At 41.3% G+C, this 57,671-nt stretch carries 39 protein-coding genes, 5 tRNA genes and 1 pseudogene (1 of these 45 running past the window's edge); 31 read left to right on the top strand and 14 right to left on the bottom strand.

Going from position 1 to position 57,671, the window contains the following annotated elements:
• Positions 1 to 332: 332 nt before the first annotated feature.
• The 4 genes from OCI93_RS11580 to OCI93_RS11595 all read right to left on the bottom strand — a co-directional run bounded on the left by OCI93_RS11580 (position 333) and on the right by OCI93_RS11595 (position 4,497).
• On the bottom strand, positions 333 to 1,355 hold the full coding sequence (locus OCI93_RS11580; RefSeq protein WP_261626466.1) for a Fic family protein: 1,023 nt from the start codon (positions 1,353 to 1,355) through the stop codon (positions 333 to 335).
• Between the two features lie 35 nt (positions 1,356 to 1,390).
• Positions 1,391 to 1,936, bottom strand: coding sequence for a type I restriction enzyme endonuclease domain-containing protein (locus tag OCI93_RS11585; protein WP_315942817.1), 546 nt, complete (start codon positions 1,934 to 1,936; stop codon positions 1,391 to 1,393).
• Entirely contained in the window at positions 1,903 to 2,289 is a 387-nt protein-coding gene (locus OCI93_RS11590) for a winged helix-turn-helix domain-containing protein (RefSeq protein ID WP_261626467.1), read from the bottom strand. The genes OCI93_RS11585 and OCI93_RS11590 overlap by 34 nt, the downstream gene beginning before the upstream one ends.
• Before the next feature lie 102 nt (positions 2,290 to 2,391).
• Positions 2,392 to 4,497 carry a winged helix-turn-helix domain-containing protein gene (locus OCI93_RS11595; protein WP_261626468.1) on the bottom strand — a complete coding sequence of 702 codons (2,106 nt, stop codon included), beginning with the start codon at positions 4,495 to 4,497 and terminating at the stop codon, positions 2,392 to 2,394.
• A gap of 228 nt (positions 4,498 to 4,725) precedes the next feature.
• Between OCI93_RS11595 and OCI93_RS11600 the strand changes: the two genes are divergently transcribed.
• From OCI93_RS11600 to OCI93_RS11610, 3 genes and pseudogenes are all read left to right on the top strand, one after another.
• Positions 4,726 to 6,261 carry an MBL fold metallo-hydrolase gene (locus OCI93_RS11600; RefSeq protein WP_261626469.1) on the top strand — a complete coding sequence of 512 codons (1,536 nt, stop codon included), beginning with the start codon at positions 4,726 to 4,728 and terminating at the stop codon, positions 6,259 to 6,261.
• A 508-nt stretch (positions 6,262 to 6,769) separates the two neighbouring features.
• Positions 6,770 to 6,954 (top strand): annotated as a pseudogene (locus OCI93_RS11605) (transposase); the annotation flags it as partial.
• A 253-nt stretch (positions 6,955 to 7,207) separates the two neighbouring features.
• Positions 7,208 to 8,350: an exo-beta-N-acetylmuramidase NamZ family protein gene (locus tag OCI93_RS11610; protein WP_261626470.1), complete on the top strand. Its 1,143-nt coding sequence runs from the start codon at positions 7,208 to 7,210 to the stop codon at positions 8,348 to 8,350.
• Here OCI93_RS11610 and OCI93_RS11615 read toward each other — a convergent pair.
• Positions 8,347 to 9,195 (bottom strand): MurR/RpiR family transcriptional regulator, encoded by an 849-nt coding sequence (locus OCI93_RS11615; protein WP_261592138.1) that lies wholly within the window; start codon positions 9,193 to 9,195, stop codon positions 8,347 to 8,349. The genes OCI93_RS11610 and OCI93_RS11615 overlap by 4 nt on opposite strands.
• 226 nt (positions 9,196 to 9,421) lie before the next feature.
• Between OCI93_RS11615 and OCI93_RS11620 the strand changes: the two genes are divergently transcribed.
• A complete protein-coding gene (locus tag OCI93_RS11620; protein WP_261592139.1) occupies positions 9,422 to 10,798 on the top strand; it encodes a Na+/H+ antiporter NhaC family protein in 1,377 nt (458 codons plus the stop codon).
• On the opposite strand, the gene OCI93_RS11625 is transcribed toward OCI93_RS11620, so the two are convergent.
• Genes OCI93_RS11625 through OCI93_RS11635 form a run of 3 tightly spaced genes read right to left on the bottom strand, consistent with a single transcriptional unit; the run spans position 10,795 to position 12,590 of the window.
• A complete protein-coding gene (locus OCI93_RS11625; protein WP_261592140.1) occupies positions 10,795 to 11,385 on the bottom strand; it encodes a hypothetical protein in 591 nt (196 codons plus the stop codon). The genes OCI93_RS11620 and OCI93_RS11625 overlap by 4 nt on opposite strands.
• Entirely contained in the window at positions 11,375 to 11,920 is a 546-nt protein-coding gene (locus OCI93_RS11630) for an RNA polymerase sigma factor (protein ID WP_261592141.1), read from the bottom strand. Before OCI93_RS11630 ends, OCI93_RS11625 begins: the two co-directional genes overlap by 11 nt.
• Positions 11,921 to 11,957: 37 nt before the next feature.
• On the bottom strand, positions 11,958 to 12,590 hold the full coding sequence (locus OCI93_RS11635; RefSeq protein ID WP_261626471.1) for an energy transducer TonB: 633 nt from the start codon (positions 12,588 to 12,590) through the stop codon (positions 11,958 to 11,960).
• Positions 12,591 to 12,716: 126 nt separating this feature from the next.
• Here OCI93_RS11635 and OCI93_RS11640 point away from each other — a divergent pair, with 126 nt between their 5' ends.
• The 7 genes from OCI93_RS11640 to csrA all read left to right on the top strand — a co-directional run bounded on the left by OCI93_RS11640 (position 12,717) and on the right by csrA (position 19,435).
• Complete coding sequence (locus OCI93_RS11640; RefSeq protein ID WP_261626472.1) at positions 12,717 to 13,223, top strand: DUF3087 domain-containing protein; 507 nt, start codon at positions 12,717 to 12,719, stop codon at positions 13,221 to 13,223.
• Between the two features lie 121 nt (positions 13,224 to 13,344).
• Positions 13,345 to 13,971 (top strand): GTP cyclohydrolase II, encoded by a 627-nt coding sequence (locus tag OCI93_RS11645; RefSeq protein ID WP_261592144.1) that lies wholly within the window; start codon positions 13,345 to 13,347, stop codon positions 13,969 to 13,971.
• 95 nt (positions 13,972 to 14,066) lie between these two features.
• Positions 14,067 to 14,864, top strand: a complete 798-nt coding sequence (locus tag OCI93_RS11650) for a hypothetical protein (protein ID WP_261592145.1) — start codon at positions 14,067 to 14,069, stop codon at positions 14,862 to 14,864.
• A complete protein-coding gene (locus OCI93_RS11655; protein WP_261592146.1) occupies positions 14,864 to 15,328 on the top strand; it encodes a regulatory protein RecX in 465 nt (154 codons plus the stop codon). The genes OCI93_RS11650 and OCI93_RS11655 overlap by 1 nt, the downstream gene beginning before the upstream one ends.
• A gap of 4 nt (positions 15,329 to 15,332) precedes the next feature.
• The gene (gene alaS, locus OCI93_RS11660) at positions 15,333 to 17,936 is read left to right on the top strand and encodes an alanine--tRNA ligase (RefSeq protein ID WP_261626473.1); all 2,604 of its coding nucleotides are present in this window, start codon (positions 15,333 to 15,335) and stop codon (positions 17,934 to 17,936) included.
• Positions 17,937 to 17,939: 3 nt separating this feature from the next.
• The gene (locus OCI93_RS11665; RefSeq protein ID WP_261626474.1) at positions 17,940 to 19,142 is read left to right on the top strand and encodes an aspartate kinase; all 1,203 of its coding nucleotides are present in this window, start codon (positions 17,940 to 17,942) and stop codon (positions 19,140 to 19,142) included.
• Between the two features lie 101 nt (positions 19,143 to 19,243).
• Positions 19,244 to 19,435: a carbon storage regulator CsrA gene (csrA, locus tag OCI93_RS11670; protein WP_063359311.1), complete on the top strand. Its 192-nt coding sequence runs from the start codon at positions 19,244 to 19,246 to the stop codon at positions 19,433 to 19,435.
• A 38-nt stretch (positions 19,436 to 19,473) separates the two neighbouring features.
• Here csrA and OCI93_RS11675 read toward each other — a convergent pair whose 3' ends face one another.
• Positions 19,474 to 19,938, bottom strand: coding sequence for a YcxB family protein (locus OCI93_RS11675; RefSeq protein ID WP_261626475.1), 465 nt, complete (start codon positions 19,936 to 19,938; stop codon positions 19,474 to 19,476).
• A 406-nt stretch (positions 19,939 to 20,344) separates the two neighbouring features.
• Here OCI93_RS11675 and OCI93_RS11680 point away from each other — a divergent pair, with 406 nt between their 5' ends.
• From OCI93_RS11680 to OCI93_RS11695, 4 genes are all read left to right on the top strand, one after another.
• Entirely contained in the window at positions 20,345 to 20,581 is a 237-nt protein-coding gene (locus OCI93_RS11680; RefSeq protein ID WP_261592150.1) for an OadG family protein, read from the top strand.
• A gap of 12 nt (positions 20,582 to 20,593) precedes the next feature.
• A complete protein-coding gene (gene oadA / locus OCI93_RS11685) occupies positions 20,594 to 22,381 on the top strand; it encodes a sodium-extruding oxaloacetate decarboxylase subunit alpha (RefSeq protein WP_261626476.1) in 1,788 nt (595 codons plus the stop codon).
• An 8-nt stretch (positions 22,382 to 22,389) separates the two neighbouring features.
• The gene (locus OCI93_RS11690) at positions 22,390 to 23,520 is read left to right on the top strand and encodes a sodium ion-translocating decarboxylase subunit beta (protein ID WP_261592152.1); all 1,131 of its coding nucleotides are present in this window, start codon (positions 22,390 to 22,392) and stop codon (positions 23,518 to 23,520) included.
• 130 nt (positions 23,521 to 23,650) lie between these two features.
• Positions 23,651 to 23,833, top strand: coding sequence for a hypothetical protein (locus tag OCI93_RS11695; RefSeq protein ID WP_261592153.1), 183 nt, complete (start codon positions 23,651 to 23,653; stop codon positions 23,831 to 23,833).
• Between the two features lie 88 nt (positions 23,834 to 23,921).
• Here OCI93_RS11695 and OCI93_RS11700 read toward each other — a convergent pair whose 3' ends face one another.
• Positions 23,922 to 26,711 (bottom strand): ATP-binding protein, encoded by a 2,790-nt coding sequence (locus OCI93_RS11700; RefSeq protein ID WP_261626477.1) that lies wholly within the window; start codon positions 26,709 to 26,711, stop codon positions 23,922 to 23,924.
• Between the two features lie 275 nt (positions 26,712 to 26,986).
• Between OCI93_RS11700 and OCI93_RS11705 the strand changes: the two genes are divergently transcribed.
• The 12 genes from OCI93_RS11705 to OCI93_RS11760 all read left to right on the top strand — a co-directional run bounded on the left by OCI93_RS11705 (position 26,987) and on the right by OCI93_RS11760 (position 45,896).
• Positions 26,987 to 27,062: transfer RNA gene (locus OCI93_RS11705), tRNA-Phe, on the top strand.
• 11 nt (positions 27,063 to 27,073) lie between these two features.
• A tRNA-Thr gene (locus tag OCI93_RS11710) sits at positions 27,074 to 27,149 on the top strand.
• A 164-nt stretch (positions 27,150 to 27,313) separates the two neighbouring features.
• A tRNA-Phe gene (locus OCI93_RS11715) sits at positions 27,314 to 27,389 on the top strand.
• An 11-nt stretch (positions 27,390 to 27,400) separates the two neighbouring features.
• A tRNA-Thr gene (locus OCI93_RS11720) sits at positions 27,401 to 27,476 on the top strand.
• 185 nt (positions 27,477 to 27,661) lie between these two features.
• A tRNA-Phe gene (locus OCI93_RS11725) sits at positions 27,662 to 27,737 on the top strand.
• A gap of 248 nt (positions 27,738 to 27,985) precedes the next feature.
• Positions 27,986 to 28,342: a ribosome hibernation-promoting factor, HPF/YfiA family gene (gene hpf, locus OCI93_RS11730; protein WP_261595237.1), complete on the top strand. Its 357-nt coding sequence runs from the start codon at positions 27,986 to 27,988 to the stop codon at positions 28,340 to 28,342.
• Between the two features lie 97 nt (positions 28,343 to 28,439).
• Positions 28,440 to 29,357 carry a glutaminase B gene (glsB, locus tag OCI93_RS11735; RefSeq protein WP_261626478.1) on the top strand — a complete coding sequence of 306 codons (918 nt, stop codon included), beginning with the start codon at positions 28,440 to 28,442 and terminating at the stop codon, positions 29,355 to 29,357.
• 584 nt (positions 29,358 to 29,941) lie between these two features.
• Positions 29,942 to 31,180, top strand: a complete 1,239-nt coding sequence (locus OCI93_RS11740; protein WP_261626479.1) for an SAM-dependent methyltransferase — start codon at positions 29,942 to 29,944, stop codon at positions 31,178 to 31,180.
• Between the two features lie 10 nt (positions 31,181 to 31,190).
• Positions 31,191 to 32,138 carry a formyltransferase family protein gene (locus OCI93_RS11745; RefSeq protein ID WP_261626480.1) on the top strand — a complete coding sequence of 316 codons (948 nt, stop codon included), beginning with the start codon at positions 31,191 to 31,193 and terminating at the stop codon, positions 32,136 to 32,138.
• A 159-nt stretch (positions 32,139 to 32,297) separates the two neighbouring features.
• Positions 32,298 to 32,774 carry a hypothetical protein gene (locus OCI93_RS11750; protein WP_054456094.1) on the top strand — a complete coding sequence of 159 codons (477 nt, stop codon included), beginning with the start codon at positions 32,298 to 32,300 and terminating at the stop codon, positions 32,772 to 32,774.
• Between the two features lie 147 nt (positions 32,775 to 32,921).
• Positions 32,922 to 33,536 (top strand): phage tail protein, encoded by a 615-nt coding sequence (locus OCI93_RS11755; protein WP_261626481.1) that lies wholly within the window; start codon positions 32,922 to 32,924, stop codon positions 33,534 to 33,536.
• Between the two features lie 159 nt (positions 33,537 to 33,695).
• Positions 33,696 to 45,896, top strand: coding sequence for a tandem-95 repeat protein (locus OCI93_RS11760; RefSeq protein WP_261626482.1), 12,201 nt, complete (start codon positions 33,696 to 33,698; stop codon positions 45,894 to 45,896).
• Between the two features lie 238 nt (positions 45,897 to 46,134).
• Here OCI93_RS11760 and OCI93_RS11765 read toward each other — a convergent pair whose 3' ends face one another.
• Entirely contained in the window at positions 46,135 to 47,439 is a 1,305-nt protein-coding gene (locus OCI93_RS11765) for an inosine/guanosine kinase (RefSeq protein WP_261595230.1), read from the bottom strand.
• A gap of 274 nt (positions 47,440 to 47,713) precedes the next feature.
• On the opposite strand from OCI93_RS11765, the gene tadA reads away from it, so the two are divergent.
• On the top strand, positions 47,714 to 48,217 hold the full coding sequence (gene tadA, locus OCI93_RS11770; protein WP_261595242.1) for a tRNA adenosine(34) deaminase TadA: 504 nt from the start codon (positions 47,714 to 47,716) through the stop codon (positions 48,215 to 48,217).
• Here the strand turns inward: tadA and OCI93_RS11775 are convergent.
• Together OCI93_RS11775 and mltF are read right to left on the bottom strand one after the other, a co-directional pair.
• Complete coding sequence (locus OCI93_RS11775; RefSeq protein ID WP_261595229.1) at positions 48,208 to 48,366, bottom strand: hypothetical protein; 159 nt, start codon at positions 48,364 to 48,366, stop codon at positions 48,208 to 48,210. The genes tadA and OCI93_RS11775 overlap by 10 nt on opposite strands.
• Before the next feature lie 92 nt (positions 48,367 to 48,458).
• Positions 48,459 to 49,826, bottom strand: coding sequence for a membrane-bound lytic murein transglycosylase MltF (mltF, locus tag OCI93_RS11780; RefSeq protein WP_261595228.1), 1,368 nt, complete (start codon positions 49,824 to 49,826; stop codon positions 48,459 to 48,461).
• Positions 49,827 to 50,054: 228 nt separating this feature from the next.
• Here mltF and purL point away from each other — a divergent pair, with 228 nt between their 5' ends.
• The gene (gene purL, locus OCI93_RS11785) at positions 50,055 to 53,939 is read left to right on the top strand and encodes a phosphoribosylformylglycinamidine synthase (RefSeq protein WP_261595227.1); all 3,885 of its coding nucleotides are present in this window, start codon (positions 50,055 to 50,057) and stop codon (positions 53,937 to 53,939) included.
• 124 nt (positions 53,940 to 54,063) lie between these two features.
• On the opposite strand, the gene OCI93_RS11790 is transcribed toward purL, so the two are convergent.
• Positions 54,064 to 54,735, bottom strand: coding sequence for a hypothetical protein (locus tag OCI93_RS11790; protein WP_261595226.1), 672 nt, complete (start codon positions 54,733 to 54,735; stop codon positions 54,064 to 54,066).
• Between the two features lie 226 nt (positions 54,736 to 54,961).
• On the opposite strand from OCI93_RS11790, the gene OCI93_RS11795 reads away from it, so the two are divergent.
• Both OCI93_RS11795 and OCI93_RS11800 read left to right on the top strand, forming a co-directional pair.
• On the top strand, positions 54,962 to 57,502 hold the full coding sequence (locus OCI93_RS11795) for an intermembrane phospholipid transport YdbH family protein (RefSeq protein ID WP_261595225.1): 2,541 nt from the start codon (positions 54,962 to 54,964) through the stop codon (positions 57,500 to 57,502).
• Positions 57,499 to 57,671, top strand: partial view of a YnbE family lipoprotein gene (locus OCI93_RS11800; protein WP_261595224.1) — the 5' portion only. Its footprint extends 7 nt past the window's final position; only the first 173 of its 180 coding nucleotides appear in the window; its start codon is at positions 57,499 to 57,501; the stop codon falls past the right edge of the window. Before OCI93_RS11795 ends, OCI93_RS11800 begins: the two co-directional genes overlap by 4 nt.

Consider the following 57,671-nt stretch of genomic DNA (forward strand, 5'->3'; position numbering starts at 1 on the left):
TAGTATGTAGCATGAGAGTTACCTCTTATATGTTTTGATTTAAAGATTCGACACCTTTTATCAAAACGGGTAACTCTCACTTTTTCAAGTTGATGTGTCAGATCTTGTCTGAACTAATACACCTAAGAAAGCTGGTTGTTTCCAATAAAGTTTACATTGCTATTAAGTGCCTAAAATTAATAATGTCAGCCTTACGGGCAAACTTTATTGTCAACAATAACTATTATGGGCGAACTTTAATGTCATTGCACAAGTGTTGAAAGTTGCAATTCGCGGATAAGATCCTGACCTTAGTCAGGATGACAGTTAGGTTGACAACTTAATGTCGAAAGCTAGAGCCTGTTCGCTAACTCTTTGCCCGCTTCACTCAAAATATATCGCTGCAAACTGCTGGTTGGTTTATCTGGTAACGTCATTGCTATCAGCCCTAGTTCAAGTGCGGGTTTGATATAACGCCCTTGAAACGACTTTCTATCTTTTAACTTAAGTGCCTGTTGTAAAGAGATTCTGTCAACAGGTGCAGATTGCCTATCCAATACGAGCAATAGCTTTTCGACTTGGGGGGTGACTTGGGGGGGAGCTTGGGGGGTGTTCCGGCCCCCATGATCTTGCAAGGTCTCTAAAATTACCTGCATCATAAACTCAATAAATGGCGCTGAGTCGGTGACAAGGTTGCTTGCGTTAATTACTTGATAATATTCGTCTTGGTGATTATTAATAATACTTTCAACAGGCAATTGGCCCAAAATCGGTTGCCATTGGTTTAAAATCAATGTTTGCCAAAGCCTACCCATACGGCCATTACCGTCACTAAATGGGTGTATAAATTCAAACTCATAGTGAAATACACAGCTCTTAATTAAAGGGTGCTGATCTGTAGTTTTAAGCCAATCAAGTAGCTGTAACATGAGCGCGGGAACGCGCTCGGCTTGGGGAGCCATATGCACAACTTGTGAACCTTTCATCACCCCAACATTGCCGCTGCGGTAATTACCCGCATCATCAATGAGCCCTTGCATTAAAATTTGATGCGCGTTAAGCAAGTGCTTTGTATTGCTAGGCTGCCAATTTGCAAAGCACTCGTAGGCAGCGATGGCATTTTTGGCTTCTAAGATATCTTTGGGTGGGGCAATAACGGGTTTGCCTGCTAAAATAGCGGTGATCTGCTCTTCGCTCAGCGTATTCCCTTCAATGGCAAGTGAGCCTTGAATGGTTTTAATTTGGTTGATACGCCTAAGCTTAAGCGCTGTTTTTTCCTCAAAGGCACTCAAACGGCCCACTTGCTCGCTGATCAAAGCCAGTAAGTTGATGATTTTAGGTGTTAACGTAAAGGGTGGGGTGTAGGGTTTAGCCACTAATTCGCACTCTCTTTTTACCCAGCGATTGAAAATTAGAATGAGCCATAAGTACTATTTCCTGCCCCTTGATAGTTTGCATAAACATGTTGATAAACCAGTAAACTCATGTTGGACAATTCGTCATTGATGTACGCATTGGTTGGCAACCAATATAAGCTATTTTTGATCATGACCTTTACTTGCGACTTAAGCTGGGTACTTTCTTGCCAGCGCTCTATTTTGAGTTTTTCTTCTTTAAGTCTAGCCAAGGTTTCTATTGCCACCTTTTTAACTTCTTTTTCTTCTTCGGCACTGAGCGATGGTTTTTTTAGTATGTCATAAATAGCCAGTGTTTCTTCATCTAGCCCTTCACGCAAAGATCGCTCCTGTTCGGGAGTCAAATCATCTTCCATTAAATCACACAAATCATCAAATGCTTTTTGCACTGCCTGAATATCTTTGCCTGCGTTATATTCAGCAATGATTGTTTTATATTTTTCGTAAAACTCTAAGCGTATTGGATTTTGTTTTACCATTTGCGCTAATTTTTGTTCAATGGCTTCTTTTAAATCAAAAACGATGGCATTTTTTGTTTTGATTTGGCAAACGCGCGTCTTAACTTATCAAAATCTAAGCTTCCAAGGTCAACATAATCATCTTCAGTGACAGTGTTTGCTTTAAGTGCGTTTATTCCACGGGGCGTAATTACAACATGTGCTCTGCGAGTGGTTTCTAATAACCCTGCTTTTTTAAGATAAGTACTTGCCCAGCCCACTCGGTTATCAAATATACTCTGTCTGCCATTGGGCAATGTTTCAGTGCGCTCTTCATTCGTTAGATTAAATTGCTCAGCAAGTTGATTAATAACATCTCGAAGTTTTATTTCATTGCCATTTGCTGCACCAGCTATTGCCAAAAAAGGGCGCATAAATTCTTGATAGTTGGGGAACACGGGCTGTCCTTATTATTTTGCTTGCGACAGAATATGAGAAATCACCATAAAGCTCAATTATCACGTGAATAATACCTTTTATAGAAACTCAAAAATAGCGCTTTACTCTAACACCACCACCTCTTGTTCTATTGCTATAAACTGCTCTAGCAATAGTTGTTGGTTTTTAATGTCAGTTATTTTCCATGCGGTGGGTTTGAGTGCTTTTAAGGTTTTTATAAATGTGCCGTTTGGGGTGTATTGGTTAAGTGCAAAGGTGGTTTTGTCTACGCTATATATATGCTCATTAGTTACCACCAGTGCTTTGGCATTTAAATTATGCAGTGGTTGGCTGCCTGTTTTGCTTGGAATAAGTGAGCGGCTGAATACCGCGCCTTGCGTGGTGGTGTAAATAAGTTGGTTTTGCTGTGCCCATGCGTTTGCAGCGTTGTGAATGGGGTAGGGTATTAGCGTGTTGTGTTTTAAATCGAGTTGATGGAGCATTCTTGGCTTATGGCTACTGCTTAGTACCAATAATTTGTCTTTTTGAAACCAATCGAGTACTACATAAATAGGTTGGCGAGTATTGACTGCTTTGTGCTTGCCTTTTAAGTTGCTAATGGTGAGTGTACCGTTGCTGGCCCATGCTAAGTGACTGCCATCAGGCGACCAACTATAATTGTTTACAGCGTTGGTATTATTGCTAAGAGCAAGAGGCTGTAGGTTACTTGGGTGCCATAACCAAAGTGTATCTAAGTCATTGCGGTTGGAGATAAAAGCAATATGGTGGCCATTTGGTTGAAAACGGGCAAGGCGCTCTTGAGCATGAGTGCGAGCTAAACTTGGGTAAGGGGTTGCAACGGTGTTTAGTTCAGGTTTAACTATTTGTAATGTTTGGCTATTTAAATTTATGTTGGCAATGTCTATGTCTTTTGTGCCTTGCACTGCCAGTAATTCACGCTTGTTTGGATGTTGTGTAACCGACACTAAGTTATGACTTGGTGAAGGTATGTGTGTTATTTGCCCATCAAACGTTATCTTATAAAGCTTGCCATTATTTGCTGCAAGTAAGTACTTACCATTTTGTGCAAAATTGCCTGTTAGTAGTTGGTCATGTTTTTGCCAGTGTGAGCTTGGTAGCACGGTTTGTTGTTGTACTTGGCCTGCTTTATTAAGCAAAGTAAGCTGGTGTTCGGCGTTATTATTTTGGCTAAATAACGCAAACATTTGCAGCTGTTCATGGTAGTCAAAATGATAAATAGTATCAGAGTCATTGCTATATAGTGCTTTAAGCGACTTGTTTAAGTCGTTGTAGTGCATTAACTGATTGTGCTTATTATCTAAGCGTAAAAAGGCATACTGGTGGTTACCTAAGGCTTTTGGCGTTTGTAGTCTATTGGTTTGGCACTGATAACGGTGCTGCGGTGTTTGTGGGGTACCAAATGCTTTGGCAAAGTCTAAGGTGGCAATGGCCCAACAAGTTTGCAGTGTTTCTTTTGTTGAGGGCTGTGCAACAGGCTGCTTTTTATCACAGGCGTTATGGGTGGTAAATACCAACTCTCGGCCATCGGGGGTAAAGCTCAGTGCGCCAAATTGACCAGCTATCGCAGTGAGTTGGGTTTCTTTTTTAGTTGAGAGTTCTTTGGCCCAAATATGGCTTTTACACGCGCCTGCATAGCGATTGAATACCACATATTGCGCATTAGGGCTAAATACTGCGTCAGATTCATGGGCGTCGCTTTGAGTGAGCGCCGTTATATTTGTATATGCTGCGGGGTGTGAGTTAGGCCAAAACACAAAGGCCAACACGGCTAGTATCAGCAGTAAGGCAGATGGTACGAGCAGGCCCTTGGCATTGCTTATACTCGCAATATGATGGTTTGAGCGCGCGTGCTCATTATCATCATCTTGCCACTTAACCTGTGCCATAAGACTGTAGCCAATTTTGGGATGAGTGGCGATGATGGAGGGGGCTTTGGCATCATCATTTAGCGTTTTACGTAAAATTGCAATGCAGCGCTGTAATGCATTAGGGACTACTTCACTACCTTGCCAAACTTGCTCCATTAATACTTGGTGAGTAACCACTTGCTGTTGGTTTTGTGCCAATACCTGCAATACTTTTAGCACTTTTGGTTCAACTTTTGTGTGCTTGTTAGCGTGTATGATCACGCATCGCGACAGGTCAATTTTAAATTCATTAATAAAAAAAATATGGCTGTGCGTCATTGGCTGGTTACTCAAATACATCTGGCTTCAGTTTATGGGCTATTAACTAAGCTGTCTAGCTTGAAAATACGCTTTTGGTTTATACGATTACTTTAAATAAGCATAAAAAACAATAAATTAAAATTAATCAGCAAACCATCAGTATTTTATAAGCTTGCCATTGTGGTGTTAAAAGTACGCGATTGCATTTAATGCTTGCAGTAAAAACATCAAGTAATGAGTTGAAGTATGCAAACATTAATTAAAACGTTAAAGCAGGTTGTTAGCAGTTGTGCACTGTTAGTGGTGTGTAATGTAGGTGTAGCAGCGCAAAAAGAGCAGCGAATTATTAGCCATGCCGTTGCAGCTTATGGTGGCGATGCGTTGCTGACGCTGCAAAGTATCAGTGCACGAGAGCAAGCTAACCAATACTCTCAATGGCAAAGTAGCCATGCCTTACAGGGCGAAACTGTAAGCTATGTTAATGAACAACAGCGTATGCTGCTGATTGATTTTACCAAGCAGCACAAAGCATTTAAGCAAGTAACTACTCGGTTGGTAGGTAGTCACGGTAGTAATATGCCAAGTGTTATAGAGCGCTTATTTGTGGCTGATAAAGGATATGTGATTGACCATGCGCTAAAGCAGTATCAACCAGCCAGTAATATAACGTTTGAAAATACTGATTTTACAGTGAGTGAGCAGTTAGATCCGCTTATTATTCGCAAACTCTATCAAGATAAAGCCGCCAGTAAATGGACCGATACGGCTTATATTCAAGGCGCGGCGCACGATGTATTAACCGTACATGAAGGCTCTGAGCAACAATATATTGTCTACCTTAATCAACAAACTGGCTACTTGAGTCGGATGCTTACAGAGCGTGGCGGGCAATTACGCAGCTTTGACTTTTTAAACCACCAACTGCAACAAGGCTTTGTATGGGCTCAACAATTATTTGTGAGCAGCAGTGAAGGGCCTATTTATCAAGCCTATTTGAGAGAACTCTCTTTTAATTCATTAAAAAGTCAAGCGTTTAGCCTGCCCAAAGCGTATAAAGTTAAGCCTAAAGACGTCCCTGTTGATGTATCAAAGCATACTTTTTTGCAACTAGCTAAAGGCGTGTATTTTATCGGCCAAGGTTGGGGTTACACATTATTTGTAGATGCAGGGGAGTATTTTATTTCAGCAGGCGCATGGCAAATGCACGCCAATGACAAAGCATGGCAAAAAAATCTGGCTTTATTAAAAACCCATACTGGGTTAAATAAGCCTGTGGCACAGCATGTGGTCACGCACCACCATAGCGATCACATGATGGGGTTAGAAGACGTGATTGCACACGGTGCTGACCTTATTGTGCATCCAAGTGATATAAGTGCGTTACAAGCGCATTTAACAGCGCCATTAGTGGCACAGCGAGTGATAGCGGCAACCAATATGCATACGCTTGCAAGTAATAAAGTGGTACTAATTGATGTACCAAATAGCCATGCTAGTCATAATTTGGTGTTGTACCTACCAGAGCATAAACTATTGTTTAGCGAAGATATGTTTGGTAGCAGCTGGCAAAGCGGCTTTGACTCTCCTAGTAATTGGCCACATGGGGATACATACCACCGGCTTAAAATATTGACCGATAAACTACAACAGCAGGAGCTAGAGGTGTCAGTTTATGCCTCCTCTCATCATCGCCGGGTATTAACGCACGCAGAGATAGAGCAAGCATTAGCAATTGAACTGCCTACTAAAGCACAGTTGATGCAACGTGTTTTGGGCGAATGAGCACGATAGTAACAAATAGAGTGGTGTGGAAAATATTCTTATTGTATCTATGGCTGCTTGGGACTCCTAGAGACTAATGTGTCCACATGGTACGTAATTCTCTTTAAATTTTTCGCTGAAAGACTGCAAAGCAGTTACGATTGATTTAAAGCATATTTACTGCTCTAACACTGAAGAAAAGCTCAGCTTGAGTGCTTTAGTGATACCTGAAATTGGCAATATCCATAAAAAGTAAGTTGTGGAATGTGCATTGGCAGAACTTAAATATCATATTTAATTACCCTAGGGACTTATATGGACTCCTTGCCAATGTCAAAAAGAAAGAGTTGAATAAATTATATGCTAGCTTATATACGGGCTCAAATTGAGGGGCTACCTCTGGCCTGTAATGTATTCGCACCTTCATGACTTCTTTGTTGAGCAGTTTATGCAACTTCAGATGTATGGGCTCCTTAGTAAAAGTTTGGTCACTTATTACGTTACTCCCTAGGGAAATGGGAGTCCATACATCTGGAAAGTTATTTATACCACTAACGCTATTGAGTCTCTCAACTGGGTTATTCGTAATGCCATTAAGAAATGGAAAATACTCCAAGTGATGACTCTGCTAAAAAATGGTGTACTTAGCCATCACTGAAGCCTCGAAAAAGGATTCATAACTGGCGTGCGGCAGTAGCTCGAAAAGCAGATTAAACAATGGCTGCTACACCCAGCTTAAACCACTCTATCTTTACTCCTGCATTAGGGCCTCACCATCAGGCACTTTTACCATCAACAACTCTACACCCACAATAAAAGAAGCAATGGGGTCAGAGATCTTGTTTTTTGCCTTTTGTTAGTAGCCTGCAGTGTTTGTAGTGCATAGGCACAATAAAGTTAAGTAGTATAGGTTGCATTTTTTGTTAGGTTCGTCATCATAAATGCAAATTTTTAGCTGATAGAGCCCATGCGTTTTCTAATATTTTTACTTCTTTTCGCTTCTTTATATAGTCATGCTATTGAAGTTGGCGCTGAGCGTTACGGTCAATACCTTCCTTTATTAAAAAACCAACGTGTTGCATTAGTGGTTAATCAAACGGCACAAACTCTAGACGGGCACCTGCTTGATAGCTTGCTCGAAAAAGGCGTGAACGTTCGCAAAGTTTTTGCGCCAGAGCATGGGTTTAGAGGCGATCATGATGCGGGTGCTAAAGTCGACTCATCAAAAGATGCAAAAACGGGGCTGCCAATTATTTCGCTCTATGGTAAAAGCAAAAAACCTTCAGCTGAAGTTTTAAAAGATATCGACACCATTATTTTTGACATTCAAGATGTGGGTGTGCGCTTTTACACCTACATCAGTACTATGCATTATGTAATGGCAGCGGCGGCTGAGCAGGGCATACAGTTTATTGTTTTAGACAGACCCAACCCGAATATTGCCTATATTGATGGCCCTATACTGGAACCAGAGTTTAAATCTTTTGTAGGTATGCATCCTATTCCAGTGTTACATGGTATGACTGTCGGGGAGTTAGCTAATATGATAAATGCCGAAGGCTGGCTCAATGTTGACAAACAACTTGCTTTAACAGTCGTCCCTGTTGCTCATTACGATGCGAATATGGCGTATGATCTACCAATTAAGCCCAGTCCAAACCTACCAAACGCTCAGGCTATTGCACTATATCCATCATTATGCTTTTTTGAAGCAACACCAGTATCAGTTGGGCGCGGCACTACTATACCTTTTCAGGTATTTGGCCATGATAAGGTTAAATTAGGTGGTTTTAGTTTTATGCCAAAGCCCATCAAGGGCGCGGCGCAAAACCCAAAACTTAATGGCAAAGTTGCATATGGATTAAATTTAACTAAGCAAAGCACGCATGGATTAAACCTAAAATGGTTTATCCACGCCTATCAGGCATTTGCAAAAAGTGGACGGGTATTTTTTAAACATGAGCAATTTATGGATAAATTGGCGGGAACAGATAAGCTTCGTATCGCAATTAAAAACAATATGTCTTACAAGCAAGTAAAACAAAGTTGGCAGGCTGACTTGAGTGTATTTAAACAGCGTCGACAGCCTTACCTAATTTATGCACGTTAAGAATGGCGAATATCGTATACGTGTTCGTTCGCTTTATCTGCTCGCTTTTGCCAGCGTAGATTAGATTGGGTGAGTCCAGTAAATAACACATCAATTAAATAGCTTTGAGAAGTACGTGTTAAAATAGAGGCGTGTTTAACTGGTTCTTCGCCAATAACATTAAACAGTTTAATACATGCCAACTCGTTTAATGGGTTACTGCCATAGCGTGATAACGACAAAATAGAGCAATGATTATTCTTTGCTTGCCTCGCTACCCTGAGTACGGCTTTGCTTTGGCCAGAGTCGCTAATCGCAATTAATAAATCATCTTTACCCATGGTTGCTATGTAACTTGCCGCAGATAACTCATCTGTTTGAGCAATTGCTGGTAATCCTATTTTTTGCAATTTTAGCGCAAAGTCTTGAGCCATGGTAAAGCTGCCGCCCACGGCACATAATAATATTTTTCTTGCAGATTTTAGTGCAACAATCGCTTGCTCAAATTGTTCTGCATCATTGAGTTTATGTGTTTCATGCAAAATACCTTGCTGATGAGATAGCAGTTTGAGTGCGATTGAATGAATGGGGTCTGTGTGCGTGATTTGAGTCAATGTGGTTTCTGGTTGTACTGTGAGTAAATTTAAATCATCAATTACAGCAAGTTTAAAGGCTGGAAAGCCTTTATAACCAAGCTTTTGGGCAAACTTAACCACACTTGATTGACTTACACCCGCCTGTCTTGCCAGTTCAACAGAAGACAAAGAGCGGATTTTTGCCCCCGAGTTGAGAGTGAAATCAGCCAACTTCGCTTCGCTGCTTGAAAGGCTGGGCTTGAGCGCTTTTATTTTTACAAATGTCGACATTTCGATACTTCATGGTTACTTGTTTGTAGTTATTATAGGTTCAAATAATCGGCAGTGATAGTCAGTGCATCAATTATTGTGTTTTTTTCACAATATTTAACCATTATGGGTACATAAGTTGTCATTATGATTATAAAGGTGGTAGAGGCCTTGTTTTTAATGGTGAACGCTTTAAGCTACTAAACCTTAATAAACATGACTAACTGGCTATACTATAAGGGAAAATATGACTTGGTATTCAATTTTGCCACCATTAATTGCAATTTTAGTGGTGTTCTGGCGAAAAGAAGTAATATTAGCGCTACTATTAGCATTGATTTCTTCTGAATTTTTGTTGCTTATGCAACATAACTATAGTCAACTTATGATGACACCTGTCAACAGTATTGAACGCATTGTGAGTGTGGTGACATCAGCAGGTAATAGTCGAATTTTAATTTTTAGTTTGATCATTGGAGCTTTGTTGGCATACATCAGAGAATCCGGTGGTGTTGCAGCAACTGTCAATATGTTGATGAATAAAGGGGTGGCGAAGAGTAAAAGGCAAGTTGGCCTGCTCACTATGTTTACAGGTACTGCCGTGTTTATTGAGTCAAATATGAGTGTATTAACCTCAGGTATTGTCTCTCGAGGGTTATTTGATAAGTTCAAAATGAGCCGTGCACGTCTTGCATATATTATTGATAGTACCAGTGCGCCAGTTTGTATTCTTATTTTGCTCAACGGCTGGGGAGCTTATATACTCGGGCTATTGAGTAATTATGAATTAGAACAATCAGCAGTAAGCATATTATGGAGTAGCGTTGCGTTTAATTTTTACGCCATTATTGCGCTGTTGATTGTGTTGTATACGATAGTATTTGATAAGGTGCATGGCCCTATGAAAGTTGCTGAGCAGCAACTTGAGAAGCAACAAGTTGCACTTGATGCTGGGCCAAAAGCGACTAAAGCGAGATTTATGCTCCTGCCATTAGTGACTTTGGTGGGTTCAATGATTGGTTTTATGTTTTGGACTGGGGGCGGGGTCTTGGCTCAAGGAAGTGGCTCTAAATCGGTACTTTATGCCACGGTTTTAGCAACGGCACTCGCTTATATTTTATTACTTAGTGCAAAACGCTTTAATCACCATGAGCTAGTAAATATTGGATTTAAAGGGATGGGGGAGTTGCTCCCTTTAGTTACTATTGTACTTTTATCTTTAACCTTAGGGGCGAGCTTAAAAGAACTAGGCACTGGTGTGTTTGTTGCGTCATTAGTGGGTGACTATCTTCCAATATACTTTATTGTACCAGTGTTGTTTTTAGCGGGGGCAATTATGTCGTTTACCACAGGCACATCGTGGGGCACTTTTGCTATTTTGATCCCCATTGGTGTTCCGCTTATTCAAGCATTAGGCCTGCCGCCAGCTTTGGTGATGGGTGCTATTTTAAGTGGCGGTATTTTTGGTGATCACTGCTCTCCAATTTCAGATACGAGTGCGGTTTCAGCATTAGCATCTGGGTGTGATCTACTAACTCATGTAAAAACTCAGCTGCCTTATGCATTAGTCGGCGGAGCGTTGTCATTAGTATGCTTCTTTATCGCCAGTGTGGTGATGATTTAACCACATTGCTCAGTGCTGTGAGCTTCAAGGGCAGATAAGCTAATAAGTTGCCCTTGAGGGTTTCTCTTAAACGTCAGTAGTGTGCCTACGGCTTGGGTTTTAACCTTATGTTTATCAATTAACTTTGCGACTAACTCAGTGTTAATTTCTAATAACGTTTGCTGTTTGCAATCTGCTATAAACCATTTACCTGTTTGCTTTTCAATTAACCGTCCGTGCCCTTGATAAGCATTTTTAATAATTTGAGCTGCTTGCACCATTGCTTGATCTAATTGTTGCTTTTGTGATGTAAACGACAAATGATATTGGCCGTTTTCGATACTATGCACTTCAATTTGTTGATAATTATTTAAGTTTAGAGTGTAAAGAGGTTGCATGGTGCTCTGGCTTTGAGTAAATAAAAGGTAAGCTAAAAAAACAGCACCAATACTGGCACACATCCATTGTATGTTTGGCCAAATAGCGTTGTTTTTTGGTTTTTTACATGCCGTTTTAAATTGCGCTAATTGCGCTTTAGTTAAGCGGTTTTGGCTTTTTTGCTTTGCGAATTCTTGTTTTAACTGTTGATTGAGTTGCTCATCGTTCATGGCTTTCTCCAAGTACTTGTTTGAGCTGTTGCTTTGCGTAGCGTAAGCGCGTTTTAATGGTTTCGGTATTGCAGTGCGTGATTTGTGCAATTTCTTTTAAAGAGAATGCTTCAAGCTGCAAGGTGAGCGCTTCTTTTTGTAAAAACGGCAATTGTGCTATAGCAGCATTGAGCTGATTGTTTGTTGATGAGGTGGGTGTGCTATCAACTAACGTGTGCTCATCCAGCTCGTAAACACGGCGCTGCTTTCTCAACTCATCAATCAATGCATTTCGCGCAACAGTAAATAGCCAAGCTTTAGCTGATTGCTGTTGCTGGTATAGGTGCTTCTTTTCCATAGTAATAAGCCATGTTTTTTGACATATATCTTGTGCTAGTTCGGCATTTGAGTGGCTACGTAAAAAGTAATATAGGTCTTGGCTATACATATCAATGAGTCGCTCTAAGTATTTATGATCACCACTTTTTTTATAGGCTAAAAGGGCATCATCAGGTATATCTCTGTGAACCAACCAAGATTTTAAGGCTATAAGCATAGGCTCTCTCTTAGGGGCAATGTGCCCCAGCTAATCACTACTGAGCTAATTTAAACTCTAACACAACATTTTGGTTAGTCTGTAAAACAGCACGGCCATTTTCTATTTTAGGGCGATACTTCCAGCGTTTAAGTGCAGCGATGGCAGCGCGGTTAAAAGTTCGTTTTGGCCGTGCGTCAAGTACATTTATATTTGTGACTTCACCTGTTGGTGATATGGCAAAGGTTAGTTTTACCCAGCCTTGAATGCCATCACGTGCAGCAATGGCCGGGTATTTGGGTTCGGCTCTAACAATGGGCACAGCGCTTCCCTCTGTTGGCATTAATGTTGGCGCTAAAATACCGACTTTAGGCGTTGTTATACTCGGACGATATGCCGTTGACATGGTCAGGCTTGGGTTTGGTGTGGCTTCATTCGTTAAACGAGTCGGAGGTGGCTGCATTTTAGGAGGAGGTGGTAATCTGGTTTTTTCCTCTGTTGGGCTATCTTCTCTATTTTGTGCAATTTCTACGACAGGATATGATTTAATTTCTAGTGGGCGAGTATTATCTTGAGTGATTAATTGCTGCATCAATATAAACGCAGCGCCAGTCATTAAGGTGCCTCCGAGTAAAGCACTGGTGAGTTTTTTGTAATTGAATGGGCTTGGTTGAAGCGCAATATTTTGCATAGCGTGATCCTTATTGGTTGTCTCCTTTGTATAACGGCGCAGAATTTAATAAGGGGTGAATATTTTTTAAAATTCTTTTCTGCCCAAGAAAGCGATACAATAGTGGCTTGTCGATAAGGGGTCATTATGCAGTTAAAAAAGATTGATAAAGCACGCTACCGCAACCATTTAAATAAAGTAATTGTGGCATGCGTAGCTTCGTTGGCCACAGGAAGTTTAGGTATTGCACAGGCCTTGATTGTAATATTCCCAGATGCCGACGGCAGTCATTTTCATTGGAACTTACTGGGGGTAATTGTCAGTGTTGTTGCAATAGCTTTAGTCTTAAAAAAGTATCGCACTCATTCATTTATGTATGAAGTAAATTATGTCTGGGAGCTAAAACAGTCGCTAAACAAAGTAACGCGTAAAATGGCTAAGTTAAAAAAAGCAGCCCAAGAGGGTGATGCTGATGCTATGTTAGCGATGCAGTTTAGCTATAGCGGCTCGAAACAATTGTGGGAGCTTGATGACAACACCATTACTTTGGATGATTTGAGCATTTGGCAAGCACAACTAGATACCTTGGTAAGTCGTTATCAGGTGCAGCTTGATTTGGCTCAGTATAATGAATCTTCACTCAAGAACTTTTAGTTAAGTTATTTTTTAAAGCGTACTCATCACTTGTTTTTAGAAGTTTTGGGTACCATATCTATATTACCATCATGAAATTGTGATACTATCACATTAATGTTTTTTTAAGGTCTGACAAGTCGTGGCAGAAGTAAGAGCGAGAGTGCAGTTAAACGTAGGGCAACAGAGTAATATTCCTGCGGAAATAGTTTCCTTTAGTGGTCTTAATGATGGCCAAGAGCATGTCGCATTGATATTCAACAAAGCGGATCAAGCGCAAGCTACTCCTTTAATTAGAATGCATTCAGAGTGCTTGACAGGAGATGTGTTTCATTCTTCACGTTGTGATTGCGGTGAGCAATTAAATGAATGTATTGAAAGCATGCATCAACAAGGTGGAGTACTACTTTATTTGCGCCAAGAAGGCCGAGGCATTGGTCTTTATAATAAAATAGATGCTTATGTTTTGCAGTCACAAGGGATGAATACTTACGAAGCGAATAATCATCTTGGCTTTGCTGATGATTTAAGAGATTTTTCTGATGCGGTATTGATGCTAAAGGCGCTTGGTTTAAAACAAGTTAAGTTGATGACCAACAACCCAAATAAACTTAATGCATTACGAGATGCGGGTATTGATGTTGAAGCAGTCATCGGTACGCAAGCGCATGTTAAAGCGGGTATTGTGGGAAACCGAAGCTACCTAGAAACAAAGGTTAAGCATGGCGCGCATATGCTCGACATTAAAAAAGTTTCCAAGCCTAAATAAATAGACGAGTTTTGCTTTTTTAAAGTGCGGCCAGTTGGTCGCATTTTGCGTTCTAATAGGTATAATCACAGTGTTTTTACTAACGTAGAGTTATTATGTCTGCCAAGTTTAGAGTTTTTAAAGCTGCTATGGGTGTGCAGTGGCTTAAAGCCGGATGGGAAATTTTTAAAACCCAACCCATGACATTTATTATTATGCATGTGTTTATGATAGCAGTGGCTTTAATACCACTGGCTATGCCGCCGCTGCAATTGTTTGCGGCTTTTGCAGCGCCGTTTTTGACTGCAGGTTTTTATTTAGCGGTGTTGTCTAAGCAGCAGGGTAAAGTTATTTCTCTAGCCAGTATTTTAGCGGCATTTTCAGCCAAAGGGCGGCGCTTAAATTTGTTTCGCTTAGGATTATATCAATTAGGTGTGGTGATAGTGCTAACTTGGGCTGCCGGGTTATTATTTGAAGATGCGCTTAATATCATGGTTAATGCCACACCGGAGCAGTCGCCAGAGCACCTTATTAGTGCAATCTTGGCAAATATTTCAATGGCTGATGTGATGTTATTTGTGATTGCTCATTCTATTAATATGATGGCATTTGCTTATGCATTACCGATTGTATTTTTTAAAGGTGAAAAACGAATATTTAAAGCACTGGGGCAATCACTGCAGATTTTCTTTGTTAATATGGCTCCATTAGGTGTTTATAGTTTACTGATTGGACTCTTAATTGCGGCTGCCGTGCCATTGAGTATGGTGCCACTGTTAGTCATTATGCCGATAGCTTATATTAGTTTTTTTGTGTCTTTTCAGGCTATTTTTATGCCTACTGAACGCCAACCTAACGATGAAGTTCAAAGTGATACTAATACATCAGGCCAGAATGGGCGCTTTGACGCCTAATGGATGACAGCGAAAAACAAAAGCTTAAAAACTATGTTCTTTGGTTATTGGGTAGGCAGGAATACTCTAAAAAAGAGCTCACACAAAAGCTCAAAGCTAAACAAGCTGACGAAAGCTTTATTGAAGATTTACTCCAGTGGTTAGAGTCACTTGGCTATATTGATGATAATCGGTATTGTGAGAGCTTTTTAAGAAGGCAGATAAACAAAGGGTTAGGACTTAAGCGAGTGCTAGCCGAGGCAGGGAACAAAGGGGTTGATCGAGCCCTATTGATGCAGCTTATTGAAACGCAGGAAATAGACTGGTTTGAGCTATCGCTGGCAACGTATAACCGAAAATATGCCAGTACGCCAAATAAACTCGATTATAAAGACAAAGCTAAACGCGTTCGTTACATGATGTATCGTGGTTTTAGCTATGAAGAAATAGATTTTGCAATGCAAGCAGCAACAATGGGTGAATAATCACATGCAGCACATGACTACCGCACAGATCAGGCAAGCGTTTTTAGACTATTTTGCCAAACAACAACATCAAGTTGTGCCTTCAAGCTCGTTGATCCCGGGCAATGATGCCACTTTGTTATTTAACAATGCGGGTATGGTGCAATTTAAAGATGTTTTTTTAGGCGCAGAAAGCCGTCCTTATAGTAGAGCAACCAGCTCTCAACGATGTGTGCGTGCCGGTGGTAAGCACAATGATTTAGAAAATGTAGGCTATACAGCCCGTCACCATACGTTTTTTGAAATGCTAGGTAACTTTAGCTTTGGTGATTACTTCAAACAAGATGCGATTAAGTTTGCATGGCAGTTTTTAACTGACGTTTTGCAATTACCAAAAGAAAAACTACTCGTTACTATTTATCATACTGATGATGAAGCGTTTGATATTTGGCACAAAGAAGTGGGTATTGCACAAGATAATATCATTCGTATTGATACGGCTGATAACTTTTGGTCAATGGGCGATACGGGTCCATGTGGTCCTTGCTCTGAAATTTTCTATGATCACGGTGAACATATTTGGGGCGGTCGCCCTGGTACACCTGAAGAAGACGGTGACCGCTTTATCGAAATTTGGAATTTGGTATTCATGCAGTACAACCGTCATGCGGATGGCACGATGGAACCATTGCCTAAACAGTCGGTAGACACAGGTATGGGTCTTGAGCGTATTTCTGCGATTTTGCAAGGGGTGCACTCAAACTATGAAATTGACTTGTTCCAAGGTTTGATCCAAGCTGCGGCAAAAGTAACACATGCACAAGATTTAGAGGATAAATCATTGCGTGTTGTTGCGGACCACATTCGTTCGTGCGCATTTTTAGTCTCTGATGGTGTGATGCCCTCCAATGAAGGCCGTGGCTATGTATTACGTCGTATTATTCGTCGTGCTGTACGTCATGGTAATAAACTCGGTGCTCAAGGGGCCTTTTTCTATAAGTTGGTAGCCGCGTTAATTGAGCAAATGGGTCAAGCCTATCCTGAACTTGCCAAGCAACAAGCCATTATTGAAAAAGTACTTCGTATTGAAGAAGAACAGTTTGGCAAAACACTTGACCGTGGCCTTGCTATTTTGGAAGAAAGTTTAGCGGGTATTAAAGGTGATGTTATTCCTGGCGAACTGGTGTTTAAGTTGTATGACACTTATGGATTTCCGGCTGATTTAACCGCCGATGTGGCGCGCGAACGCTTCATGACAATTGATGAAAAAGGCTTCCAAGAATGTATGGAAGTACAGCGTAAAAAAGCACAACAAGCAGGCAAGTTTGGTGCCGATTACAACGAGCAACTAAAATCAGAAAAAACCACAGACTTTAAAGGTTATGACGCTGAACACTATAGCGGTACTGTGATTGAGTTATTCTATGAAGGTAGAACAGTACCTGTGCTAGAAGCGGGTCAACAGGGTATTGTTGTTCTTGACCGCACTCCGTTTTACGCTGAATCTGGCGGTCAAGTCGGTGATACAGGGATATTGAAAGTAGCTAATGGTGAATTTGTCGTTTCTGATACCACTAAATTAGGTAATGCTTTTGCACACCATGGTTCAGTGACAGGGCGTATTAGCATCAATGAAAAAGTAGATGCACAAATAGATGCGCAACGCCGAGAAAACATTAAAAAGAACCATACTGCAACGCATTTAGTGCATGAAGCATTACGGCAAATATTGGGCGACCATGTAACGCAAAAAGGGTCTTTAGTGATGGCGGATCGCTTGCGTTTTGATTTCTCACATTTTGAAGGTGTTACCAAGCAACAATTGCGTGAAGTTGAAGAAATGGTGAACGCGCAAATTCGCACTAACTTTGCACTCAATACTGAACTTATGGACATTGATGCTGCAAAAGAAAAAGGGGCGATGGCACTGTTTGGTGAAAAGTATGATGACGAGGTACGCGTGGTCTCTATTGGTAACTATTCAATTGAACTATGTGGCGGCACCCATGTGAAGCGTGCCGGCGACATTGGTCTATTCAAAATAGTTTCTGAAGGTGGTATCGCTGCTGGCGTTCGTCGTATTGAGGCGGTCACAGGGGCTGACGCGCTTAACTATGTGGTTGAACAAGAACAGCAATTAAATAACATTGCAGCTTTATTAAAAGGTGATTCAAACAATGTACTTGATAAAGTAACAAGCTTGATTGAAAAGCACAAAGGTCTTGAGAAGCAAATTATACAATTAAACGATAAATTGGCCAGTGCTGCGGGTGCTTCGTTACTAGAGTCAGCGGTTGAAATAAACGGCGTTAAATTACTGGTTGCAAACGTAGCAGGTACAGAGTCAAAAGCGCTTCGTGGTATGGTTGATGACTTAAAAAATAAGATGGGCTCAGGCGTTATTGCATTAGGTGTTGCTAATGGTGATAAAGTGAGCCTGATAGCAGGTGTTACAAAAGACTTAGTGGGTCAAGTTAAAGCGGGTGAGCTGGTTAATCACATGGCAGCACAAGTTGGTGGTAAAGGCGGTGGCCGTCCAGATATGGCACAAGCCGGTGGTAGTGAGCCGCAAAACTTAGACGCTGCACTAGAGAGCGTTAACCAGTGGGTTACTGAGAAAACTCAGTAACCTGTGGCATTAATAGTACAAAAATTTGGAGGCACTTCGGTAGGTTCAATAGAGCGTATCGAAGCTGTCTCAGATCTTATCATTAAAACCCAGCAACAAGGCCATAAAGTGGTCGTCGTTGTATCTGCCATGTCTGGCGAAACCAACCGCTTGTTTAACTTAGCAACTCAGATTGATGAAGCCCCCAGCGCCAGAGAGCTCGATGTATTGTTAAGCACGGGTGAGCAAGTGAGTATTGCATTGTTGGCGATGGCTATTATTAAGCGTGGCTATTCTGCGGTGAGCTTACTGGCTGAACAAATTGCCATCAAAACAGACAATATGTTTGGCCGTGCACGTGTTGAGTACATAGATACAGAACGCCTAAAGCAAGAACTTGAACATAACCGTATAGCTATTGTAGCGGGCTTTCAAGGTCGTGATGTAGAAGGCAATGTTACGACTTTGGGGCGAGGTGGCACTGACACCACCGCGGTTGAAATAGCCGGTGCGATCCAAGCTGATGAATGCCAGATTTATACTGATGTAGATGGTGTTTACACCGCAGATCCGAGACTGGTTGAACAGGCCAAAAGACTGCCACAAATCAGGTTTGAAGAGATGCTTGAGTTAGCGAGCCTTGGCGCTAAAGTACTTCATTTACGCTCTGTTGAAGCTGCGGGGCGCTATAAATTACCATTGAGAGTATTATCAAGCTTTACACCTGATGAAGGTACTTTGATAAGCTTTAAGGAAACGCCCATGTCTGATAATCCCGTCACTGGGATAGCAACAAATAAAGATGTTGTTTTTTATCAATTTAGTACCAGTGAAGCTAAAATTTTTGCTCAATTTCTTAGTGAATTAGCTAAATCACAAATTGAAGTAGATATGCTGCACCAGTTGAGTCGCCAAGTGGATATTTTAAGCTATGCTTTTACAGTGCAGAGCAATGATCACCTAGCAGTTTTGGCATTATTGCAGTCGGAACCATTTGCACATAGCATTAATGAAGTGGTATTTGAGCTAAATATGGCAAAAATCTCGTTAGTTGGATTAGGGGTTCAGTCACAGCCAGAGGTATTGGCAAAGTCATTAACTGTATTAGCAGATAAGCAAGTTACCCCAAAGTTAATGAGTACGGCACAAATTAAAGTGTCAATTTTGGTGACCGAAACGCAGCTTCACAGCGTAATTAACCAACTACATGTAACATTTTTGCCGTAAAGTGCAGCTAAGCTATGTTTTTTGCTTACTTTTATGCTCACTTTTCATTAAAATGGTTTTGACGCGGAATCTTTTAATTATTGGAATACAGGAGCAAGAGAATGCTAATACTAACTCGTCGAGTAGGTGAAACCCTCATGATTGGTGATGAAGTAACCGTAACTGTGCTAGGTGTAAAGGGCAATCAGGTACGCATCGGTGTTAATGCACCAAAAGATGTATCAGTACACCGTGAAGAAATTTACATGCGTATTCAGGCTGAGAAATCGAACCCTTCGACTGGCAATATGTAAGCCGCTCAACTTATAAGATAAATATAGCCACCTAGTGGCTATATTTTTGTTTTTGCTAAAATGAAACTATAACCTTCACTACTAATTGCAGCCTTAGAAATATACTGCATGCCTTTTTTAGTCTTCAAGATTATTCCTTTTTCAGTCTTTGTCGCTTGAGTAATCTCTAGCCATGAAAAGTGGTATTTTTTATATGGGTTAACCGCTTTTATGCCATCGTTATCAATATGTAATGTGACGATACTACCTGATGCTCGACTCAGCATTTGCCTTGTTATCCACCATGGTCTTTTATATGTAAAAGCAATAACTTCCAATATTGCAATCACAGCTAAAAAGCTCGCTAGATAAGGTTTATTAAGTAAATACCATGAGAGTACAGAAAGGAACATTAAAAAAATTAATAGCGGGTACTTAAGTTTAGCCTTATCACTAAAAGCCACAGACTCATTAAAACACTCTGCAAAGTAGCTTTTATCTAGAGTGAATTTCTCAGTAAACATTTATAACTCCAACCATCGCTAAACGGCCGCTATTGTAGCGTATTAGGGCTATGAAGCCACTATTCAATTATGCGCCATCAAGAGGTTTAAACGAGGCTTGAATATATCTTTGGTAAGACCAATTTATTGTTAACGGATTTTTGAATTGATGCTGTTTTTATTTGGTTTGGCTAGTTTTATTTTTAGTTGCTATTTTGAATATTTTTCATATTTATAGGTCGAATTTGCTAAATTAAACAGGGTAGTTAAGTTAAGCGTATGAAATTGATACATTAACTTTTTTGGTAAGACCAATTTACAATGTTATTTACATGTCAAAATGATTTGTTATGATAGTGCATAAATATTTATAAAAAACGATTAATAAATCGGTGCATTAAAATGTGTGCTTAGAAAGGGGAGCAGTATGGATATCGTTAGTTTATTGCTAGAGGCAGCCAACTTAATGCTAACAGGCATGGTGGGCGTATTTGTTTTTTTATCAATTTTAATACTTGCAGTAAAAAATTTGGCAAGGTTTGCTGGACCGGAATTAACCTGCGATACATCAGATCGTGCGCCTTCTAAACCCTCAACAGGGGTACCTAGCGATCACATTGCTGCTATTTCAGCGGCCATTGCACAACACAGAACAAAAAAATAACAGGGGTCTACTATGTCACAATTGAAACTTACCGAGCTTGTGCTCAGAGATGCGCATCAATCTCTTTTAGCAACGCGCATGCGCTTGGAAGATATGCTACCCATTGCTGAGCAACTTGATAAGGCTGGATATTGGTCCGTTGAGTCATGGGGGGGAGCGACGTTTGACTCGTGTATTCGTTACTTAGGAGAAGACCCTTGGTATCGTATTCGCGCTTTGAAAGAAGCAATGCCTAATACTAAGCAGCAAATGTTATTGCGAGGTCAAAATTTACTTGGTTATCGTCATTATGCTGATGATGTGGTCGAAAAATTTGTAGAGCGTGCCCACCATAATGGTGTTGATGTGTTCCGCATTTTTGATGCGATGAACGATATACGCAATCTAGAAACTGCTATTAAGGCCGCAATTAAAGTGGGTGCTCATGCTCAAGGTACAATTTCCTATACGGTAAGCCCTGTACATACGTTGGATATGTGGTTAGAGCAAGCAAAAAAATTGGAACTTATGGGGTGTCATTCAATTTGTATTAAAGATATGGCAGGTTTGCTCAAGCCATATGATGCGGAGCAACTTATTAGCGGATTGAAAAGCACGGTGTCGATACCAATTGCAATGCAATGCCATGCAACGACAGGGCTTAGTACGGCAACTTATCAAAAAGCGATAGATGCCGGCATAGATATGTTGGATACGGCCATTTCGTCAATGAGTATGACTTATGGTCACAGCGCAACCGAAACAATGGTTGCAATCACTCAAGGTACGGCGCGTGATACCGGCTTAGATTTAGCTGGGCTGGAAGATATAGCAAGTTACTTTAGAGAAGTGCGTAAGAAATACGCCGCATTTGAAGGTAGCCTAAAAGGTGTTGATGGCCGTATTTTATTAGCACAAGTACCTGGCGGCATGTTAACCAACATGGAAAATCAGCTTAAAGAGCAAGGCGCAGAAGATAAGCTGGATGCGGTACTCAAAGAGATCCCTAGTGTTCGTGAAGACTTAGGCTTTCTACCTTTAGTAACACCCACCTCTCAAATAGTTGGCACTCAGGCTGTATTAAATGTGCTCACAGGTGAACGTTATAAAACGATTACTAAAGAGACTGCAGGCGTACTCAAAGGTGAATATGGAGCCACACCTGCAAAGATGAACTCTCAATTGCAATTACGGGTGTTAGCTGGTGAGCAAGTAATTACATGTAGGCCAGCTGACTTAATTGAGCCGGAACTAGATAGTCTTGAGGCAGAACTAACAAAGTTGGCTCAAGATGAAAGTATTGAACTGGCCGAGTCACAAATTGATGATGTTTTAACGTATGCCTTATTTCCACAAGTTGGCTTGAAGTTTTTGAAAAATAGAAATAACCCTGATGCTTTTGAGCCAAAACCAAGTTTAGTAAAGTCGAAAACAGATGATGCCTCAGCACGCAAACAATCAGCTAAACCATCCACAAAAGCACCTGAGCGCTATAGTGTGCAGGTAGATGGTAAAGTATATGATGTTGTTGTTGCACCTGGTGGAGAGTTACAAGAAGTGAAGGTCAAAGACAGTGAATTGATGCCACAATCAGCTTCTGTTAGCTCTTCAGAAACGATGAATGCTCCTCTTGCTGGTAATATTTTTAAAATCAAAGTAAAAGCTGGCGATCAAGTGGAAGAGGGGGATGTGGTGCTGATCATGGAGGCCATGAAAATGGAGACTGAAGTGCGAGCAACACATTCAGGCTGTATATCACAGGTCATGGTAAAAGAAGGTGACTCGGTAACAACGGGTGACGCTATATTGGCACTGTCGTAGGGGGCACAATGGACGGCTTACTAAATTTATGGCAGGCCACAGGGCTTGCCAACTTGACCTTTCCCGCGTTGATAATGATGGCGGTTGGCTGTGGCTTATTGTACTTGGCAATCGCTAAAGGGTTTGAGCCTCTACTGCTTGTGCCTATTGGCTTTGGCGCAATATTGACAAATATTCCTGTGGCGGGCCTATCAGAACCTGGGGGCTTACTTTACTACGTCTACTACATTGGTATTGATAGCGGTGTTTTTCCTTTATTAATATTTATGGGAGTTGGCGCGCTGACTGATTTTAGTGCGCTTATCGCGAACCCTAGAATGTTATTGCTTGGAGCAGCTGCACAATTTGGTATTTTTGCTACTTTGTTTGGCGCTATCGCGTTGAATTTTGTACCAGGTTTTGAATTCACGCTAAAAGATGCTTCTGCTATTGCAATTATTGGCGGGGCAGATGGTCCAACAGCTATTTTCTTAGCTTCTAAACTTGCCCCAGAGCTGTTAGGAGCAATTGCTGTGGCTGCATATTCGTATATGGCATTAGTGCCAATTATACAACCTCCTATTATGCGGGCTTTAACCTCAGAGCAAGAACGCAGTATTGCAATGCCACAACTACGCGCAGTATCTACAAAGGAGAAAATTTTGTTTCCCTTGATGGTATTAAGCTTAACTATTCTTTTTTTACCAGCAGCAACACCGCTCGTAGGTATGTTTTGTTTGGGTAATTTGATGCGAGAATGTGGCGTTGTCGATAGGTTAAGTAATACAGCACAAAACGAAATTATTAATATTACGACGATATTTTTGGGATTAGCAGTAGGCTCAAAGTTAGCTGCAGAGCACTTTCTAACGGTGGAAACATTGGGGATTTTAGTGTTGGGCGCACTGGCATTTTCGATTGGCACGGCATCTGGGGTGTTTATGGCAAAGGCAATGAACCGCTTATCTACCAATCCGATTAATCCATTAGTGGGGGCTGCTGGCGTCTCTGCTGTGCCGATGGCTGCTCGCGTAGTAAATAAAGTAGGTTTAGAAGCTAATCCACATAACTTTTTACTTATGCACGCAATGGGGCCAAATGTAGCTGGAGTGCTAGGCAGCGCGGTTGCTGCTGGGATTCTACTGGCGCTTGTTGGTTGATTACCTTTTTTAATCTCAAGTTTGCATAAAGCGATTTATTTCCAACTGATAGCGCAGCGAAAGCTGCGCTTTTTTTGTTTAGATAAATCATGATATAACAATGGTATATCTTATTTAGAGCAGCTCTACCATGAATGTTATCGTTATATTAGTCTCTTTAATCGTCGCTTTGCTTATTCTTGTACCTTTGTTAGAGCGCTATCAGCACAAAATGGGGCTTCATAAAATGCAGCGTTATAGCAAGTATATATTACCGCTTATAATGGTGTCATTGGTGATAAGGCTACTCTATATGTTGTGGTTTGAAGGTTAGATGTTGCAGGTTGAAGATAAGACTATGAATTACCCAGTATGGGTAAATATGAATGTAAGAGGCACAATATGCGCCTCTTTTAATTGTATTATTCAATTGTTGGAGTAGATGACTGTAGGTAGTCTTGGATAAACTCAGTTGCTTGTGTATAGGCTTTATCTAGTTTATTGCGATATTGAATTAGCTCATCAGAGGAGAGTGTTTTTTCCTGACATTGTGCTTCAAATTCAGTTGCAATAGTTGCTACTAGTTCAGCTCCTATGGTGGTAGAGATTGATTTGAGTTGATGACAAGACTCAATAATCGCTGTTTGCTCGCATGAGATAACGCCACCATATATCTCCCGAGTAAGTTGAGCGCTTTGCTCTAAGTACATCTTAAAAAAGCGACGTTGTTTTGCTTCGTCATTATTTACATATTTACTGAGTGTGTCTAAATTAATGGGTGATATGCTTTGGGTTTGAATATCTTCTGGTACCGCATCAAGCAACGTATCTGGGTTGTCACTATTTATATCAGACGGCTGGTGACTTGGTAGTGTATTAAGGTATTTCAGTAAGGTACTCTCAAGTACATTTAGCTCCACAGGCTTGGTAATGTAATCATTCATCCCCGCACTTATGCAGCGCTCTCTTTCACCTTTTAATGCGTTTGCAGTAACGGCGATAATATATGGCTGTGCATTAATATCGTCGCTTTGTTCGGCAAGGTCTCGTATTGCTTTTACCATGTCATAACCTGACATTCTTGGCATATGTAAATCAGTTAAAATAATAGGGTAGTGACCGCTTTTCCATACCTCTAAACCTTGTTCACCATTTTCAGCAACTTCTACACCATAACCTAGCAGGTGTAACTGATCAGTTAATACTTGCTGGTTGAGAATATTATCTTCAACTAGCAGTACCAGCCTATTCTCAGATTTGGCTTGTTCTACGCTTAAATAATCATTTAATGTACGGCTAGGTTTTAACTGTTTTGGTTTGTGTAAACCCGCAGCAACTAAAATAGCTGTCATAAAGCTCGTTTTGCATAGTGGTGCCGCATTTAAATAAAAAATATTTTTATGATTAATTGCGGCTTCGTCCATCGTACTGAGTACTACAACTTGCTGGTTATTGTGCTCTATTGAATACAGTAATGAGCGTAGCAGTACATTGACCTTTTCCATGCCTTCTAGGCCATCTAGCACCCATACGACAGAGTGTTTTTGTTGATAGTCATCCATATTATCTGAGGTACCAAGGGCTGCTACGTTAGCGCCCATAAAAGATAAGTAGCGATGCAAAGTTTTTTGTCTATCATGATCGTCAGTGATGATGATAGCTTCTTTTTTATTTAACACGGCTTTGTTGGCATGCTTTACTTGGCCCTCTGCACTAAAGGGAAGTTCAACAACAAATTCACTGCCCATACCAACATCACTAGTCACATTTATTGAACCAAGCATTAATTCAATTAAGCTTTTGCAAATAGATAAACCAAGACCTGTACCACCAAACTCTCGTGTAATAGTGCCTTCGGCTTGAATGAAGGGGTTAAAAATTTCTCGTAATTGCGATTGGCTCATTCCTTTACCGTTGTCACTGACGGTAAATCTTAATGTGTAGTGTTCAGATGTATTTTGTGCCACCTCTACTGATATTTTCACGAAACCTTGTTTTTCTTCATCAGTGCTGGTGAATTTAATCGCATTACTGCAAAGGTTATATAAAACTTGCCTAACTCGAACTGTATCGCCGACTAAATTGGTAGGAATATCAGGCGCAATGGATAACTGTAGATCAAGTTTTCTTTTCTTGGCGACAGAAGAAAGTACTCTTGCCACCTCTTCAATGGTTTCTGTTACAGAAAAGGCGCTATTATCGATTTGTAATTTACCGGCTTCAATTTTAGAAAAGTCTAAAATATCGTCGAGTATGCCAAGTAACGAAAAGGCTGAATCGCGTATAATTGTGCTAAGACGATGTTGAGCGCCATCAAGCTCTGTTTGCCTGAGTAAATCAATGGTACCAATCACGCCGTTCATCGGGGTTCTAATCTCATGGCTCATTGTTGCTAAAAAGGTCGTCTTGGCCTCGCTGGCTCGCTCAGCGTTCAACGTCGCTTTTTCTAGTGCTAAAGTACGCGCTTGTACTTCAGTTTCCAAGCTTGTTTGCAGTTGTTTTAATTCATTATGAACAGCTTGGTCGCTTTTAATGACAGAGTGTATTTGACCGAGCAAATTGTTTATTAATGTTGCTATGCTATCAAGCCCTAAGCCCAGCTTTGCATCAATATGTGCGCTGTAGTCTTGATTATTAATGATGTGCTGTAACTCATCTTGTAATCGTTGGTTATGCTTGATTAAATCACGACTTATATAACGATTGCTAAACCACGCCATAATAATTGCAATGACCAAGGCAATTGCAAAGCCAAGGTAACTTAACCAAAATAAAGGGGAGGCGCTTGCCTGCTGATAACGCAGTACAAGTTCGCCAACAAGTTGGCCATCTAAATGAAGAGGCTGGTGTGTGACAACCGTTTGCTCTTTATAAATGGTGTCTAATCGCGATAAAGCGGGAACCGTGTTTGATGATGATTGATAAATTAGTTCTGGCTTACTCACTCCGGTACTACTATATAAGAAGAACTCAATGTCTTTTGATGCGTACTCAACACTCTCTAGCATTTTTTTTGCGTCTTCAAAACTTGATTTAACCATTAAGCTTGCAACGGGTGCTGATAACTTACTTGCTTGTATATCAAGTTGCGGCACCACTTTATTTGCGGGCAATAGATAACTAGCAATCGCACAAATGACACCAGTTAGTATCGCTGTCGCAATAATTAAGGGGGTTAACCCTGATACTTTTATTCGAGAAGAGTTTTGCATTATTGAAGTATTCCAGTTTAACGATTTATCGTTGAATAGACACAAAGTGTTCTAGCAGTTCAATCCTAACACTCAATTCGCACAATTTCTCCCCGTATTTAGAGGTAGACTAGATATATATAAAATTAGAAGTTAGAGGCTAACTACTTTAGTACGATGAAAACTTCAGCAAAGAAGCGCTATTTTGTTCACTCTGACTGAAAACTGTGCAAACAAACAAAGGTTTTAAAAAAAGGGTTGACTTAAAAGGGCAAAACCCTTTTAATACGCCGCACGCCCAGATAGCTCAGTCGGTAGAGCAGAGGATTGAAAATCCTCGTGTCGGTGGTTCGATTCCGCCTCTGGGCACCATTTTTAGGTGCGCCGACTTAGCTCAGTTGGTAGAGCAACTGACTTGTAATCAGTAGGTCATCCGTTCGACTCGGATAGTCGGCACCATTTCCTAGCTAGGAATGAAAATATAAGCAGCTAATTTTTAGAGAGCATTGAAAATTCTATTAGATTTTTAATATGATAAAGTTTTTTCTCAGATAGCCCAGTTTGTAGAGCCATTTGAGATAGTATTGAAAATCCTATTAGATTTTTAATATGATAAAGTTTTTGCCCAGATAGCTCAGTCGGTAGAGCAGAGGATTGAAAATCCTCGTGTCGGTGGTTCGATTCCGCCTCTGGGCACCATTATTAAGTGTGCCGACTTAGCTCAGTTGGTAGAGCAACTGACTTGTAATCAGTAGGTCATCCGTTCGACTCGGATAGTCGGCACCATTTAATTTAGGCGTAAGCCACAAAGTTTTTCATATAGTCTTATGTAAGTAGGACCATTTGAAAAAGTATTGAAAATCCTATTAGATTCTTAATACGATAAAGTTTTTTCCCAGATAGCTCAGTTTGTAGAGCCATTTGAGACAGTATTGAAAATCCTATTAGATTTTTAATATAATAAAGTTTTTGCCCAGATAGCTCAGTCGGTAGAGCAGAGGATTGAAAATCCTCGTGTCGGTGGTTCGATTCCGCCTCTGGGCACCATTTTAAAAGCCTCGCAAATGCGAGGCTTTTTTTATGCCCGATATAAATACATTACTTTAGCGGCCCACTCTAAAATTCCACCTTTTATTCAAAATCTTATCTTATTTACGCTTTTTGAGCGTATGTTTTAGTTTTGTGATCTAGCGCACAATTTTCACATTAATGAAAAGAATCTGACATTTTACCCTTGAGGTTTTATTAAATGCCCTCAATACTATTGTTGAGGTAAACAAGAAAAGGAAAAATGTATGAAGATAAATCTTTCGGGTCACCATGTGGATATTACAGATGCAGTAAGAGCTCACGTTGAAGAGAAGTTTGCCAAAACCGCCAATCATTTTCCATCGTTATTAGCATTAGATATTATTGTAAGTAACGAGAATAAAAAGTTTTACACAGAAATTACAACAACTTATTCAGGTGTTCGTATTGCCGTTAAAGGAGAGGGTGACGTGATGTACCCGGCAATAGCTAGCGCCGCTAAAAAGTTAGATGCCTCACTAAAACATAGAAAAGGGCAGCTTAAAGCTGATTTACACAGTAAGCCGGTGAGTACTACGCCGGAAATTGCACACGAAATAATTCAAGAGATGGATTTACGCTAGGTAATAGAGCTTATGCGTAACAACTACCTAAGGGCCTTAACAGGCCCTTTTTTTATGCTAGACTGGGCAACATTTTCAGTTACTAGAAGTTGTTTTAATGCCCAATTATCAAGCGGTGCTCGATGCCACATTTAATCACATACAACCTTTATTACATGCAGGCAAAGTTGCTGATTATATCCCTGCATTAGCTGAGCAAAAGATAGGGCAATTTGCAATTGCGTTGCATACTAATGAGGGTAACAGTTTCACTGCTGGTAATTGTAATACACGCTTTACTGTTCAGTCGGTATCAAAAGTGATGACGTTAACCATGGCGTTGCAACGATATGAAGATGAACTATGGCAAAGAGTAGGTAAAGAGCCCTCTGGCACTGCTTTTAATTCGTTAACACAGCTCGAATTTGAAAATGGTATTCCGCGTAACCCCTTTATTAATGCCGGTGCTATTGTAACCTGCGATGCACTTTTTTCTCGTTTGGGTGCTCCTATCCATACTATGTTAGAGCAGTATCGTCGCCAATCAGGCAATGCCAAAGTGATCATCAACAAGCGCGTGGCACAATCTGAGTTTGAGTATCGCTACCGCAATGCAGCCATGGCTTATTTAATGAAGTCATTTAGTAATTTTAGTAATGAAGTAGAAGAAGTGCTTTGGTCTTACTTTAATTACTGCGCGATTGAGCTCAATTGCATTGAGTTAGCCCGTACATTCTCTTATTTATCTAATCAAGGTTATTGCGCACAAAGCCAGCAACAACTGATCAGTGCCAAACAAACTAAACAGTTAAACTCTTTGTTATTTACCAGTGGTTTATACGATGCAGCAGGCGATTTTGCGTATCGAGTCGGTATGCCAGGTAAATCAGGGGTGTCTGGTACTATTATTGCTGTAGTGCCTGGTCAATTTACCATTGCTGTATGGTCTCCGGGGTTAGATAAATTTGGTAACTCAGTTGCAGGTATAGCGGCGCTTGAGTACTTATCTGAGCAACTTGGAACGGCTATTTTTTAGTTTTTTGATTAATTAAAGATTCGGGGCTTATATGGACTCCCTGTAAATGTCACAGAGCACTGTTATTTTTTATACTAATTTGCTTAAAAATCAAGCCATCCATCTTCGGCCGTGAAGCATGTTGACAGCATAGCTATCGACTCCTGTTATCTCCAAGGCACCTACATCGATATAGGTAAGGTAGAAATCTCGCTATTTACCTGCTCTAAATAAGAAATACACCTGATTTGATGTAAGTGTAATTGGGTGTAATTTCATATTGTTCATGTTCTTAGTATAGTGGATTTACCTAAATAAGAGGTGTGTAGCAGATTGAATTATTAGTGCAATTATGGCTGCAACCTATCTATTAAATGCAGTACCAACTTTACAGTTGGTACTTTTGTGCACGTCAAAGGTGGTTGGTCTATTTTGAATTGATTTTTTGAATACAGGTATATGCAAGTTCAATACGTCATTCTTTTTTTTAAAAAAATTAGTACTTTTATCATGTTTTGCTAGACTAAAAGAAGAATGATAATAAGTTCAAATTGAACATTAAAGTTAATGATTTAGTCAAGGACCCTTGGAGCTAGGTAGCATAGATGGAAAAACAACAAGCTGAACACGGTCCCGTGTTGGATTACGCTGAGCCTCGTGTTGATGAGTTATTGAAGCACTCAATACGCACACAGCTAGAGTCCTTATTAAAAGCAAAATTAACGACTGGGCAGCGACAGCAGGTTTTACAAAAAAGTTTTACTGATGCAATGACTTTGGTGTTGAGCGACACAAAAATAGAGCATAGCACTTTACTTAAGGCTTTTGAGGCAATGTATGACCAAGCTGTGCAATCTATGGCATTGGCACAGCTTAGTGAAGAATTACTCACCAAACAGTATGTATCAGCCTCAGGGCTAATAATGTCACCTCATAACTGCAAGCACACAATTAAAGATGTTTATCGCATTCAAGGATATGCACGCGGTTTAGACCGAGCAATACATAGTAAGCTTAAACATAATGATTCAGTTACGATCCTCTACCCCGCGTGCGGTCCTTTTGCACCATTATTATTACCGTTATTAAGTTATTACAAAGAGAGTAAAAAATTCACTAATAAACAGGTTAAAGTGATATTGGTGGACGTTCATCCAGGTGCAATTTTAGCGCTCACACAGCTAGTAGAAGATTTGCAACTGAGTGAATATATTTTGCGAATAGAAGAAGCTGATGCGACAGAGTATAAGCCCAGTGAATCAATTGATATTCTTGTACTTGAAGCGATGCAGCATGGCTTTACCAAAGAAGGTCAGTTAAGTATTGCTAAACACTTGGTGCAGTTTTTAACAATTGACGGCTTGATGATCCCGCAAAATGTATCGGTTAGAGGGATGATGGTAGTAGGTGAAACAGAGTTTAACCAGCAATGGAAGCAAGCACAATACAGCCACTCGCTAAATGTAAATAACGAAGCGCAGCAAGACCGAGTAGAGCTTGGTGAAATATTAAGTATTAATAAGTCAACGTTGCTCAATATGCAAGAACTTGAATTGCAAGATGGAGTGAAGGTTATTCCTGCGAGCAAGATTAAGCTACCCTCAGGTGTGAAAGATATGGGGAAGCGTATTTTAGCTATATATGCTCACATAGACACTTTTGCCGATGAAGGTGTAGAGCAATATGACTCAGGTGTAACGCATCCTAGACCGGATATGACTTTTTACATAGATGCTAAACCCAAAGATATAGAGCATACCCATTTTGTCGCTCACAGTGGCGACATGGTGCAGTTTTATTATCAATTGAGCGGTTTACCTGGATTTGTGCCTGTAAAGTTGTAAGGAGGCAGCAATGCAAAAGTTCGCAGTTTTTACGGGTAGCTGCCAAAGCTTACCTGTTGTGCAATATTTATTACAAACCAATCAATTAGCTTGCGTGGTATTAGTCGATGGGCAGCCTAACCCTGATTTAATGCAGCTGCAACAATGGTTAAAGCAGCAAAATATCACCACATTACCTTATAGTAAAAATGGCGATGACGCTTTGCTGTCGCAACTAGATAGGTTAGCCGTTAATTGTGGGGTCGTTTATTTATTTAGGCATAAAATTCGAAAGCCACTAATGCAATATTTTAATGGTGAGCTTATGAATATTCATCCAAGCCCCTTACCAGAATATAGAGGCCCACAGCCGCTCTATTGGCAGCTTCGTAATGGCGAAACGTTAACCAAACTGACCATGCATCAGGTTACACAAGAGCTAGATTGTGGTGACATAGCATGTGATGTAGAGATAGATATTCACCCTTTTGACACCATTCAATGTTTATATCAAAAGACATCACAAGCATTGCTTCATTTGATATCGCAGTATTGCGAATTGAAACAAAACAATCAGTTAGCATTGTGTAAACAAACTACAGAGTACACAAAATTAGCGCCTGCATTGCAACCTTCCGACTTAGTGGTTAATTGGAGCACATGTAACACAAGTGACATTGTTAATATGGCCAAAGCGGGCAACTTAGATCGGTTTTGTGCACAACTAATATTTCGTCAAAGTACTTTTCAATTATTACAGGCTTCAAAGGTTGAGTGTGTATTAAAAGGTATTACACCAGGGACCATTATTGAGCTTGGCTTAAAAAGTGGCTTAATAGTGAAAACACATGATGGTGCCGTAAAGTTAGATATTTTAGGCGCTACTCAAGGGTGTTTTGATGGGTATCGCTTTGCGCTTTTATTTGGTTTAGAGCCCGGTTTAGTATTTGATAACGATGTAGCAGTAAATAGTAGATAAGCAATTTGCATGTTGGTTTGATGCGTTATTTATAACAATTTTTATGGTGGCTTAGTTGAGAAGGGGCGATAAATTAAAAGCCTAGCTATTAGGCTAATATAATTTATCACCTCTGCAGTCTAACTATGCTCTGATATTAACCTCAGAAGCGAGATAGATATGAATATTAAGATAGGTTTAACCAACCGTTATGGATATGAGCTAATAGCTTATCCTTTTAATGGTGGTGCATGTCCTGACAATGGAGAAAAAATAGCACCACTTGAGGGGAAAGGGGAGCTCACTATAGCCTCTGGAGAAAATGCAATCATTGATGTGCCAGGTATGGGGTCTTTGTTAGTACAATTTTTGGGTGAACAAAAATTAGAGAACTTTCATGATAGAGCTTGTGAAAGCCCCAGTGAGTTTGATCAGTATGAACAAATGGCATTACTACGTTACAAAACAACTGAACTTTATTGGCGATTTCCAAGCAGTGACGATGCACAACTTGAGCTAAGCGTGAATGATATTGGTACCGTGTGCTTAGATAAAGTGCTATCAGGAGAAGCTCGGCGTGTTTCACTACCAGAGTTTTTTATACCACCAGTATTTTTGCCTAGTGGCGTTGATGAACAAGAGTCACAGGCAGAGTAGGCGGCTTACATTGTGAATTTAAGTTGTATGTAAGCACACATCGCGATTAGTTCGCGACAGGGTTATAACTGAGAACAAAACTAAATTACACACTCTGTTTGTGTTGTTTTGCAACAAGAGTATAAAACAAATTATGAGGAATTAAATATGGCTACTGAACCATTTATTGGCACACTTACTGCTTTCGGCGGTACTTTTACCATTGAGAATTGGGGTATGTGTTGGGGGCAGATGCAGGCAATTAGCGAGAATACGGCTTTGTTTTCATTACTGGGATCAACATTTGGTGGTGATGCTCGTACCACTTTTGGTTTGCCTGATTTACGAGGTCGTAGCCCTGTTGGTCATGGGGCTATGCCTGGGGGCTTCAACTATAATCTTGGTATTAAAATGGGCACTGAAAGAATATCTCTTGATACTTCTCAAATTCCATCTCACATACATACAGCTGCTTTTTCACCTTCTGGTGGAGGAAGTGACGTGGTTGGTGTGCTACAAGTTGCTACAAACGATGCCAATACAAAAATACCTGACTCCTCAACTTATCTTGCAGCTAATAGCAGCCAAGCATACTTTAAGCCGGGCCTTCAGGCTGCAAGCTTAACAAGTATTGAAGGATTAACTGTGTCTGGTGGAGGTACTTCAGGCGGAACAGTTACGATAGGAAGTACAGGCAGTTCAAGCCCAATTAATATCATGAACCCAGTATTGCCCATGAATTGGCAAATTGCATTACAGGGTATTTATCCATCACGTTCATAATGATTGTGATGGCTGATTGGTTTGCTTTAATCAGTTGAAGTACGTGTTTGTTTGATGGTTAATCATTAAACAAACACACATTACCTGTTAGTTTTATAGCAAATAATTGGTAGTTACCCATTGTTGTGGCTATGACGTAGTAACATTAGGATTAATATAATGAAATTAAACAAGATCACAAAGGCTATTGCGTCAGTCGGGTTATCCGTTGCTAATTTGGTTACAACCAATGCTTGGGCTGACCAGCAGACGATAAATTTTGATACAGGAAGTGGCTCAGGATTTCAGTTCCTGAAAGATGACAATGATGGTTTAAATGATATTACTGGTTTTAGTTTAATATTCGATGCAGGCCTAGCACCAAATTATGTAAGTATTGATAATTGGCAATATTTCCCAGGCACAGCTGCTTATTCTTTTGATCTTTCATCTGTGCCTAATGGGGGCTCAAGTGTTGGGATGATGCTTTATGAAGAAAATGGAGACGCCTTTAGTTTAGAGTCATTCACATTTTTTCGTCAAACATCCACTGATAATGGTAATTACTCAATAACGTTGAAAGGTTATTTAGACGGTGACCTTAAGGTTACTCGCACCGTTGTTATTCCGAATGCCTCCTCTAATACGTCTTTTACCATGACTCGTGCATCAGACTTTAATGATGACCTTTTTAAAAATATTGATAAGGTGACTTTGGACTTTCCGGTAATCAACTCAGGGAGTGATTATGATCCTCGTCACGCTATTGTTAAGATTTCTATTGATAATGCGGTTGCTACTGACAGCACAGCCCCTATTTTAAGTCAGGTGACGCCTGTTAATACATTAACCAATGACAACACACCAAATTATACTTTCAGTACGGATGAAGCTGGCACGTTGTCTATGGGGGGAAACTGTGGTACTTCGACATCAACAACGATAAGTGGCACTGGCAACCAGACAATTACATTGACGCAAACAGATAATAGTTCGGCATTAGCAGATGGCACTTATAGTAATTGTACCGTAATAGTCACAGATACTGCGGGTAACGCCAGTGATGCACTGGCTATTACGAGCTTTACTGTAGACACCACAGCACCAGCGGTAGCAGAGGTAACAGCGGTTACAACGCCAACAAACGATACTACACCGAGTTATACGTTTAGTACCACAGAAACTGGCGCATTTACAGTCGGTGGTAGTTGTGGTACTTCAACTTCAACAACTATCAGTAGTACGGGTAATCAGCCTATTACCCTTACGGATACGGATAATAGTTCAGTACTGGCGGCGGGTACATATAGTAATTGTACGATTACCGTAACGGATGACGCTGGTAATTCAAACACCCCTCTTACTATTACCTCATTTATAATCGACACGACAAACCCTACATTTGATGGCGCAAGCTCAACCCCTAATGACAATGCCACGGATGTGTCTGTAAGCAATAATATCGTAATTGACTTCAGTGAAAATATTGCACTGGGGTCTAATGTAATTACGATTCGCGATGTCACTGGTAGCAGTAATTTTGCGGTGTTTAACGTGGCCACAGACAGTGACGGTGCAACCACCACTCCAAATGCCGGCCGCATTGGTATTGTAAACGATAAAATATATTTAAACCCAACGAGCGACTTAACTGGAAACCGTAATTATGCAATTAGAATTCATAACGATGCTGTAAATGATACCGCGGGTAACAGTTTTGCTGAGATTGGTGACGATACCACATTTAATTTTACCACAGCCAATACTACTCCAGATGTAGATTTAAATTCAGGCACTGGCGGTAATAATAATAGCGTATCGTTTACTGAGGGCAGTGCTGCTTTAAATATCGCTCCAAGTGCTGCGGTGAGTGATGCCGATGGTGATAGCATAACGAGTATTTTAATTACGCTTACTAATACTCAAAATGACACCGATGAAGGAATATACATTTCTGCGTCAGCAATCGATGCCTTAAAAAGTACAACAGGGTCAGCAGCAATTGAGAAGTCCAATGAAGTGAACTTAACAGGGTTAACAGCGACCGTTGCTAAAGTACAGACGTTTTTACAAGCTGTTGCTTATGATAATAACTCAAGTTCACCCAATGAGACAGCGAGAACAGTAACTGTAGTAATAAACGACGGAACTGCAAATAGCACTAGTCGCACGGCGACGGTTAGCGTTAGTAATGTTACTTCTGCCAATAGCACCGCCGCTGGCTTTAACACCACAAACGGTACTAATTTATCACCTGCGATTACCTTTACCGATGACAACGAAACATTGGTTATTACTAATACAAACCATGCTACAGGGTCAACAGCGGATGGTGGAAATGGTACAGACACATTATTTGCTGTGGATAGTGTTGATTTGACTGGCCTGACAAATTTGACTAATTTTGAGACGCTCACACCTGACAACGATGGTGCATTAACGTTAAGCGAATCACAGCATGAAAGCTTTAGTACTATTAATGGCACGGGTGACAACCAATTTACCATAGCCAGTGCGAATGGCGATCAATCGCTAACAGGTGATGCCGATATTGAAACTTATGTGCTAGGTACTGCGATGAGTTTTACATTGGCTAGTGGCTCACAAAATGTAACCGGTAGTACAGGTAATGATACTGTTAATGTAGCAGCATTGACTGCAACCGGAACCTTAAATGGTGGTACGGGCACTAACACTTTACAAGCAAGCTCTGGCGCAAACATCAGTGGTGCAACCTTGTCTGCATTTAGCTCCTTAACCCTTGCCAGTGGTGCAAGTGTGACTATGACTGAAGCGCAGCACGATATTTTTTCTACAATTACAGCACCTGGCACTGAGACTATCACTATTAGTTCTTCTACAGATGGTTTAACGGGGGGAAGTGTCGTTGAATCATATATTTTATCTTCAGCAAACACGTTTACACTTGGTACTGCAGGGCAAAACTTAACCGGCAGTACTGGTAATGACACCGTAAACGTAGGGGCTTTAGCTGCTACGGGCACTTTAGCCGGCGGCAATGGAACAGATACCCTGTCAGTGGGTAATACTGGGAGTATTGCCGGGGCAACCCTCAGCGGTTTTGAAAACTTATCAGTAGCCAGTGGTGGTACTGCAAGTGTGGCTGCATCACAGCTATCATCTTTTTCAGGCACAATATCGGGCAGTGGTACAGAAACATTGACCATTTCAGGAGATGGTAACTTTTCAACTGTTTCAGCGATAGAAAACTACACATTAAGTGATGATAGCACGAATGCTCGAACCGTAACGATTAGTGCAGCGGGGCACTCGGTTACTGGGAGTGTTTCATCTGATGCGGTAACGTTTGATATTGGTACACTGACTTACACAGGTACTATTACCGGTGAGAACACTGTGGCAGATACGTTATCTATGGGCAATGGTGCCAATATTACAGGCGCAACGGTGAGTAATGTTACTAACTTGACGTTGGCATCAGGCGCAACTGTAAACATGACAGCTAGCCAGCATAGCGACTTTACAGGCACGATAACCGCGCCGGGTTCAGAGAGTATAAACATTACTGGCGATGGTAATATTACCACTCTAACTGGTATAGAAAGTTATAACATTGGGGATGACTCAACTAATACGCGAACAATAAATATATCGTCATCCACTACAAGTGTTAGCGCCACATCAGGCTCTGATGCGATTACTTTTTCTGTGGGGAGTAATACTTATACCGGCTCGCTCAGTGGTGAGCCTTCGGTTGCCGATGTTGTATCTGCGAGCGATGGCGCTGATGTGACCGGCGGTGGTTTTTTTAATATTGGTTCATTAACATTAACTAGCGGTGCAACTGTTGCTATTGATAGTGCGAACATTAGCAACTTCTCAAACGCTATAACGGGTAGTGGCGGCACAGAAGTGCTTAAACTAATGGATGGCGGTACGTTTAATTTTGCTAATACTACTGTGTCTTCAGTGGAAGGAATAGCGCTAGGGACAGATAGTATTTTTAATATTACCCTAACTGATAACTTTAATGCCAATGGTCAGTCTGTCACTGTAACAAACACAACCGGAAGTGATATTAGTGCTGACCAAACAATTAATGCCTCTGCGTTTGCAAGTGATGTGTTAGTTATTTCTGCCACTGACTTAGGTGGCTCTGATACCATCACTGGGGGCAGTGGTGCTGATACCATTCGCCCTGGTGCGGGTACAGATACCATGACAGGTAATGATGGTAATGATAGCTTCGTAGGTGCAGTAACCGATTTAAATGGCGATACTATTGCTGATTTAGCTATTGGAGATGTGGTTAAATTAACAGGTGTGACAGGGCTTTCAACGAGTAATGTGCGTTTTAATGGCACAGGGACACTGGAAGTTGATACTAATGCAATCGATTTTGCCAATGTAGAAGTGTCTGTTACGTTAACGAATACCCCAGGTGGTAATTTGAGTTTTACTGTTGCAGATAACGGCAGTGATACAGACATAACCTTTGTTGCACCGAATGATGTACCCGTGTTCAGTAGTTTAAATGGCGGTGGAACATTTGTAGAAAATGGCAGTGTGATTGGTATTGATACCGATGCAACTGTTGCAGATACTGAACTTGATGCGCTCAATGGTGCTACTGGTAACTACAATAATGCAACGCTGACGATTGCACGCAGCGGTGGTGCTAATAGTGAAGATGTATTTAGTAATCGGCTCTTGTTAGGCGCATTAACGCAAGGTAATGTATTTACTTATAATAGCGTTACGGTGGGCACTGTTACCACGAACTCAGCCGGTACTTTAGTGTTAACCTTTAATGGCAGCGCGACATCGGCAATTGTTGACTCGGTCATACAGTCAATTGGGTATAGTAATAGTTCTGAATCTCCTTCATCTTCTATTACGTTAAACTTTACCTTTAACGATGGCTCTGCCAATAGCACCGGTACCAATCAAGCTGTTATTAATATTACCGCGCAAAATGATGCGCCAACTGATTTGAGTTTGTCGACTACTACGGTGAATCAGTCTTCGACTGGTTCGGGGGCCAATATTGGTGGGTTATCAACAACAGATGTAGACACCAGCGATAGCCATAGTTACAGCTTAGTGAGCAGCGGCTCTAGTGTAACAGGAACGTGCACTGCAGATACTAATAATGGTAGTTTTCAGGTAAATGGTTCTATTTTACAAACTCAGGCAGCGTTAAATGCAGGCAGTTATATAGTTTGTTTGCAAACCAATGATAGTACAACCACATTCCAAAAGTCATTTACAATAACAGTGACAGATGACGTGGCACCTAATGCACCGTCAACACCAGATTTAGACACAGCCTCAGACAGTGGAGCATCCAGTACTGACAATATCACCAATGACACAACACCGACTCTAAGTGGTACCGCGGAAAGTGGTTCTACCGTCACTTTGTACAGTGATCAGGTTGGCGGTGGAGCAACTGTGATAGGAACTGGCACGGCGACAGGGGGTAATTGGCAGATCACAGCGAGCGCATTAACTGCTGGTTTAGTACATGCTATTTCTGCTAAAGCGACGGATAGTAGTAGTAATGTAAGTAGTAGCTCAAGTGCTTTGAATATCACAATAGATACAACTTCTCCAACAGCACCAAGTACGCCAGATTTAAGTTCAGCTAGTGATACAGGGTCTTCCAGTACTGATAATATTACTAACGATACAACGCCGACCTTTACGGGTACTGGCACCAATGGTGATACAGTCACAATTATATCCAGTGTTGATGGCTCAGTGGGAAGTGCCGTTGTCAGCGGTGGCGTGTGGAGCATAACGCCAAGTTCAGCGATGTCTAGTAATACACATACCATTAGCGCAAGAGCAACAGACTCTGCAGGTAACACGACCAATAGTGTATCTGGGCTGTCAATGACTATTGATACGAGTGTTGGCACGCCTTCAATTACCACCCCAATAGAAACTGACGGAAGAGTTAACGCAGCAGAAGATAATGATGTGTTGATTGTAGGCACAGGTGCGGAGGCAAACAATTCAGTTACAGTACAAATCACCGACTCTAATTCGACGGTATCACGAACGGTAACGGCAGATGGCTCGGGTAACTGGACGATAAGTGGTCAAGAGCTGGACGTAAGTGGCTTAAATAATGGCAGCTTAACGGTGTCGGCGACACAGCAAGATACTGCAGGTAATACCTCAAGTGCAGCCACGCAAACCATTACATTAGATAATATTGCACCCAGTGCATTGAATATTACCACCCCAATAGAAACTGACGGAAGAGTTAACGCGGCAGAAGATAATGATGTGTTGATTGTAGGCACAGGTGCGGAGGCAAACAATTCAGTTACAGTACAAATCACCGATTCTAATTCGACGGTATCACGAACGGTAACGGCAGATGGCTCGGGTAACTGGACGATAAGTGGTCAAGAGCTGGATGTAAGTGGCTTAAATAATGGCAGCTTAACGGTGTCGGCGACACAGCAAGATACTGCAGGTAATACCTCAAATGCAGCCACGCAAACCATTACACTTGATAATGCGGTACCAGCAGGCGCGACCGCTGCAATTGATCAAACAATCATTAATGCCAGTAATGAGTCTGCTTTGAGTTTTACACTCAGTGGTTTAGAAGGTTCGGGGAGCTTTACATATCAAATATCAGACGGAACCAATTCGGTAAGTAGTTCAGGGGCTATCACTATTACAGGTGTAAGCCAACAAGTAACCTCAGTCAATGTGAGTACGTTGGCTGAAGGGACGTTAACTTTGACCGTGACGGTAACAGACTCAGCCGGTAACCAAGGCACTGCCTTTACAGACACAGTGACTAAGCAATATAACGTGGCTCCTGTATTGACGGGGACACCTGCAACGAGCATTAATGAAGACAGTGCTTATAGTTTTACACCAACACTTGCAGATTCAGATACGGGCGACACACATACCTATAGTATTACAAATAAACCAACATGGGCGAGTTTTGATACGCAAACTGGCGCATTAACTGGCACGCCTGATGATTCTCATGTTGGTACCACATCCAACATTCAAATTTCTGTCAATGACGGGACAGATACGGGGAGTTTAACGGCATTTAACATTGAAGTAGTCAATACCAATGATGCGCCGACGGGTCAAAATACCAATTACACCATCAATGAAGGGGCTACACTTTCAAGAGATCTTAACAATGGGTTACTAACATTAGCAAGTGATGATGATTTAGATTCAAATGATAGCCTAACAATTGTAAAAGATACCGACCCACAATATGGCACATTAACGTTAAACACGAATGGTAGCTTTAGTTATGTTCATGGTGGTAGTGAAAACCACACTGATAGTTTTACTTACCACGTTGAAGATAGCGCTAATACCAGCTCACCAGTTTATACTGTAACAATTAATATGAACGCAGTAGAAGATGCACCGACGGCTGTTAACGATACCCTAACTACCTTGGAAGATGCTTCAAATACAATTAATGTGCTGGCTAACGATAGTGACCCTGAAAATAATATGGTGGCGTCATCGGTGGTTATTAAAACTCAGCCAACCAAAGGCCAAGTAAGTGTTAGTAACGGCGTGGTCACTTTTACTCCAACAGCAAATGAAAATGGCGCAGACTCTTTTACTTATACAGTCAAAGACTCTACTCAGGCTGAATCAAATGAAGCTACGGTTAGTGTGACGATTACCGCAGTAAATGACTTACCTATAGCGGCTAACTTTACGCCGAATATTGATGAAGATACGTCTACGTCAGCACTGAGTGTAAGAGCAAATGCGACTGATGTTGAAGATACCACCCCAACTGGAGTCATCACTTTAGAATCGCAGCCTACATTAGGTAATGCAAGTATTGACCAAGTTGTTGGAACGATTTCTTACACACCAAATGCAAATGAAGCGGGTACAGATAACTTCACCTACTCAATTCTAGATAGTGATGGCGGCAAATCTAATATTGCAACGATATCGGTGAATATTGGAGCTGTAAATGACAGGCCTATAGCTGGAAATGACTCTATTGTTACTAATGAGGATGTCGCGGCAACGCTCGCAATCTTGGCAAATGACTCTGATATTGAGGATCAAGGCTTTGACGGTACAGATATTACTCTGGAGGATAAGGGGCAGGGGGCTGGAAACTATGAACTTGCTACGGTAACGGTTGGTAGTGATGGTGTATTAGCAATCGTACCTAAGCAAAATCAAAGTGGCACGCTATCTTTTACCTATACGGTTGAAGACAGCGATGGTTTGCGTTCAGACCCAGCCACGGTAACCGTGACAATTACAGCTGTTAATGATGCGCCAGTTGCCGTAGGTAATACAGCTCAAATACTAGAAGATGGCAATATTGAAATTAACGTATTAGGTAATGATACGGATGTAGACAGTCAATTAAATACATCAAGTGTTACGATTACTAGTGCACCTCAAGGGGGCAGTGCACAAGTACTAGCCTCAGGTGCGGTATTGTATACACCATCAGCTAACTTCTTCGGTACTGATAGCTTTGCATATACTGTGCAAGATACCGAGGGTCTTACATCTAATGCGGCCACAGTGAATATTACAGTGTCATCGGTTAATGATGCTCCTGTTATCTCTGGTACACCACCAACGTCAGTGAATGAAGACGAAAGTTATAGCTTTACACCAAGTGCCAGTGACAATGACCAAGATACGCTGACCTTTAGCATAACAGGCCTACCCGTATGGGCGAGCTTTGATGACTCAACGGGGGCACTATTGGGCACGCCTATAGAAGGGCAGGATGGCAATTACGACAATATTGTGATCTCAGTCAGTGATGGGCAAGAAAGTGTGTCGCTTGCGGCCTTCTCCATAACGGTTAATGCAGTTAATGATGCCCCTACTATAAGCGGAACGCCAGCGACTACCGTATTACAAGATGAATCATATAGCTTCACCCCTCAGGCATCTGATGTAGATTCTAATGAGTTGACTTTCGAGATTACCAATTTACCCAGCTGGGCTAGTTTTGATAACGCAACAGGCAGTCTTTCAGGTACGCCAACAGGTGATAATGTTGGCGATTATGGCAATATTGTGATTTCGGTTGGAGATGGAGCGCTTCAGGCAAGCCTACCAGCTTTTAATATCACAGTTGAACCAGTTAATGCAGCCCCCGTTGCTAGTAACATGCAAAGGAGTGTGAATGAGGACGGTACAACTAGTTTTGTGGCGGATGCGACAGATGCAGATGGTGATGCTCTCACCATCGAGCTACAAAGTCAGCCGCAAAATGGTCAAGCAGTCGTTCAGGGAACAACAATAAGCTATACGCCGCTACCTAATTTTAACGGTAATGATGAATTTAGCTTTGTTGCATCTGATGGTCAGCTGCAATCAGATGTAGCGCTGGTGAATATTTCTGTTGTGCCAGTGAATGATGCACCTATTGCCATTGATGATACGTTTACGTTTGATGCGGTGTCATCTAATCAATATAGCTTGCCAGTATTAGACAATGATCTTGACCCAGATGGTGGCGTGTTGCGTTTGCTGGGTGCGAGAGTGTCACTTGGAAGTGTTAGTGTTTCAGATAACACTTTAATTTATCAAGGTGTTGCTAACGCTCAGGGGCCATTTGCGGTTACCTATGTGATAGAAGATACTGATAAAGCTAGAGCTGTTGCAAATGCGACTATCACTATAAATAATACAGCAGGAGGTGCAGGAGCGCCGACTATTCAAGCACCAAGTGGAGTGACGGTTAATGCTACTGGGTTGTTTACAAAAGTGGACTTGGGTACTGCAATCGCGACAGATAGTCAGGGTAACCCCCTACCAGTATCTCTGACTCGCAATGTGCCTATATTTGCTCCTGGGCAGCATGTCGCTTACTGGCAAACGCAAGATAGTCAAGGTTTACAGGCTACAGCAAGTCAGAGCGTTAACGTGAATCCTTTAGTTTCATTACAGAAAAATAGCCAAGTAGCAGAGGATAAAAGCCACTCGGTGGGCGTTTACCTCAATGGAGTGGCACCCAGTTATCCTGTGACGATTCCTTATACGGTATCAGGCAGTGCTGATAGCAGTGATCATGACTTACAATCCGGTGAAGTCGTTATTAGTTCAGGTACTCAAGCAAATATTAACTTTAATATTTTTGCTGATACCTTAACTGAAGGTAATGAAACTATTGTTATTAATTTAGATAGTAGTTTAAATCTTGGGGCTAAATCATCATCTACAGTTACGATTGTTGAGCAGAATGTGGCACCAGTAATTACAACTTCAGTCAGTCAAGAAGGGGAAGAGCGCTCACTTGTTACCGCATCTGATAGCAATGTAACAATAACGGCTTCCGTATCAGATCCAAATCCAAATGATCAAGTAACGGTCACTTGGCAATCAGACTCAGCACTTACTAATACATCATCAGATCCTTTGCAATTCGTATTTAATCCGCAAGGTATTGCTACAGGTATCTATAAAGTCGCAGCAAAGGCAGAAGATAGTGCAACGCCAAGCCTAGCGACTAATAAGGATGTGTATATTGAGATAATTGCGGCCTTAGACCCGCTTGCAGGAAATGATTCTGATGGCGACCTTATCCCTGATGATGAAGAGGGATATGCTGATTCTGATGGCGATGGCATTCCAGATTATCTGGATGCAATTTCTGATTGTAATGTGATGCAGGAGCAAGCTCTGGAGTCGAGCCAATTTTTAGTTGAAGGTGACCCCGGTGTTTGTTTGCGCAAAGGCGTTACGGTTGCACAGAACCAAACTGGCGGTGTTCAGTTATTAGAAGCAGAGTTACCTAATGATCCTTCTGCACAAAATATTGGCGGTCTGTTTGATTATATTGCCACAGGTCTGCCAAAACCAGGTGAGGTTTATAGTATTGTCTTACCTCAGCGTAGCCCCATACCGGGAGGTGCGGTGTATCGCAAGTTGAGTAATGGCCAATGGCAAGACTTCGTTATTGGCGATGGAAACCAAGTACTCTCTGCTGTGGGCGAACCAGGCTTTTGTCCACCTCCAGGTGAGGATTTATGGATAGATGGCTTAGCTGAGGGTAGTTGGTGCGTGCAGTTACGCATCGTAGACGGTGGGCCAAATGATGATGATGGTATTGCAAATAGTACTATCGTTGACCCAGGAGGCATCGCGGTACTATTAAGTGATAACTCGCTTCCTATAGCCAATGCAGATTCAGTAACTATTGTTGCTGGGCAAACAATTATTATTGATGTTATTGAAAATGATACCGATGCAGATGGAGACGCATTAACCGTTTCAGGTGCTACCGTCGACTTTGGTAATGTGGTGGTTGAAAATAACCAACTGCATTATACGCCACCTGCTATGTTTATTGGTGAAGCAATGATTCAATACAGCGTAACGGATGGTCAAGGAGGTACTGCAAATAGCACGGCAACAGTTTCTATTGTCACTAACCAAGCGCCAAACGTTGTAAATGATAGTGTCACATCGGATGGCTCAGCATTAGTGATAGACGTACTAGCCAATGATAGTGACCCAGAAGGAACTGCGTTGAGCTTGGTATCTGCATCAGCCACACACGGCAGCGTAGTGGTTAATATCGATAATACGTTAAGCTATACACCACAATCAGGCTTTACGGGGTCTGATACCATTACTTATGTGGTACGTGATGAGTTTGGTGCGACTGCAGAAGGTATAGTGAGTGTCACTGTGAGTATTCAACAAAACACCAGTACAACTATTAGTAATAGTTCATCAGGTTCAATGGGAGGCATACTAGTGCTAATCGTGTCAGCATTATTTATACGAAGAAGGAAAGCGTTATTACCCGCATTTGCAGTTGTGAGTAGTATGTGTGCTATGAGTGCAAGTGCCAGTCCTGCCGATTGGAAGGTGACAAGTTCGGTGGGCCAAGCAACGGCTGATACTGAGGTAGGGCAATCACCACTTATTGTTTCAAATGTTGATGATAGTGATATTAGCTGGTCTATAGGTGCGTTTTATCAAGTTGCACCTAATTGGGATGTTGGATTACGTTACATAAACCTTGGGGAAGGTCGTATTGATTTTTCTGGCTCAGTATTAGAACCAAATGATGCACACAACGTTGTGCGAAAAGTTGCACCAGTGCTGCCTGAAGGGGTATCCATACAGGTCGATTACTCTAAAAACCTCACGGGTAAATTTCAAGGTAAAGTGTTCTTTGGGGCCTTTAATTGGAAATATAAAATAGACAGTGCTAGTGATAGCGGCACATCATATCGTTTTGAAGATAATGGTACTAGCGGCTATTTGGGAGGGGGCGTATATTATGAGGTTTCTAATGACCTAACTCTTGGCCTTGATTATAGCCACTATTTTGTATCAAAAAATGATATATCTGAAATAGCGTTAGGGTTACAGTACCGCTTCTAGCGCGAGTGACTCGTGTTTTGAAATAAATAGCCTCTCTTTTTAGAGAGGCTATTTATTATTTTAACTTTGTACTTTGCAACTTCTATAAAACTTAATTTACATGGCTCATTAACTGCGTTAAAAATGACTTATGTAGAATAACGACATACCAAAATTATTGCCTTGTTACTAAGCCGTTTATCTGTCGCAATATCTGGTCATTTATTTAATGCAATCGGTATATCATAAGTAAACGGGTTTATTTATCCCAGTAAGATTGTTCTAGCGAGTCTTCACGTTCTGGTAAACCTTTTGATAGGCGAGGTGAGTGTTGCACTAAAACTTCGTAGCTGGCTCTATTTGCATATTTACTAATTTGTGCAAGTGAAGAATAAGTAATGGCTTGTTGTTCATGTTTGGCAGAATTTGGCACATTAAGTTTATGGTATTCATTCGCCGATAAATCATGTAATACTGCTGCCAGAGCACAGTCGCCAGCACCATTGGTATTTTTTATCGTGTCAGGGCCACCCATGTAAGGTGCCGTATGAGTATATGCTTTAATTGGTGTTTCACAATCAGCTTTGCGCATACCTCGTGAAAATTCATAGCGGTTAAACTCAGCGATTGCACCCGGTAATAGTGGGTACTCGGTTTCACGTTTGTAATGCTCATCAACATAGCCTGCCATGAACAGCCCTTTTGGGCCGGCAGTACAAATAACAAGGTCTACCCAATCGAGTGCCTTATCAGCTGCTAAAAGAGGGTCATTAAATCCAGTTATCGCTTCGCCTTCTTCTTCATTCATAGCAAGAATATCAACGTGCTTATCAACAAATTCTGCCCACCAAGTTGGGTCTTGTTCAATTAAGAATTTAGTCCCGAGTGTTAGTACCACAGGCACACCTGCTTGGTTTGCATAATGAACCGCTTGCATTGTTGCTTGAGTCATTGTTTCATCACCAGTTGTGCGCATAAGGTAAGCGCTGATCACCAGTGCAGAGGCATTTTCAACCAGAGATTGAGAAATAGATTCAGGGCGTAAGTAGTTCATTAATCCTGCGCTGATCGCAAACGTACGCTCACCAGAGGCATCAATTAATGTAAAACATCGACCAATTGGACCATCTACGGGCTGTAGATGATTTAAGTCTACGCGACTGGATGTGTTACACAAAAACTTATAGGCATAACTACCTACAGTGATGTTTTCACTCATAACGCCAAGTAAGACTGAGCGGTCATCTGCTAACACCGAATGATTGTGCATGGTATTACCTATGGTTCCGCCAGCAAATTCGTAATCAATCATGTTATCGCGTTTAAGGCGCTCGTAAAGTGCATTGGTGATGTCACTTGCGATGACTTGCGACATGCCTAATTGTAAGCCAAATTCATCTAAAAAAGCCTGATCAACTTTAGCTTCAATATCAACAACGATTTGATCAATACCACAGATATAGCTGTGCTTTAACCCATTGTCATTACCTAACTGTTTGATTAGAGGGTCTTTATCTTCCACTGGAAAATAATGTTTATGCCTGCGGCGTCCCGGAAATTTCATGTTTTACCCGTGCGTGTTGAGCTCAAGAAATAAAAAAAGCGGCGAATTATAGCCTAAGTGTAGCCATTAGAGCCATGTGATTTTACGATTTTCTAGGATGATTACACTAAAATGAAGAAAATAATCAGTTTTTTACAATTTTACTTATTGTTATACCTTGAAAAGGTTGTCACAGGTTTCATAAAAAAAGCCACCAAGAGTCATGTTTATCGCTTTACTGGTTCACGGTATACTAGACAGTGAGTACTTAGGCAATTATGAAGTTAAAACCCCCATGAGCGAGCTAGAACAAGATCAATATTGGATGTCGCAAGCGTTAGAGTATGCAGACAAAGCACAGCAGCAAGACGAAATTCCTGTGGGAGCGGTAATTGTAAAAGATAATCAAATAATTGCAGCTGGTTGGAATCAGTCAATATGTAACCATGACCCTTCAGCGCATGCAGAGATGCAGGCTGTTCGAAAAGCAGGTCAAGTGCTTGAAAATTATCGCTTGGTTGATTGTACTTTATACGTCACGCTAGAGCCTTGCCCGATGTGTGCTGGGTTATTGGTTCATAGTCGTATCAAGCGAGTGGTATTTGGTGCAAAAGATGCGAAAACAGGCGCTGTAGGTTCAATTATGAATTTAGTTAGGGAGCCTAAGCTCAATCATCAATTAGAAGTAACCGAAGGTGTTTTAGCTCAATTATGTAGTGAAAAAATATCTGCATTTTTTAAAACGCGGCGTCAAGAGATTAAGGCCGCAAAAAAACTAAAAAAAGCAGCTCAAGGTTGAGCCGCCATTTCTTCCATTTGCAACAGGGCAAATAACTTTCTTCGTAGTAGCACTTTTTTGTGTGCGTTTTTTAACATGACACGACGTCTATTTGGTGTCGTGTGTCGTGTATTACGTTTGAATTGATGAGTTCGACGTCTTTTAAGCATCTGAACCTCCTTATATGTGTGAGAGAAAAGCACGCGTAACAGCTTTACAGGTCTTTATTGCAAGTTAATGACAGGTTGTCTTTACAAACAAGCTACTTGCTAGAGTGTGCACTGAGTGCATCATTTTCATCTAACCAGACCAGTGCATCATAATAACGACGAATGTTATCTACATACTGAACGGCAACATCTCCGCGTGCATATCCATATTTAGTATTTCGATAGTAGCGCTTTTTTATAAGTAGCGGTAGTCGTTTTTTAACGTCGGCCCAACTGTCCGGATCAGCTCCTTGGCGTTGGGTAATTATCCTTGCATCATTAACATGCCCCCAGCCTACATTGTATGAGGCTAACGCAAACCAAGTTCTGTCAGGCTGCGGTATACGTTTGGGTATACGTTTTAGTAATTTTGCTAAGTATTGAGCGCCACCTCTAATATTTTGTTCTGGTTCTAACCTATTTGTGACCCCCACCTGTTTTGCAGTTGGTCGTGTTAACATCATAATACCACGCACACCCGTTGGTGATTTAGCTCTAGGGTCCCACATGGATTCTTGGTAACTCAATGCTGCCAATAATCGCCAATCTATGTTTTTAGCGTGTGCCTTAAACCAAGCTAAGTAGTTAGGTAATACTTCATGTGCTGATTCAACAAATGCTAACGCATTAACATAATTGAAAGACGCAACATGACCATAATATTTTTCCTCTAATGTATACAGTACATCTGTTTGTTTAAGTTCAGCAAAAAAAGGCAACAACAGCGCATATAGCGAGTCGTCGCCATTATTACGTAATATCCAAGAGATAGGATCGCCTCGTGTTACAGAAAATCCGATACTCACCGTTGGGTGATACCGGCGAAACAATGCCAGAGTATGAGAGTCGGTAATTGTGTAATCAATTTGTTCGTCAATAATACCAAGTAAAAGTTCTTCTTCGTCCATATCACTCACAGTGTGCCATTTTAGCGTAGGGTGTTTTTGCTCTAGTTGTTGTAAGGTCAGGACGTGGCTGGAGTTTGCTAAAACAGTAATAGGCTTTTCTATGTCTTCCATGCTTCTAGGTCTTGCTCTTCCTTGTTTATAAACGAGCTTTTGGCTGATTGTGCGGTAACTAGGACCAAAGCGATAGTGTTTAATGCGTTGTGGGTGATAGCTTATTCCTGAAGCAATCATATCTAAATCGCCACTATTTAAGCGTGCAAACAATTCAGATAAGCTGAAAAAGGGCACCATTTGTAGCTGAACACCAAGAAAATCAGCAAATTCTGCACTTAGCTCGTATTCAAAGCCTTGCTCGCCATGACGAGCTTGAAAGTAATTACCGGGGCCTGCAAGCGTACCGACTCTAATCACTTGCTTATGTTTGATGTTTTCTAGTTGGTTGTTTGAAGCCTGTTCACAACCAAGTAAGACAGATAAAATTACAGCGATGAATATCCACTTTACCTTATGCATGTCCTCTCCTAGTGTGGTGTCAGCATATTCTCCACGTTAGCTAAATTTGCCAATGAACGCAAAATTAAAACTTTGTGTGATTTTTAAAGGGCCATAACGGATTGGTTTTAAATTAAAAAGTGGTATTTTTGCGAGTTTCGGCATTATTAGTATTAAACCCAAGCGACATTTCTACTATAATAGCGACCCTAAATATCGTTCAATCCCTAACCCCGGATGAAAATACCTATGTTGATCCTACGTGGTGCGCCTGCACTGTCTGATTTTAGAGTTCAAAAAGTCCTTACAAACTGCACAGCTGCAAATTTACCTGTAACAGGTGTTTATGCAGAGTTTATGCATTTTGCTGATTTAACTGCAGAGCTTAGTGAGGCTGAACTGGTTAAACTTAATAAGTTGTTAGAGTATGGTCCGACGATTGCGGAACACCAGCCGCAAGGTCAGTTAATTTTAGTAACACCTCGCCCTGGTACTATTTCACCTTGGGCCTCTAAAGCAACTAACATTGTGAATAATTGTGGCTTGAGCCAAGTTCACCGTGTTGAACGTGGTATTGCTTATTATGTTGAGGGTAATTTAACTCCAGCGCAACTCTTACAAGTCGGTGCTTTGCTACATGACCGTATGACAGAGGCGACACATAGTCAGCTTGAAGATGCAGCCCAGCTATTTAAAGTGGATGAGCCGCGTCCAATGTCTTCAGTGGATATTTTGGGTGGTGGTCGCGAAGCACTCGTCACTGCAAACGTAGAACAAGGTTTTGCATTAGCTGACGATGAAATTGATTACTTGGTAGAAAACTTCCAAAAATTAGAGCGTAATCCGAACGACATTGAATTATTTATGTTTGCACAAGCAAACTCTGAGCACTGTCGTCATAAAATTTTTAACGCAGATTGGACTATCGACGGTGAAGTGCAGCCTAAGTCACTGTTTAAAATGATTAAAAATACCTTTGAAACACATCCTGAAAATGTGTTGTCTGCATATAAAGACAATGCAGCTGTGATGAAAGGGTCAACGGCGGGCCGTTTCTTTCCAAATTTAGACGGTGAATATGCTTATCATCAAGAGAATATTGAAATCTTGATGAAAGTAGAAACCCACAACCACCCTACAGCGATTGCACCATTCTCAGGCGCGTCAACAGGCTCTGGTGGCGAAATTCGCGATGAAGGTGCAACAGGTCGTGGTTCTAAACCAAAAGCAGGGTTGGTCGGTTTTACTGTATCGAACTTGCGTATTCCAGGTTTTGAACAACCTTGGGAAAGCGACTTTGGTAAGCCTGGACGTATTGTTAATGCACTTAATATCATGACGGAAGGACCACTAGGTGGCGCGGCATTTAATAATGAGTTTGGGCGTCCAAATTTATTGGGTTATTTCCGTACTTACGAAGAAAAAGTGAACAGTCATAATGGTGAAGAAGTGCGTGGCTACCACAAACCAATTATGTTGGCGGGTGGTTTAGGGAATATCCGTACAGACCATGTGCAAAAAGGCGATATCCCAGTTGGTGCCAAATTAGTGGCATTAGGTGGACCTGCCATGAACATTGGTCTAGGTGGTGGTGCTGCTTCTTCAATGGCATCTGGTCAATCAAATGAAGATTTAGACTTTGCATCAGTACAGCGTGAAAACCCTGAAATGGAGCGTCGCTGTCAGGAAGTTATCGACAAATGTTGGCAGTTGGGTGATAAAAACCCGATTGCGTTTATTCATGATGTGGGTGCTGGTGGTTTATCAAACGCCTTCCCTGAGCTTGTGGATGATGGTGGTCGTGGTGGTAAATTCCAACTGCGTAATATACCAAACGATGAGCCCGGTATGGCACCGCACGAGATCTGGTGTAATGAATCACAAGAGCGCTATGTCATGGCTGTGGCCGTTGAAGATTTTGACCGCTTTGAAGCAATCTGTAAGCGCGAACGAGCTCAGTATGCGGTAATTGGTGAAGCTACTGAAGCGCGTCACTTAACGGTTGCAGATAGCCACTTTGATAATAATCCAGTTGATTTACCGCTTGACGTATTATTAGGTAAAGCACCAAAAATGCACCGTGATGTTAAATCACAACATGTACAGGGTAAGGCGCTAGATACGCAAAACATTGATGTGTCTGAAGCAGCAAAGCGTTTATTACGCTTACCTGCAATTGCAGAAAAAACATTTTTAATCACCATTGGCGATCGAACTGTTACGGGTTTAGTAGCACGCGATCAAATGGTAGGCCCTTGGCAGGTGCCAGTTGCAAACTGTGCAGTAACAGCAGCTTCTTTTGATACTTATCACGGTGAAGCAATGTCGATGGGCGAGCGTACCCCTGCGGCACTACTTAACTATGGTGCTTCAGCACGTTTAGCGGTGGCTGAGTCATTGACGAACATTGCCTGTGCAAACATCGGTAGCCTAGAAAACATTAAGTTATCCGCAAACTGGATGGCTGCAGCTGGTCATCCGGGTGAAGATGCAGGCCTTTACGAGGCGGTTAAAGCAGTCGGTGAGGAACTATGCCCGGCACTAGGCTTGACTATTCCTGTGGGCAAAGATTCCATGTCGATGAAAACCAAATGGGATGATAATGGCGAAGAAAAGTCAGTAACAGCGCCTCTTTCATTGATTATTACAGCATTTGGTCGTGTTGAAGACATTCGTAAAACAGTCACACCACAATTACGCACAGATAAAGGCGATAGTTCACTTATTTTGCTTGATTTAGGCGCGGGTAAAAACCGTATGGGTGCCTCAAGCTTAGCGCAAGTTTACAAACAGTTAGGTGATAATACACCAGATGTAGACAGTCCAGAATTATTAAAAGGCTTCTACAATGCGATGCAAACGCTGGTCGCTGATGAAAAATTACTTGCTTATCATGACCGCTCGGACGGTGGTTTGTTCAGTGCTGTGACTGAAATGGCATTTGCGGGCCACACAGGTGTAACTGTGACTCTAGATAGCCTAGTTGGCGGTGATATTGAAGTGCTTTACAACGAAGAGCTTGGTGCTGTGATTCAGGTTCGTAATGATGACTTAAGTGCAGTTAATGCAGTGCTAGCACAGCATGGCTTATCGTCGGTTTGTCATGAGATTGGTACGTTAAACAATGATGACACTATTGTATTTAATCGTTCAGGTAACACGCTATTAGGTAATACTCGCACTGAGTTACGTACTATCTGGGCAGAAACGACTTATCAAATGCAGGCACTACGCGATAACCCAGAATGTGCCAAGCAAGAATTTGACGCGAAGTTTGACGCCAAAGATCCAGGTCTTAATGTAAAGCTAAGCTTTGATATCAATGAAGATATTGCTGCGCCTTATATCGCCACTGGCGCCAAACCTAAGATGGCGATTTTACGCGAGCAGGGTGTTAACTCACATTTAGAAATGGCTGCGGCATTTAACCGTGCTGGTTTTGCTGCCGTAGATGTACACATGAGTGACATTCTTGAAGGTCGTTTAACACTTGACCAATTCAAAGGTTTAGTTGCATGTGGTGGTTTCTCGTACGGTGACGTATTAGGTGCTGGTGAAGGTTGGGCAAAATCAATCCTATTTAATGATATGGCACGTGAGCAGTTTAAAAGCTTCTTCCATCGTGAGGACACATTCAGTTTGGGTGTGTGTAACGGTTGTCAGATGATGTCTACGCTTAAAGAGTTGATCCCAGGCTCTGAGCATTGGCCACGCTTTGTCACTAACAAGTCAGAACGTTTTGAAGCACGCTTTAGTTTAGTTGAAGTACAAGATAGCCCATCAGTATTCTTTGATGGTATGGCGGGCTCTCGTATGCCGATTGCGGTATCACACGGTGAAGGTCATGCTGAGTTTGCAAACTCAGGTGCAGTAAACGCAGCACTGGACTCTGGAACGGTTGCACTTAAATTTGTTGATAACTACGGTAATCCAACAATGCAATATCCGAACAACCCAAATGGTTCACCAGAGGGGATCAGCAGTATGACCTCAACTGATGGTCGGGCAACTGTCATGATGCCTCACCCTGAGCGTGTATTTCGTGCAGTAGCGAACTCTTGGCATCCAGACGAATGGTTAGAAGATAGCCCATGGATGCGTATGTTCCGCAACGCGCGTAAAAACGTTGGCTAGATTGATATCGAGATGAAATAAAAAGGCCGTTGTGTATACTCGACACAGCGGTCTTTTTGTTTGTTATGCTTTCAAAAACTGTATTGAGTGAAGCACTGAAGTGGCTAAGTGCAATTAGACAATGTCACTTGTCTAGATTTTGCGTATCATAATAGAGTGGCTTTAGTGACCCGCAATTAACAAATTTTATAGTTAATTCATTGTGAGGTGGGACGCGCTTGGAAGTGCGAAATTTCTGCATACATGCACTACTAAGATCGACAAAGATGAGGTGATTAAAGCTTGGCGGTTGTTGAATCTTATGAATATATATTCGACCATCTGATGAAACTGGGATCATATCGTACTCTTGCCACTGAGATGACGGGGTTAAATCATTTAGAGTTCGAGAATAAAGCTTTTTGCTAAACACAATAGGAGCATTACTTAGTAGTTTACTACCACCTTTGCCATAATGGCCACTGTACACATCAGCGGTTACCTCTACTTCTTCACCGCGCATTAAGCGTTCGATATTAAATGCTTTTGGTTTTATGCTGACCAAATCAGCATCGCGCACTAAGCTCAAAAATGCAATGCCTGGGTTTTCAATTTTATATACTACCTGAACATTATTTGGAAAGTCGTAAGTTGGCAGGTTCGCAGCATAAATACTTGCGCCTTGGTTAAGTAATACCATAGGATGCTCACCATGATAAGCAGGGTTCAACGGGGGAGGCTCAGGCTTTTCTTCAGCTGTGGTAGCAAGGCTTGTTAATATAAGTAGAGTGAAAAATAGAGCTGTTTTAATTGTCATATCAGGTAACCTGTATTGGTGTTTTTAACGCTACTTAGCGTGCGGCAGCGACAATGAGCACATTAGAATAGAGTATAAAGCATTATTAATTTATGTTAGCCATAGTACAATAAAGTATTTATTTATTGTTCAACACTACAACTTATTACAATTAGTTTGTCACAGCAGTATAATTTTACTTTATCATTGGAGCTAATAAAGCTAACTATATAAAAAGGCTAATTATATGACCTTTGGCCGATTAAAGTGGATTGGCATCATTTTATGCAGCTTGCTTATCAGCCTTTACATCGCGCGTAAGCCGCTGGTCACTGCCCTTGCAAATTACTATTTAGCCACACAAAAAATACAGCTTGGATGCTTAAATTGGTCCATCAATAGTTGGCGCTCTGTGCAAATACAGACATTATGCTTAAAACATGAGGCATTTGTTATTGAGGTCGAAGGTGTTAACTTAAATCACACCCGTGCAGCTATCAAAAAAGTGTCTATAAGTGTAAAGCAAACCCAAACCCAATCGCAGGTTGCTGCTGAGTATGTGCCGTTATCTTTAGACTTACCCGATAGACCTTTACTTAATATTGCGAGTTTACAGGTTGTTGGTAATGACTTTATACCGGCCATTAAAATGTCGATAAATGAGCATGAGCTTAACCGCTTTGACGTTCAAGGAGACGTGCAAGGTACACTGCAACTTGCACCTACCGTCATTGATGCGGATGTCGACCTAATGAGCCCTGTGATACGCAGCTATATTCCAGAATTAATAAAAGATGTGTCAGGGCGAGCCGAAATTTCTTATAGCGGCAATGCCATCAATATTGTCCTTAAACACCAACTATTAGGCAGCGCTGAACATAAATCTTGCTTAGTGCAGTTATATAGTAATGGTGTTGGTAAATTTAATATTGATTTGAATACCCAGCAGGTAAAAGCAGATTTATCAAGTCTAAACAATATATTAGAAATTGATGACTGCGACTCTTTTATACCCCATAGTTACGCTGAACAATTACGCCCTTTATTGATACAGCCTTGGCAATTGCAATTCCCAAGTGTTGCTAAAATTAAGAGTATGAAAATGCTTACAGAGTATGTGACTTTAGTAAGTGAAGACAGAAGCAGTCAATTTAACATTAAGATGCTAAAAGCTGATTTGGCAGCTAATAAGGCCAATGCAGAGTTTCAGTTGATACACCAAAGTACAAGCCTCGGTGAGCTTTCGTTTAATGGCTCAATAGCGGTTGTTAATAAACAAATCAACGGCAACGGCAGTTTTAGTTATCACAGTGATGTTTTGCCTTTGGTGCCTTTTCAAGGGCAGGACATGCAAATTGCTGGAAATGTTCAGGTAGACTTTCAAGCAGGTCAAACACGATTAAAGCTCGATGCATCAGGAGGACTGGATAATGTTGATTTTGAAGGGTATAGCGCACAGCAAAGTCGTATGACAATAAACAGTAATATTGAATTTTCAAAGTCTTTCGCAACGCATACTCAACTTACTCTGACTGTACCTGAGCTGAAAGGTCTTGGTCTAAATACCAAAAATAGTCAACTGCAACTTGACTTAAGTGTTGATACAAGCCAAATGTTGCAACTTAATGGTTTACTGTCGAGCGACCTGATAGAGAATAACTCGGTGAAGGTAAAAGGCACTAAAACACAGTTTTCTCTGGCAGGAGGTATCGAGGCCGGTGAAGTCCTTACTCAGATTGAAGGGGAAACTCAACTCGCTGCAGTGCAAACGTCAGACCTGACATTAAAAAATATCACCATTGAAAGTACAGGCCAACAAAGTCGGGGTGTTATGTTTACACACTTTATTGAAGGGGCGGGCGTTGAAGGAGTATTTAAACACCAGTATTCACCTTTGGCACATCCCTATCAATTCTTAGTAACGGCAAAGCCACTCATTGATTTACAGCGTATTGTGGGTAGTTTTGTGCCAGAACTAAAATTAGCCCAAGGTGAAGCATCTATTGAAGTTGCCGGTGACCTTAATCTGCAAACAGCTGATTTTATTGCGCGCTTATATAATGTTTCGGCTCTGTACGGTGCACATTATATTGATGACATCAATACGGTTATTGATGGTCAGTACAGTTCAGGAATGATTAATGTCGGGCCTTCTAAGCTTAATATTGCTCAGGTGCGATCTGGTGTGGTGCTTTCAAATGTATCAGCTACGTTAGGTGTTAAAGATAACCAAGCATTTTTAAGCGATATTAATGCTCAAGTATTCGATGGTCAGGTGAGTATTCCAAGGTTTAATTTATCTGCTGAACAACAACATTTACAGCTTAATGCGCAGTCGCTTGACCTTGCACTACTCGCCCAAGCTGGACGAGACGCGGGCGTAGAGCTCATGGGGCGAATATCTGGCACTTTTCCAGTGACTATTAAAGATAAAAAAATCACCGTTGAGCAAGGTAAACTGTTTAACGCGGATACTGGTAAGTTAAAAGTGGCTAAGAATGCCTCAATAGAAGCATTGAAAGCGCAGCAGCCTAGCTTAAAGTCTGTGATTGGGGTGCTCGATGATTTAACCATTGATAATTTAAGCAGTGATGTGGCACTAACTGAAGACGGTTGGCTGACATTAGCGGTGCAAATTGAAGGGGAGAATAAACCTCAATCACAGCCTGTAAATTTTAATTACACGCACCAAGAGAACATATTTACGCTTTTTAGAGCGCTGCGGTTGAGCGACGAGATAACCCAAAAAGTAGAAGATGCATTAACTAAACAGGAGCAAAGCCCATGAAATGGACTCTAATACTGGTAAGCCTAATATGGCTCAGTGCTTGTACTCATAAAGTACAAGTCGAAACCAAAGAGCCAATTACGATCAATTTAAACGTTAAAGTAGACCATGAAATTCGGGTGAAAGTTGATAAAGAACTCGATGACCTATTTAGCGATGACAGTGAATT

Source organism: Pseudoalteromonas holothuriae, from assembly GCF_945859825.1.
Lineage (GTDB): Bacteria > Pseudomonadota > Gammaproteobacteria > Enterobacterales > Alteromonadaceae > Pseudoalteromonas > Pseudoalteromonas holothuriae.

Excerpts from the sequence above, each read along its gene's own strand:
- alaS (WP_261626473.1), top strand. The coding sequence starts at position 15,333 with ATGCAGCACATGACTACCGCACAGATCAGGCAAGCGTTTTTAGACTAT.
- OCI93_RS11600 (WP_261626469.1), top strand. The coding sequence starts at position 4,726 with ATGCAAACATTAATTAAAACGTTAAAGCAGGTTGTTAGCAGTTGTGCA.
- OCI93_RS11610 (WP_261626470.1), top strand. The coding sequence starts at position 7,208 with ATGCGTTTTCTAATATTTTTACTTCTTTTCGCTTCTTTATATAGTCAT.
- OCI93_RS11635 (WP_261626471.1), bottom strand. The coding sequence starts at position 12,590 with ATGCAAAATATTGCGCTTCAACCAAGCCCATTCAATTACAAAAAACTC.
- csrA (WP_063359311.1), top strand. The coding sequence starts at position 19,244 with ATGCTAATACTAACTCGTCGAGTAGGTGAAACCCTCATGATTGGTGAT.
- glsB (WP_261626478.1), top strand. The coding sequence starts at position 28,440 with ATGCCCAATTATCAAGCGGTGCTCGATGCCACATTTAATCACATACAA.
- OCI93_RS11625 (WP_261592140.1), bottom strand. The coding sequence starts at position 11,385 with ATGAACGATGAGCAACTCAATCAACAGTTAAAACAAGAATTCGCAAAG.
- OCI93_RS11690 (WP_261592152.1), top strand. The coding sequence starts at position 22,390 with ATGGACGGCTTACTAAATTTATGGCAGGCCACAGGGCTTGCCAACTTG.
- OCI93_RS11775 (WP_261595229.1), bottom strand. The coding sequence starts at position 48,366 with ATGCTTAAAAGACGTCGAACTCATCAATTCAAACGTAATACACGACAC.
- oadA (WP_261626476.1), top strand. The coding sequence starts at position 20,594 with ATGTCACAATTGAAACTTACCGAGCTTGTGCTCAGAGATGCGCATCAA.
- purL (WP_261595227.1), top strand. The coding sequence starts at position 50,055 with ATGTTGATCCTACGTGGTGCGCCTGCACTGTCTGATTTTAGAGTTCAA.
- OCI93_RS11615 (WP_261592138.1), bottom strand. The coding sequence starts at position 9,195 with ATGTCGACATTTGTAAAAATAAAAGCGCTCAAGCCCAGCCTTTCAAGC.
- OCI93_RS11620 (WP_261592139.1), top strand. The coding sequence starts at position 9,422 with ATGACTTGGTATTCAATTTTGCCACCATTAATTGCAATTTTAGTGGTG.
- OCI93_RS11700 (WP_261626477.1), bottom strand. The coding sequence starts at position 26,711 with ATGCAAAACTCTTCTCGAATAAAAGTATCAGGGTTAACCCCCTTAATT.
- OCI93_RS11755 (WP_261626481.1), top strand. The coding sequence starts at position 32,922 with ATGGCTACTGAACCATTTATTGGCACACTTACTGCTTTCGGCGGTACT.
- OCI93_RS11630 (WP_261592141.1), bottom strand. The coding sequence starts at position 11,920 with ATGCTTATAGCCTTAAAATCTTGGTTGGTTCACAGAGATATACCTGAT.
- OCI93_RS11695 (WP_261592153.1), top strand. The coding sequence starts at position 23,651 with ATGAATGTTATCGTTATATTAGTCTCTTTAATCGTCGCTTTGCTTATT.
- OCI93_RS11795 (WP_261595225.1), top strand. The coding sequence starts at position 54,962 with ATGACCTTTGGCCGATTAAAGTGGATTGGCATCATTTTATGCAGCTTG.
- OCI93_RS11750 (WP_054456094.1), top strand. The coding sequence starts at position 32,298 with ATGAATATTAAGATAGGTTTAACCAACCGTTATGGATATGAGCTAATA.
- OCI93_RS11655 (WP_261592146.1), top strand. The coding sequence starts at position 14,864 with ATGGATGACAGCGAAAAACAAAAGCTTAAAAACTATGTTCTTTGGTTA.
- hpf (WP_261595237.1), top strand. The coding sequence starts at position 27,986 with ATGAAGATAAATCTTTCGGGTCACCATGTGGATATTACAGATGCAGTA.
- OCI93_RS11745 (WP_261626480.1), top strand. The coding sequence starts at position 31,191 with ATGCAAAAGTTCGCAGTTTTTACGGGTAGCTGCCAAAGCTTACCTGTT.
- OCI93_RS11680 (WP_261592150.1), top strand. The coding sequence starts at position 20,345 with ATGGATATCGTTAGTTTATTGCTAGAGGCAGCCAACTTAATGCTAACA.
- OCI93_RS11640 (WP_261626472.1), top strand. The coding sequence starts at position 12,717 with ATGCAGTTAAAAAAGATTGATAAAGCACGCTACCGCAACCATTTAAAT.
- tadA (WP_261595242.1), top strand. The coding sequence starts at position 47,714 with ATGAGCGAGCTAGAACAAGATCAATATTGGATGTCGCAAGCGTTAGAG.
- OCI93_RS11675 (WP_261626475.1), bottom strand. The coding sequence starts at position 19,938 with ATGTTTACTGAGAAATTCACTCTAGATAAAAGCTACTTTGCAGAGTGT.
- OCI93_RS11595 (WP_261626468.1), bottom strand. The coding sequence starts at position 4,497 with ATGACGCACAGCCATATTTTTTTTATTAATGAATTTAAAATTGACCTG.
- OCI93_RS11650 (WP_261592145.1), top strand. The coding sequence starts at position 14,067 with ATGTCTGCCAAGTTTAGAGTTTTTAAAGCTGCTATGGGTGTGCAGTGG.
- OCI93_RS11765 (WP_261595230.1), bottom strand. The coding sequence starts at position 47,439 with ATGAAATTTCCGGGACGCCGCAGGCATAAACATTATTTTCCAGTGGAA.
- mltF (WP_261595228.1), bottom strand. The coding sequence starts at position 49,826 with ATGCATAAGGTAAAGTGGATATTCATCGCTGTAATTTTATCTGTCTTA.
- OCI93_RS11740 (WP_261626479.1), top strand. The coding sequence starts at position 29,942 with ATGGAAAAACAACAAGCTGAACACGGTCCCGTGTTGGATTACGCTGAG.
- OCI93_RS11790 (WP_261595226.1), bottom strand. The coding sequence starts at position 54,735 with ATGACAATTAAAACAGCTCTATTTTTCACTCTACTTATATTAACAAGC.
- OCI93_RS11760 (WP_261626482.1), top strand. The coding sequence starts at position 33,696 with ATGAAATTAAACAAGATCACAAAGGCTATTGCGTCAGTCGGGTTATCC.